At 51.3% G+C, this 54,671-nt stretch carries 24 protein-coding genes; 17 read left to right on the top strand and 7 right to left on the bottom strand.

Annotated elements, in window-relative coordinates:
- The coding region (locus KHS78_RS21120) for an Ig-like domain-containing protein (RefSeq protein WP_211830974.1) at positions 1-27,062 on the top strand (27,062 nt) is incomplete at its 5' end.
- A gap of 127 nt (positions 27,063-27,189) precedes the next feature.
- Positions 27,190-29,106 carry an ATP-binding cassette ATPase Uup gene (gene uup / locus KHS78_RS21115; RefSeq protein ID WP_211830973.1) on the top strand — a complete coding sequence of 639 codons (1,917 nt, stop codon included), beginning with the start codon at positions 27,190-27,192 and terminating at the stop codon, positions 29,104-29,106.
- A 140-nt stretch (positions 29,107-29,246) separates the two neighbouring features.
- Here uup and KHS78_RS21110 read toward each other — a convergent pair whose 3' ends face one another.
- Positions 29,247-31,469 carry a hypothetical protein gene (locus KHS78_RS21110; protein ID WP_211830971.1) on the bottom strand — a complete coding sequence of 741 codons (2,223 nt, stop codon included), beginning with the start codon at positions 31,467-31,469 and terminating at the stop codon, positions 29,247-29,249.
- Between the two features lie 281 nt (positions 31,470-31,750).
- On the opposite strand from KHS78_RS21110, the gene KHS78_RS21105 reads away from it, so the two are divergent.
- From KHS78_RS21105 to pstB, 4 genes are all read left to right on the top strand, one after another.
- Positions 31,751-32,596 carry a phosphate ABC transporter substrate-binding protein gene (locus KHS78_RS21105; RefSeq protein ID WP_211830969.1) on the top strand — a complete coding sequence of 282 codons (846 nt, stop codon included), beginning with the start codon at positions 31,751-31,753 and terminating at the stop codon, positions 32,594-32,596.
- Positions 32,597-32,684: 88 nt separating this feature from the next.
- Positions 32,685-33,554 carry a phosphate ABC transporter permease subunit PstC gene (gene pstC, locus KHS78_RS21100; RefSeq protein ID WP_211830968.1) on the top strand — a complete coding sequence of 290 codons (870 nt, stop codon included), beginning with the start codon at positions 32,685-32,687 and terminating at the stop codon, positions 33,552-33,554.
- Entirely contained in the window at positions 33,554-34,471 is a 918-nt protein-coding gene (pstA, locus tag KHS78_RS21095; RefSeq protein ID WP_211830966.1) for a phosphate ABC transporter permease PstA, read from the top strand. The genes pstC and pstA overlap by 1 nt, the downstream gene beginning before the upstream one ends.
- Positions 34,472-34,516: 45 nt before the next feature.
- A complete protein-coding gene (pstB, locus tag KHS78_RS21090; protein ID WP_211830965.1) occupies positions 34,517-35,317 on the top strand; it encodes a phosphate ABC transporter ATP-binding protein PstB in 801 nt (266 codons plus the stop codon).
- Positions 35,318-35,441: 124 nt separating this feature from the next.
- Here pstB and KHS78_RS21085 read toward each other — a convergent pair whose 3' ends face one another.
- Positions 35,442-36,101: a hypothetical protein gene (locus KHS78_RS21085; protein ID WP_211830964.1), complete on the bottom strand. Its 660-nt coding sequence runs from the start codon at positions 36,099-36,101 to the stop codon at positions 35,442-35,444.
- Positions 36,102-36,422: 321 nt separating this feature from the next.
- On the opposite strand from KHS78_RS21085, the gene KHS78_RS21080 reads away from it, so the two are divergent.
- Entirely contained in the window at positions 36,423-37,001 is a 579-nt protein-coding gene (locus KHS78_RS21080; RefSeq protein ID WP_211830963.1) for a PhnA domain-containing protein, read from the top strand.
- 46 nt (positions 37,002-37,047) lie between these two features.
- Here the strand turns inward: KHS78_RS21080 and KHS78_RS21075 are convergent, their stop codons facing one another.
- From KHS78_RS21075 to KHS78_RS21065, 3 genes are all read right to left on the bottom strand, one after another.
- On the bottom strand, positions 37,048-39,105 hold the full coding sequence (locus KHS78_RS21075; protein ID WP_211830962.1) for an ankyrin repeat domain-containing protein: 2,058 nt from the start codon (positions 39,103-39,105) through the stop codon (positions 37,048-37,050).
- 386 nt (positions 39,106-39,491) lie between these two features.
- Positions 39,492-39,743, bottom strand: a complete 252-nt coding sequence (locus tag KHS78_RS21070) for a TfoX/Sxy family protein (RefSeq protein ID WP_211830961.1) — start codon at positions 39,741-39,743, stop codon at positions 39,492-39,494.
- Between the two features lie 150 nt (positions 39,744-39,893).
- Complete coding sequence (locus tag KHS78_RS21065; RefSeq protein ID WP_211830960.1) at positions 39,894-40,241, bottom strand: hypothetical protein; 348 nt, start codon at positions 40,239-40,241, stop codon at positions 39,894-39,896.
- A 129-nt stretch (positions 40,242-40,370) separates the two neighbouring features.
- On the opposite strand from KHS78_RS21065, the gene mrcB reads away from it, so the two are divergent.
- Genes mrcB through KHS78_RS21050 form a run of 3 tightly spaced genes read left to right on the top strand, consistent with a single transcriptional unit; the run spans position 40,371 to position 43,524 of the window.
- Positions 40,371-42,716, top strand: a complete 2,346-nt coding sequence (gene mrcB / locus KHS78_RS21060; RefSeq protein WP_211830958.1) for a penicillin-binding protein 1B — start codon at positions 40,371-40,373, stop codon at positions 42,714-42,716.
- A gap of 48 nt (positions 42,717-42,764) precedes the next feature.
- Entirely contained in the window at positions 42,765-43,217 is a 453-nt protein-coding gene (locus KHS78_RS21055) for a tetratricopeptide repeat protein (RefSeq protein ID WP_211830957.1), read from the top strand.
- The gene (locus tag KHS78_RS21050) at positions 43,210-43,524 is read left to right on the top strand and encodes a YqcC family protein (RefSeq protein ID WP_211830955.1); all 315 of its coding nucleotides are present in this window, start codon (positions 43,210-43,212) and stop codon (positions 43,522-43,524) included. Before KHS78_RS21055 ends, KHS78_RS21050 begins: the two co-directional genes overlap by 8 nt.
- Before the next feature lie 71 nt (positions 43,525-43,595).
- On the opposite strand, the gene KHS78_RS21045 is transcribed toward KHS78_RS21050, so the two are convergent.
- Complete coding sequence (locus tag KHS78_RS21045; RefSeq protein ID WP_211830953.1) at positions 43,596-44,060, bottom strand: DUF4124 domain-containing protein; 465 nt, start codon at positions 44,058-44,060, stop codon at positions 43,596-43,598.
- Positions 44,061-44,641: 581 nt separating this feature from the next.
- Between KHS78_RS21045 and KHS78_RS21040 the strand changes: the two genes are divergently transcribed.
- The 4 genes from KHS78_RS21040 (at position 44,642) to KHS78_RS21025 (ending at position 49,627) form a co-directional block, all read left to right on the top strand.
- On the top strand, positions 44,642-46,372 hold the full coding sequence (locus tag KHS78_RS21040; protein WP_211830977.1) for an acetolactate synthase 3 large subunit: 1,731 nt from the start codon (positions 44,642-44,644) through the stop codon (positions 46,370-46,372).
- Complete coding sequence (ilvN, locus tag KHS78_RS21035) at positions 46,372-46,863, top strand: acetolactate synthase small subunit (RefSeq protein WP_211830951.1); 492 nt, start codon at positions 46,372-46,374, stop codon at positions 46,861-46,863. Before KHS78_RS21040 ends, ilvN begins: the two co-directional genes overlap by 1 nt.
- An 83-nt stretch (positions 46,864-46,946) precedes the next feature.
- Positions 46,947-47,963 carry a ketol-acid reductoisomerase gene (gene ilvC / locus KHS78_RS21030; RefSeq protein ID WP_211830949.1) on the top strand — a complete coding sequence of 339 codons (1,017 nt, stop codon included), beginning with the start codon at positions 46,947-46,949 and terminating at the stop codon, positions 47,961-47,963.
- Between the two features lie 125 nt (positions 47,964-48,088).
- Entirely contained in the window at positions 48,089-49,627 is a 1,539-nt protein-coding gene (locus KHS78_RS21025) for an aldehyde dehydrogenase family protein (RefSeq protein WP_211830947.1), read from the top strand.
- A 43-nt stretch (positions 49,628-49,670) separates the two neighbouring features.
- Here KHS78_RS21025 and KHS78_RS21020 read toward each other — a convergent pair whose 3' ends face one another.
- Positions 49,671-51,437 carry a trans-sulfuration enzyme family protein gene (locus KHS78_RS21020; RefSeq protein WP_211830946.1) on the bottom strand — a complete coding sequence of 589 codons (1,767 nt, stop codon included), beginning with the start codon at positions 51,435-51,437 and terminating at the stop codon, positions 49,671-49,673.
- 177 nt (positions 51,438-51,614) lie between these two features.
- Here KHS78_RS21020 and pssA point away from each other — a divergent pair, with 177 nt between their 5' ends.
- The 3 genes from pssA to KHS78_RS21005 all read left to right on the top strand — a co-directional run bounded on the left by pssA (position 51,615) and on the right by KHS78_RS21005 (position 54,222).
- On the top strand, positions 51,615-52,445 hold the full coding sequence (gene pssA / locus KHS78_RS21015; protein ID WP_211830945.1) for a CDP-diacylglycerol--serine O-phosphatidyltransferase: 831 nt from the start codon (positions 51,615-51,617) through the stop codon (positions 52,443-52,445).
- 89 nt (positions 52,446-52,534) lie between these two features.
- Positions 52,535-53,590: a protein-methionine-sulfoxide reductase catalytic subunit MsrP gene (gene msrP, locus KHS78_RS21010; protein ID WP_211830944.1), complete on the top strand. Its 1,056-nt coding sequence runs from the start codon at positions 52,535-52,537 to the stop codon at positions 53,588-53,590.
- On the top strand, positions 53,590-54,222 hold the full coding sequence (locus KHS78_RS21005) for a protein-methionine-sulfoxide reductase heme-binding subunit MsrQ (protein ID WP_211830943.1): 633 nt from the start codon (positions 53,590-53,592) through the stop codon (positions 54,220-54,222). Before msrP ends, KHS78_RS21005 begins: the two co-directional genes overlap by 1 nt.
- The last annotated feature ends 449 nt before the right edge of the window (positions 54,223-54,671 follow it).

Below are 54,671 nucleotides of genomic sequence, written 5' to 3'. Positions count from 1 at the left end.
CCCAGCCGGATGAAGGCTCAGTCACTAATAACGGTGATGGGACCTTCAGCTTTAACCCGAACAGTGACTTCCAGGATCTGGCTGCGGGTGAAACCCGTCAGGTTACGTTTACCTATGAAGCGGTGGACGATTCCGGTACGGCAAACGACACCAGTGAGCCGGCCACGGTCACAATTACGATCACAGGCACCAACGACAAACCGACAGCCGAAGTGGCGAGCGTCAGCGCCACGGAAGATGGCACAGCGGTAACGGGTAGCTTCAGTGCGACGGATGCCGATACGACCGACACCCATAGCTTCAATATTCTGACCCAGCCCGATGAAGGCTCAGTCACCAATAACGGTGACGGCACCTTCAGTTTTAACCCGAACAGTGACTTCCAGGATTTGGCGGCCGGAGAAACCCGTCAGGTCACGTTTACCTATGAAGCGGTAGATGATTCCGGTACAGCAAACGACACCAGCGAACCGGCTACCGTCACGATTACGATCACGGGCACCAACGACAAACCGACAGCGGAAGTGGCGAGCGTCAGCGCCACGGAAGATGGTGCAGCGGTCACGGGCAGCTTCAGTGCCACGGACGCCGATACCACGGATACCCATACCTTCAACATCCTGACCCAGCCTGATGAAGGCTCAGTCACGAATAACGGTGACGGCACCTTCAGCTTTAACCCGAACAGTGACTTCCAGGATCTGGCCGCGGGTGAAACCCGTCAGGTCACGTTTACCTATGAAGCGGTAGATGATTCCGGTACCGCAAATGACACCAGCGAACCGGCTACCGTCACGATTACGATCACGGGCACCAACGACAAGCCAACCGCCGAAGTCGCGAGCGTCAGCGCCACGGAAGATGGCACAGCGGTCACGGGCAGCTTCAGTGCCACGGATGCCGATACCACCGATACCCACACGTTTAATATTCTGACCCAACCCGATGAAGGCTCAGTCACTAATAACGATGATGGGACCTTCAGCTTTAACCCGAACAGTGACTTCCAGGATTTGGCTGCCGGAGAAACCCGTCAGGTCACGTTTACCTATGAGGCGGTGGATGATTCCGGTACCGCAAACGACACCAGCGAACCGGCTACCGTCACGATTACGATCACAGGTACCAACGATAAGCCAACCGCCGAAGTGGCGAGTGTCAGTGCCACCGAAGATGGTGCAGCGGTCACAGGCAATTTCAGTGCAACGGACGCCGATACGACCGACACCCATACCTTCAATATTCTGACCCAGCCCGATGAAGGCTCAGTCACTAATAACGGTGACGGCACCTTCAGCTTCAACCCGAACAGTGACTTCCAGGATCTGGCTGCGGGTGAAACCCGTCAGGTTACGTTTACCTATGAAGCGGTGGATGATTCGGGTACCGCAAACGACACCAGCGAACCGGCTACGGTCACGATTACGATTACGGGTACCAATGACAAACCAACCGCCGAAGTCGCGAGTGTCAGTGCGACCGAAGACGGTGCAGCAGTCACGGGCAGCTTCAGTGCAACGGACGCCGATACCACGGATACTCACACGTTTAATATTCTGACCCAACCCGATGAAGGCTCAGTCACCAATAACGGTGACGGCACCTTCAGTTTTAACCCGAACAGTGACTTCCAGGATCTGGCTGCGGGTGAAACCCGTCAGGTCACGTTTACCTATGAAGCGGTGGATGATTCCGGTACGGCAAACGACACCAGTGAACCGGCCACGGTCACGATTACGATCACGGGCACCAACGACAAACCAACCGCCGAAGTGGCGAGCGTCAGTGCGATCGAAGATGGTGCTGCGGTCACGGGCAGCTTCAGTGCCACGGACGCCGATACCACGGATACTCACACGTTTAATATCCTGACCCAACCCGATGAAGGCTCAGTCACTAATAACGGTGATGGCACCTTCAGCTTTAATCCGAACAGTGACTTCCAGGATCTGGCTGCGGGTGAAACCCGTCAGGTTACGTTTACCTATGAAGCGGTGGATGATTCCGGTACGGCAAACGACACCAGCGAGCCGGCCACCGTCACGATTACGATCACGGGCACCAACGACAAGCCAACCGCCGAAGTGGCAAGCGTCAGTGCCACCGAAGATGGTGCAGCGGTCACAGGCAATTTCAGTGCAACGGACGCCGATACGACCGACACCCATACCTTCAATATTCTGACCCAGCCCGATGAAGGCTCAGTCACTAATAACGGTGACGGCACCTTCAGCTTCAACCCGAACAGTGACTTCCAGGATCTGGCTGCGGGTGAAACCCGTCAGGTCACGTTCACCTATGAAGCGGTAGATGATTCCGGTACAGCAAACGACACCAGCGAACCGGCTACCGTCACGATTACGATCACGGGCACCAACGACAAGCCAACCGCCGAAGTTGCGAGTGTCAGTGCCACCGAAGATGGTGCAGCAGTCACGGGCAGCTTCAGTGCAACGGACGCCGATACCACGGATACTCACACGTTTAATATTCTGACCCAACCCGATGAAGGCTCAGTCACCAATAACGGTGACGGCACCTTCAGCTTCAACCCGAACAGTGACTTCCAGGATCTGGCTGCGGGTGAAACCCGTCAGGTCACGTTTACCTATGAAGCGGTGGATGATTCCGGTACGGCAAACGACACCAGTGAACCGGCCACGGTCACGATTACGATCACGGGCACCAACGACAAACCAACCGCCGAAGTGGCGAGCGTCAGTGCCACCGAAGACGGTGCAGCGGTCACGGGCAGCTTTAGTGCCACGGACGCGGATACGACCGACACCCACACCTACAATATTCTGACCCAGCCCGATGAAGGCTCAGTCACTAATAACGGTGACGGCACCTTCAGCTTTAACCCGAATAGTGACTTCCAGGATTTGGCCGCTGGTGAAACCCGTCAGGTTACATTTACCTATGAGGCAGTGGACAGCTCTGGCGAGGGTAATGCTGCCAGCGCGGCAGCCACGGTCACGGTAACGGTCACCGGTACGAATGATAAGCCGACTGCGGAGGTCGCCAGTGTTAGTACGACCGAAGATGGTGCAGCGGTCACGGGTAGCTTCAGTGCTACTGACGCTGATACCAGCGATACCCACACGTTTAATATTCTGACCCAGCCTGATGAAGGCTCCGTCACTAATAACGGTGATGGCACCTTCAGCTTTAACCCGAACAGTGACTTCCAGGATCTGGCTGCGGGTGAAACCCGTCAGGTCACGTTCACCTATGAAGCGGTGGATGATTCCGGTACGGTAAACGACACCAGCGAACCGGCCATCGTCACGATTACGATCACGGGTACCAACGACAAGCCAGCCGCCGAAGTCGCGAGCGTCAGTGCCACTGAAGACGGTACAGCGGTCACGGGCAGCTTCAGTGCCACGGACGCTGATACCACCGATACCCACACGTTTAATATTCTGACCCAACCCGATGAGGGCTCAGTCACTAATAACGGTGACGGCACCTTCAGCTTTAACCCGAACAGTGACTTCCAGGATCTGGCGGCCGGGGAAACCCGTCAGGTCACGTTTACCTATGAAGCGGTGGATGATTCTGGTACGGCAAACGACACCAGCGAACCGGCCACCGTCACGATTACGATCACGGGCACCAACGATAAGCCAACCGCCGAAGTGGCGAGCGTCAGTGCGATCGAAGATGGTGCCGCGGTCACGGGTAGCTTCAGTGCTACGGACGTTGATACCACCGACACCCACACCTACAATATTCTGACCCAGCCCGATGAAGGCTCAGTCACCAATAACGGTGATGGCACCTTCAGCTTCAACCCGAACAGTGACTTCCAGGATCTGGCCGCGGGAGAAACCCGTCAGGTCACGTTTACCTATGAAGCGGTGGATGATTCCGGTACAGCAAACGACACCAGCGAACCGGCCACCGTCACGATTACGATCACCGGCACCAACGACCAACCAACCGCCGAAGTCGCGAGTGTCAGTGCGACCGAAGACGGTGCAGCAGTCACGGGCAGCTTCAGAGCGACGGACGCTGATACCACCGACACCCACACCTACAATATTCTGACACAGCCCGATGAAGGCTCAGTCACTAATAACGGTGATGGCACCTTCAGCTTTAACCCGAACAGTGACTTTCAGGATCTGGCTGCGGGTGAAACCCGTCAGGTCACGTTTACCTATGAAGCGGTAGATGATTCCGGTACGGCAAACGACACCAGCGAACCGGCTATCGTCACGATTACCATTACAGGCACCAACGACAAGCCAACTGCCGAAGTGGCAAGCGTCAGTGCCACGGAAGATGGCACAGTGGTCACGGGCAGCTTCAGTGCCACGGACGCCGATACCACTGATACTCACACGTTTAATATCCTGACCCAACCCGATGAAGGCTCAGTCACTAATAACGGTGATGGCACCTTCAGCTTTAATCCGAACAGTGACTTCCAGGATTTGGCGGCCGGAGAAACCCGTCAGGTCACGTTTACCTATGAAGCGGTGGATGATTCCGGTACAGCAAACGACACCAGCGAACCGGCTACCGTCACGATTACCATTACAGGCACCAACGACAAGCCAACTGCCGAAGTGGCAAGCGTCAGTGCCACGGAAGATGGCACAGCGGTCACGGGCAGCTTCAGTGCCACGGACGCCGATACCACTGATACTCACACGTTTAATATCCTGACCCAACCTGATGAAGGCTCAGTCACCAATAACGGTGACGGCACCTTCAGCTTCAACCCGAACAGTGACTTCCAGGATCTGGCTGCGGGTGAAACCCGTCAGGTCACGTTTACCTATGAAGCGGTAGATGATTCCGGTACGGCAAACGACACCAGCGAACCGGCCACGGTCACCATCACAGTGACAGGCACCAATGATGCGCCTGTCGCTGTGGCTGATACGGGCAATGCTGCCACCGTTGGCACAACACGACTTGATGTACTGGGTAACGATACTGATGTCGACAGTGATGACGATGCCTCCAACTTCAGCCTGGATGGAGTGAGTATTACTGGCATTGCGGACAGTGATGGCAGTCGTACCACTAATGGCGGCTCTGTCAGTGTGGTGAATAATCAGCTGGAATTTGATCCAGCGGGGGATTTCGATTACCTGGCCATTGGCGAGAGTGCAACGGTCACTGTCAGTTACACCATGAGTGATGACTCAGGAGAGATATCAACAGCCACGGCCACGATCACAGTCAGTGGTACCAACAGTCAGCCGGTGGCCGAACTGGTCAGTGTTGATACGGCGGTGGAAGATGCGGGAGCCGTCTCTGGTAGCTTCAGTGCGACAGATGAAAACCTGAGCGACACTCATACGTTTAATATTCTGACCCAGCCTGATGAAGGCTCAGTCACTAATAACGGTGATGGCACCTTCAGCTTTAACCCGAACAGTGACTTCCAGGATTTGGCCGCCGGGGAAACCCGTCAGGTTACCTTTACCTATGAGGCAGTGGACAGCTCTGGCGAGGGTAATGCGACCAGTGCCGCGGCCACGGTCACGGTAACGGTCACCGGTACGAATGATAAGCCGACTGCGGAGGTCGCCAGTGTTAGTGCGACCGAAGATGGATCAGCGGTAACCGGCAACTTCGGTGCCACGGACGTCGATACTACTGATACTCACACCTTCAACATTTTGACCCAGCCGGATGAAGGCTCAGTCACTAATAACGGTGACGGCACCTTCAGCTTCAACCCGAACAGTGACTTCCAGAATCTAGCCTTGGGAGAAACCCGTCAGGTCACGTTTACCTATGAAGCGGTGGATGATTCGGGTACGGCAAACGACACCAGCGAACCGGCCACCGTCACAATTACGGTCACGGGTACGAATGATGGACCGGTGGCTGTTGCTGATAGCGATTCAACGTTGGCAACAAGTTCAGTCTCGGTTGATGTCATTGCAAACGATACGGATGTTGATAATGGTGATGTACTGTCCTTGAAAGCCGGCACCGCTTCGGTGGCCAGTGCGCTGGCGACTGGCAATATGGCGCTGACCTTGATTGATGCCCAGCTGACGCAGAGTGGTAACAGTATTGCGTTTGATCCGGGAACCGATTTCGATTTTCTTGATGCGGGTGAAACGGCAACGGTTTCCATCACCTATACCGTAGAAGATGCTCAGGGCGCTACGTCGCCTGGCACGCTGACGGTGACAGTAACGGGTACCAATGAAGGACCGCAAGCTGTAGCGGATATAGGTACAACGACTGAAAATGCGACACTGTCATTGAATGTCCTTTCAAATGATATGGATGTTGATCAGGGAGATTCCGCAGCAAACTTCTCACTGGATAATGTCCAACTTGTTGATGAACAGGGTGATCCGGTAACCGGGCAGGGCAGTGTCAGTATCGTCAACAACCGGTTGATTTTTAATCCGGGTAATGATTTTGATGCGCTGGCGACGGGTGAAACGGCGACGGTAAGAGTGCGCTACACCATGTCAGATAGCTCGGATGAGCAGTCATCATCAATAGCAACCATTACAGTCACAGGGACAAATGATGACCCTGTAGCCACTGCAGATATTGCATCGGGTCATGAGAATGAAGTGCTGATGATTAATGTCCTGGCAAATGACACAGATGTTGATCACGACGATGGTCCAGCGAATTTCTCACTGGATACTGTGCAGGTTATTGGGAGTGATGGGAATCCTATCGGTAATCAGGGGAGTGTGTCTGTCGTTAATAACGAGTTGCGATTTGACCCAGGGACAGACTTTGATTATCTGGCGACAGGGGAGTCCACAACCGTCACGTTACGTTATGTGATGTCTGACAATGAAGGTGCAACATCAACCGCAGATGTAGCGGTCACTATTACGGGGACTAATGATGCGCCGGTTGCCAAGGCAGACTTCCCCATCAGTGACTCCGGTTTCTTACCAGCCCTGGGTTCCGCCAATGACCAGGGCTATTCGGTGACCGCCAGCGGTCAGCTCAGTAATGCCTTTGCCGCCTATAAAGCGTTCGACAATGTGGATGCTTCAGCCACGAATAACTCTAATGCCTGGGCAACGTCAGGAAGCACGGGCTGGTTGCAGCTGGAGATGCCGGAATCCAAGAGCATTCTCCAGTATTCGATCAAGGCTATTGCACAATCACTTGGGCGTGAACCATCCGAGTGGGAATTCCTTGGAAGTAATGATGGCGTTAACTTTGTCGTTCTCGACAGTCAAACGGGAATCAATGACTGGTCTTCCAGGGAAACCAAGAAATTTACACTGGATGCACCCGCTGATTACCGTTTTTTCAAAATTAATATTACGGATAATAATGGCGAAATTTACACCGGTTTTGATGAACTCCAGCTTTATGAAGGTTCCTCGGCTAATGCGACGGGTGAAGAGAATGACACGCTGACGATTGATGTGCTGGCCAATGATATTGATGCGGATCATAACGACAGTGTCGCCAATTTTACCCTTCAGACGGTACAACTGGTTGATACTAATGGGGATTTGGTTACTGGTCAGGGATCGGTCAGTGTACTAAACAACCAGTTGCAATTCGTACCAGGTTCTAATTTTGATTATCTGTCTGCCGGTGAGTCGACGACAGTCACTGTCCGATATGCCATGTCAGATAATGAAGGGGAAACATCAGAATCGACAGTGACCTTGAGAATCATTGGCACCAATGATCAACCGGTTGTTGATCCCGTTTCTGTCGATGCCGGTGACAGCACATCCGTTAATGGTACGTTTACTGTCACAGATACTGATACTAACGATTCCCATACCTTTACAATTTTGACCCAGCCACCTGAAGGTACTGTCACTAACAACAACGACGGCACCTTCACCTTCAACCCGGGAGCGGATTTCCGAGACCTGGCTCAGGGTGAAACTCGTCAGGTAACGTTTACCTATAACGCAACGGACGCATCCGGTGCGGATAATGCCACCAGCACAGCACAAACGGTCACTATTACCGTTACGGGTACCAATGACGACCCCGTTGCTGTTCTCGATACGCGGTCCATTGATGAAAACGCTCAGGTTACCGTCGATGTGGTTGCCAATGATACCGATGTCGATAATGGCGATGTTCTGAGTCTGAAGTCGGGTTCTGTTTCTGTTTCCTCTGCTCTGTCTCAGGGGAATAACGCGATTACTTTGGCAGATGCTACGGTTTCCCAGAGCGGCAACAACGTGACATTTAATCCCGGAACCGATTTCGATTTTCTGGGGACCGGGGAAACGGCGACCGTCACTATTACGTATCAGGTTCAAGATCCGTCGGGTGCAACGGATGATGGTACGTTGACGGTGACAGTTACTGGCAGCAATGATGGGCCGGTAGCGGCAGTTGATGCTGGAAGCACGACAGAAAACGCTGAATTAATATTGAATGTACTCGCCAATGATACTGATGCTGATCACAACGATTCATCGACCAATTTTAGTCTTGATACTGTCGAGATTGTAAATGGTGATGGCGATCCGCTGACAGGAAAGGGCACAGTCAGCATTGTTAATAACCGACTCAATTATAACCCCGGCAGTGATTTTGAGAGTTTGGCAACAGGCGAAACAGAGACGATTACTGTTCGCTATGTCATGTCCGATGATGAAGGTGAGACATCTGAGTCGACAGCCACAATCACCGTGACAGGTACGAATGATGATCCCGTGGCAACAGAAGACACCGGCGAAGGTCATGAGAATCAGATTCTGACGCTTGATGTACTGAGTAATGATTCAGACATTGATCATAATGATAGTCCCGCCAACTTCTCGCTTGATACCGTACAGCTGGTTGATACCAATGGTGATCCTGTTAACGGACAGGGGAGTGTGAGCGTTGTTGGCAATCAGTTGCAGTTTGATCCGGGTACCGATTTTGATTATCTGGCAACTGGTGAAACAGCAACAGTTACTGTGCGCTATGGCATGTCTGACGATGAAGGTGCAGATGCCTCATCGACCGTTACTATCACGATAACCGGTACCAACGATACACCTGAGGCTCGAGCCGATTTCTCCGTCAGTGAAACGGGATTCATACCTGCATTAACCAGTAATAATGACCAGGGATTCCAGATAACCAGCAGTCATGAAGCCAGTTCGGCATTTGCGGCCTACAAGGTATTTGACAATGTTGCGGCTTCTGCAGCTGGCAATTCCAACTCCTGGGCGGCGCAGGGAAGTTCTGCCTGGTTACAGGTCGAAATGCCGGAAGCCAAAAGTATCCTGCAATATTCATTGACGGGTATACCCAACGCGGTTGGGCGTGAGCCGTCAGAATGGCAACTCCTTGGGAGCAATGATGGTGTAAATTTTGAGGTCATAGATACCCAGTCTTCTGTCACTGACTGGACATCTCGGGAAACCAAGACATATAGCCTGTCATCCGCGGCAGAATACCGTTTCTTCAAGCTGGATATCACGGACAATAATGGCGACACCTACACGGGGCTGGATGGATTCCAGCTCTTTGAAGGCACGACCCATTCGGTGGTCGGTGATGAAAATGAAGTCCTGACGGTCGATGTACTGGCCAATGACATTGATGCTGATCATAACGACTCGCCAGCGAACTTCACGTTGGATACCGTTCAGATCGTTGATGAGAATGATCAACCTGTTTCAGGGCTGGGAACGGTCACGGTGGAGGGTAATCAACTTCGCTTTGATCCAGGCAGTGATTTTGACAGCCTTGCTGCGGGGGAATCAACAAGTGTCACTGTGCGTTATACGATGTCTGATGATGAAGATGCCTCATCAACATCAACCGTAACACTGGTTATCAACGGTACCAATGACAAGCCAACGGCTGAAGTCGCAAGTATCAGTGCGACCGAAGATGGTGCAGCGGTAACGGGTAGCTTCAGTGCGACGGATGCCGATACGACCGACACCCATAGCTTCAATATTCTGACCCAGCCCGATGAAGGCTCAGTCACTAATAACGGTGACGGCACCTTCAGCTTTAACCCGAACAGTGACTTCCAGGATCTGGCGGCGGGTGAAACCCGTCAGGTCACGTTTACTTATGAAGCGGTGGATGATTCTGGTACAGCAAACGACACCAGCGAACCGGCCACGGTCACGATTACGATCACGGGCACCAACGACAAACCGACAGCCGAAGTGGCGAGCGCCAGTGCGATCGAAGATGGTGCAGCGGTCACGGGCAGCTTCAGTGCCACGGACGCTGATACCACCGATACCTACACGTTTAATATTCTGACCCAACCCGATGAAGGCTCAGTCACTAATAACGGTGATGGCACCTTCAGCTTCAATCCGAACAGTGACTTTCAGGATTTGGCTGCGGGTGAAACCCGTCAGGTTACATTTACCTATGAAGCGGTGGATGATTCCGGTACCGCAAATGACACCAGCGAACCGGCTACGGTCACGATTACGATCACGGGCACCAACGACAAACCGACAGCCGAAGTCGCGAGCGTCAGTGCCACCGAAGATGGTGCAGCGGTCACGGGCAACTTCGGTGCAACGGACGCCGATACGACCGATACCCATACCTTCAACATTCTGACCCAGCCCGATGAAGGCTCAGTCACTAATAACGGTGATGGCACCTTCAGCTTTAACCCGAGCAGTGACTTCCAGGATCTGGCGGCGGGTGAAACCCGTCAGGTCACGTTTACCTATGAAGCGGTGGATGATTCCGGTACCGCAAATGACACCAGCGAACCGGCTACGGTCACGATTACGATCACGGGCACCAACGACAAGCCAACCGCCGAAGTTGCGAGTGTCAGTGCAACCGAAGATGGCTCAGCGGTAACCGGCAGCTTTGGTGCCACAGACGTCGATACCACCGATACCCACACGTTTAATATTCTGACCCAGCCCGATGAAGGCTCAGTCACTAATAACGGTGACGGCACCTTCAGCTTTAACCCGAACAGTGACTTCCAGGATCTGGCGGCCGGAGAAACCCGTCAGGTTACGTTTACCTATGAAGCGGTGGATGATTCCGGTACGGCAAACGACACCAGTGAGCCGGCTACCGTCACGATTACGATAACCGGGACAAATGATGCTCCGGTCGCTGTTGTTGACAGTGATACCACATCAGTGGGATCAACACTGTTAATGGATGTTCTGGCCAATGATACGGATATCGATAGTGACGATAACGCGTCAAATTTCTCTCTCGACACCGTTAACATCACCGGTATCTCGGATGCTGATGGTTCCCGAACCATCAATGGCGGCACGGCCACAGTCGAAAATAACCAACTGAAGTTTGTGCCAGGGAGTGATTTCGATTATCTGGCTATTGGAGAAAGTGCGACGGTCACCGTCAGTTATACCATGAGTGATGACTCAGGAGAGACGTCAACGGCAACCGCTACGATCACCGTGAGTGGTACGAACAGCACGCCGGTGGCACAGGCTGTGAGTGTGGGCGCTACTGAAGATGGGGCAGCGGTCAGTGGTAATTTTGCCGTCACTGATGACAATACGACTGACACGCACACATTCACTATTCTGACCCAGCCGGATGAAGGCACGGTCACCAATAACGGTGACGGCACCTTCAGTTTTAACCCGAACAGTGACTTCCAGGATTTGGCTGCCGGAGAAACCCGTCAGGTCACGTTTACCTATGAAGCGGTAGATGATTCCGGTACAGCAAACGACACCAGCGAACCGGCCACGGTCACGATTACGATCACGGGCACCAACGACAAACCGACAGCGGAAGTGGCGAGCGTCAGCGCCACGGAGGATGGTGCAGCGGTCACGGGCAGCTTCAGTGCCACGGACGCCGATACCACTGATACCCATACCTTCAACATCCTGACCCAGCCTGATGAAGGCTCAGTCACTAATAACGGTGATGGCACCTTCAGCTTTAACCCGAACAGTGATTTTCAGGATCTGGCAGCCGGAGAAACCCGTCAGGTTACGTTTACCTATGAAGCGGTGGATGATTCCGGTACGGCAAACGACACCAGCGATCCGGCTACCGTCACGATTACGATCACGGGCACCAATGACAAACCGACAGCCGAAGTGGCAAGCGTCAGTGCTACGGAAGATGGTGCAGCGGTAACGGGTAGCTTCAGTGCCACGGATGCCGATACGACCGATACCCATAGCTTCAATATTCTGACCCAACCCGATGAAGGCTCAGTCACTAATAACGGTGATGGCACCTTCAGCTTTAACCCGAGCAGTGACTTCCAGGATCTGGCGGCGGGTGAAACTCGTCAGGTCACGTTTACCTATGAAGCGGTGGATGATTCCGGTACCGCAAATGACACCAGCGAACCGGCTACGGTCACGATTACGATCACGGGCACCAACGACAAGCCAACCGCCGAAGTTGCGAGTGTCAGTGCAACCGAAGATGGCTCAGCGGTAACCGGCAGCTTTGGTGCCACAGACGTCGATACCACCGATACCCACACGTTTAATATTCTGACCCAGCCCGATGAAGGCTCAGTCACTAATAACGGTGACGGCACCTTCAGCTTTAACCCGAACAGTGACTTTCAGGATCTGGCCGCGGGTGAAACCCGTCAGGTTACGTTTACCTATGAAGCGGTGGATGATTCCGGTACGGCAAACGACACCAGTGAGCCGGCTACCGTCACGATTACGATAACCGGGACAAATGATGCTCCGGTCGCTGTTGTTGACAGTGATACCACATCAGTGGGATCAACACTGTTAATGGATGTTCTGGCCAATGATACGGATATCGATAGTGACGATAACGCGTCAAATTTCTCTCTCGACACCGTTAACATCACCGGTATCTCGGATGCTGATGGTTCCCGAACCATCAATGGCGGCACGGCCACAGTCGAAAATAACCAACTGAAGTTTGTGCCAGGGAGTGATTTCGATTATCTGGCTATTGGAGAAAGTGCGACGGTCACCGTCAGTTACACCATGAGTGATGACTCAGGAGAGACATCAACGGCAACCGCTACGATCACGGTGAGTGGTACGAACAGCACGCCGGTGGCACAGGCTGTGAGTGTGGGCGCTACTGAAGATGGGGCAGCGGTCAGTGGTAATTTTGCCGTCACTGATGACAATACGACTGACACGCACACATTCACCATTCTGACCCAGCCGGATGAAGGGGCGGTTACCAACAATAATGATGGAAGCTTCAGCTTCAACCCGGGCAGTGACTTCCAGGATCTGGCCGCGGGAGAAACTCGACAGGTTACGTTTACCTATCAGGCGGTAGATGACTCCGGCGCTGCAAACGCAACCAGTGAGGCAGCAACTGTCACAATCACGATCACGGGCACTAATGACAAGCCGACAGCAGAGGTTGAGAGTGTCAGTGCCACGGAAGATGGCGCAGCAGTAACGGGCAACTTCGGTGCCACGGATGCGGATACCACTGACACCCACACCTTCAATATTCTGACTCAACCCAGTGAAGGGTCTGTCACGAATAACGATGACGGGACCTTCAGCTTCAATCCGGGCAGTGACTTCCAGAACCTCGCGGCCGGAGAAACCCGTCAGGTCACGTTTACCTATGAAGCGGTAGATGACTCCGGTGAAGGTAATGCGACCAGTGAGCCAGCAACCGTCACGATTACTGTTACAGGTACCAATGATGCACCGGTTGCGGTTGTTGATACCCAGAGCACTGCGGCCAATGCAACATTGACGGTTGATGTATTGGCTAATGACACGGATGTTGATAGTAGCGACAGTTCCACCAATTTCAGCCTGGACAATGTCAATATTACCGGTATTACCGACAGTGCCGGAACCCGTACAACGGCTGGTGGTACGGTCAGTATTGTAGGGAATCAGTTGCAGTTTAACCCAGGCTCTGATTTCACTTACCTGGCCGCCGGTGAAAGTGCCACCGTTACTGTCTCTTACACCATGAGTGATGATGAGGGGCTTGAGTCAACGACTACGGCAACAATCACGGTCAACGGTGTAAATGACGGGCCGACAGCATCAGATAATACGCTGACGATTGATGAAGACAACAGTCATACCTTCACGGCCGATGACTTTGGTTTCAGTGATGTTGACACCAGTGATAGCCTCCAGTCTGTCAAAATTACTCAACTGCCAGCTGCAGGCAGTCTGATGCTCAATGGTGTCACGGTGACCGCCAACCAGGTGATTGCGGCTGCCGACATTCCAAACCTGGTCTTCACACCGGCAGACAATGCCAATGGTACCGGGTATGCAGATTTCAAGTTTACGGTTAGCGACGATTCACTGGAAAGTGCCGAACAAACGCTAACGTTCAATGTCACGGCGGTCAATGATGCGCCGGACCTACAGGATGAGTCAGCAACGGCGAACCATCTGTCTACGGCGACCGGCAATGTACTTGCCAATGACAGCGATATTGAAAACGATACTCTGACAGTCACATCCATCAACGGACAAACCATCGCCGCTTCTGGCAGTACGGATATTACAGGCGAATTCGGTACCTTGAGCATTGCCGCAGACGGCACCTGGTCCTACACACTGGATTCGACCTATGCCTCTGCAGACCTGCACACTGGCCTTGTTGCAGAATGGAATTTTGATGAAAGCAGTGGTACGTCCGCTGAGGACTCGGCGCCAGATGATGCAGAAGCAACCAATGGCGTATTAACGGGGGATGCCGCTTTTGCCGGCGGGGGCGTGAAAGGTAATGCGGTCAGACTGGATGGCGATGGTGACATGGTAACGGTGGCAGATTCCACCGAGATTAACACTTACAGCGGCAGCATCGATGAACGTACCATCAGTTTTTCCTTCAAGGTTGATCCTGACAACGATTTAAGTGGTACCCAGATTCTCTATGAGGAAGGGGGAACGTCGAATGGTTTCTCGGTGTATATCCATGAAGGGCAACTGTATGTAGGCGCATGGAGCGAGAGCACCAGCTGGAGTGGTACATTCCTGAATACCTCGCTGGATGCCAGTGACAATGACTGGCATCACGTCTCCCTGGTGTTGGATGGCGATGCCGGATCGTTGAAAGGCTATCTGGATGGTACAGAGTTTGCCAGTGGCTCGGGAGAGGCGGTGGCTGCCCACGGTGATGATGCAGCGTTTGGTGGTATGAATGAAACGACCCAGATCCACACGGGGGACCTGACGACCGGAACGCACAATTTTCACGGGCAGATTGATGAAGCGCGGATCTACAACCGTGCGCTATCGGATACGGAAGTCAAGTTGCTGGGCGCAGACGCGTTCACGTATGAAGTATCCGATGGCACAGATACCAGTACCGCGACGTTGAATGTCAATATAGCCGCTAATACGGCACCGACGGCATCTGATAACACATTGACACTGGATGAGGACGATACCCATACCTTTACGGTCAGTGAGTTTGGTTTCACCGACAGTGATGCCGGCGATACGATGGCGTCCGTCAAAGTGACCCAGTTGCCCGGTGCAGGAAGTCTGACTCTGAACGGTACAACTGTCACGGCTAACCAGGTGATTGCGGCTGCGGATATCCCGAATCTTGTTTTCACACCGGCAGCCAATGCTAATGGTGCCGGTTATGCCAGCTTCCAGTTCTCGGTGATCGACAGTGGTGGTATGGAGAGTGCTGCCCAGACCATTACGTTAAATGTGGATGCCGTGAATGATGCCCCAGTGCTTGATACTGTTCTTGATCCCGCCGTGAATGGTGAAACCAGAGTCAATAGTACGGTTACGACAGGCGATCAGTATCAGGCACATTCTGACAGCACGTCAGATGGCTCTATCACCGTTTGGCATTCTGAGGAAGGTGGCAGTCATGTGATTCGTGCCAGATTGCCTGATGGCTCTGAAATTCAGGTCAACGAAACGGCACCTTCCGGTAGCCAGGATGTTCGTCTGCCGGAAGTAGCCGTTTTGGATAATGGTAATTTCGCGGTTACCTGGGAGTTATTTTCGCCAGGTGTGCAGGTCCAGTCTCGTATGCGGGTATTTGACGCTGATGGGACTGAAATCAAGAGCGAGTTCAACTTTGGTACTAACAATTACAATGAAAAGCTGGTCGCGCTGAGTAATAACCAGTTTGCTGTTGCTTCGTATGATACCGGCGATAATTTCAACGTACATGTCCGTTTATTTGATGCTAACGGCACTGAGACAAACGATATTGTTGTTGGCAGTGTCGGTGGTTGGGGCAATGGCAGTCAGGATATCGTTGCCCTCGATAATGGTGGGTTTGCGGTCACCTGGCGGGGGGATGGGACTGGCAGCGACACGGCTTCATTCAGAATCTATGACGCCAGTGGTAACAGCGTTGCAGGCCCTATCAGTTATGGAGATGCAGCTGCTACTAATGACAAAAATGTAGATATTGAAATTCTCGGTAGTGGTGAGCTGGTGACTGCCTACCAAAGCGGTGACGACCTGTACTTCCAGCGCTGGACCAGCACTGGCACCGCCAGTGGTAGCCCGATCAGGATCAATACAACCACTGGCGATACCCAGGCAGATGTCACCATAGAGTCACTGGCAGATGGTAGCTTCTTTGTGATCTGGCGATCTGGTGGTCAGGATGGCGACGGACAGGGAATTTATGGCCGCCACTTCGATGCAACAGGAAATGCCCTCACCGATGAAATCCTGATCAATACCACAACTACGGGCAATCAAACTGACCCAGAGGTCACTCAGCTGGCCAGTGGCGAACTGCTGATTACCTGGACATCGGATCATGGTACAGACAGCGATGTTTACAGCACCACGTTGGATCTCAGTGGTAACAGAGTCAGTGAAAGTGCGGCGAATGGAACGGTAGTCGGCAAAGCGGTCGCCACAGAAGTGGATACCAGTGACACCTTAACTTATTCACTGGTGAATGATGCTGGCGGCCGGTTTGCTATCGACAGCAATACCGGAACTATCACGGTGGCAAACAGTTCTCTGCTGGACTTTGAAACCGCAACGTCCCATACCGTGCGGGTACGTGTTGTGGATGCCGGCGGCTTGAGTTCAGAGCAGGATATTGCCATTACCGTGGCGAATGCCAATGAAGCGCCAACGGCATCCGATAATACGGTTTCACTGGATGAGGATGGCAGCCACACCTTTACGGCCAATGAATTCGGATTCAGTGATGTGGATGCCGGTGACAGCCTCTCCTCCATCAAGATTACCCAGTTACCGGGGGCCGGTAGCCTGACCTTGAGTGGCACAGCTGTTACGGCCAATCAGGTGATTGATGCAGCCGATATTCCCAATCTGATCTTCACGCCGGAAGCGAATGCCAATGGCAGTAATTATGCCGACTTCAAATTCACGGTCAGTGATGGCAGCGAGGAAAGTGGTGTACAGACGATCACACTGAACGTGGACTCGGTCAATGATGCACCGGAAACCCAATTGTCCGAAGAACACGCGTGGAATTTTAATGATAATTCAACCGATAACTTAACACTGGCAAATGGTGCAATAAGCAGTCAGGTTGCAGGTTCTGATGGAAACGTTCTGAGCTTCAACGGGGCAGGAACACGCTCAGTGACCATGGAGGTTATGGATACCAGTTCCGGTGGCTCCTTGTCGTTTGATCTCATATATGCAAGCAGTACGAATGGAGTAGGCGAAACACTGGATGCGGGTGATGAGGTTTCCCTGCAGTACACGACAGATGGTGGGGCAAACTGGTCGACGCATGCAACGTATGCTCTCAACCAGCATCAGAACTGGAATACCGTTAATGAATCACTGTCTGGCAATTTGCAGGCTTCAAGTATTCAGTTCCGAATCATCCAGTCAGTTCATGCTGGCAACAGCTATGACAACTGGGCGATTGACGATCTGTCGATCTCAATCGTGCCAGAGGATACATTCACCATCGTTGAAGATGGCAGCCATACCTTTAGTGAATCGGACTTTAGCTTTAGCGATACCGATGTTGGTGATAGCCTGCATTCGGTCAAAATTACCCAGTTACCTTCCGCAGGTACACTCACGTTGGATGGTGCTGCCGTCACTGCCAACCAGGTGATTGCCGCTGCCGATATCCCGAACCTGGTCTTTACACCAACGGCTGATGAAAATGGTACGGGTTACGCTACCCTGCAATATACGGTCAGTGATGGTGATGACGAGAGTGCACCGGGGACACTGACATTCAATGTCACCGCAGTCAATGATGCACCGACTTCATCTGACAATAGTGTGTCGATGGATGAGGATGACAGCCATACGTTCGCAGCCAGTGAATTTGGATTCACGGATATTGATGCCGGTGATGCGCTGGCTTCCATCAGGATCACACAGCTACCGGCGAACGGCACCCTGACGTTGAATGGCAGTGCGGTCACCGCCAATCAGGCGATCTCCGCCGCCAACATCTCAAACCTGGTCTTTACGCCTGCTGCTGATGCGAATGGTGATGACTACAGCAGCTTCCAGTTCTCTGTTATCGACAGTGGTGGGTTAGCCAGTGCGGCCCAGACCATGACGCTGGATGTCACGGCAGTGAATGATGCGCCGACCATTACGGCCGGTGCCTTGAATGCTTCCCAGGAAAAAGTACTGGATTTCAATGATTCCGGAAACACCGGCGTTTCAACCAGTAATCTCAGCTGGAGCTCTCGTGGCGGCGGTCATTATTACAACAATAACTTCAGTACTTACGGCTCCATGACATTCGATTCACCCACCCACCTGAAAGGGTTTGAATTGAATGGTGATCCCTGGTCTGACTACACGGGTTCCGGTGACCCATCCAGCGTGACTGTGCAGATCATGAGTGGCAGTACCGAAGTTTGGAGCAGTGTCATTGATCTGAGCAATTATGATGACTGGAATGAGTGGCTACATATCTCTGTCGAAGCGGATGATGTCACTGAGATACGGATCCAGAATCCGGATGCTGGTAGTGCTTACATGGTTCCCAGTATCGATAATGTGACGATTTATGAAGATGTTTTCGGTTTCACCATCAACGAGGATGGTAACCATACGTTCTCCGCATCAGATTTCGGATTCACGGATGTGGATGCCGGTGATGCCCTTGAATCGATAAAGATTACCCAGCTACCGGGTGATGGAAGTCTGACCCTGAACGGGACAGCGGTGACGGCGAATCAGGTGATTGATGTCGATGATATCCCCAACCTGATTTTCACTCCGGATACCGGTGAATTCGGGCGGGCCTACGCCAGCCTGCAATATACCGTCAGTGATGGTGAAGCGGAGAGTGCTCCGCAGTCCATCGCCTTTAATGTCACCCATGTGAATCATGCGCCGACAGCGTCGGATAACACGGTGTCGATGAATGAAGACAACAGTCACACCTTTGCTGCCAGTGAGTTTGGTTTCACGGATGTGGATGCCGGGGATACGCTGGCCTCAGTCAAGATTACCGAATTGCCAACGGCGGGCAGCCTGACCCTGAATGGCACGGCGGTGACTGCCGATCAGGTGATTGCCGCAGCGGATATTTCAAACCTGGTCTTCACACCGGTGGCCAATGCCAATGGCAGTGGTTATGCCAATCTGAAGTTCACCGTTACGGATGGTGACGGGCTGGAGAGTGCGGCACATTCCATTACTCTCAATGTTAATGCCGTGAATGACCGGCCAACGGCGGCAGATAACACCGTTTCACTGGATGAAGACGGCAGTCATACCTTTGCCGTCAGTGAATTCGGATTCAGTGATGTGGAAGCGGGGAATAATCCAGTCTCTGTGCGGATCACCCAGCTACCTTCAGCCGGTAGCTTGACTCTCAACGGCACTGACGTAACGGCCAATCAGGATATTACCGCGGCCGATATTCCAAACCTGGTGTTTACACCGGCGGCGGATGCGAATGGTGCCGGGTATGCAGACCTTCGCTTCACGGTCAGCGACGGATCCTTGAGCAGTGTGGAACACAGCATCACATTCAATGTCGATGCAGTGAATGATGCGCCGGAAACAGATCTTGTCGCCAAGACGACAAGCTGGGACTTCAATGACAGCAGTACGGCTAATTTGACCGTTGAGAACGGCAGCATCAGCACTAGCGGTAATTTCCCCGGGGCTGATGGTAACTTCCTGTTGTTCAGTAATCACAACACACGTGCGGTGACCACCGAGAGTTTCGATGCCAGCTTTGGGGGTACTCTGTCGTTTGATCTGATGTACCGGCAGTACTCGAACAGTGATGATGAGGCCCGATCCAACGAACAGGTTGAGCTTCAATATTCGACAGACAATGGCGCCACGTGGACAACACACACGAGCTATTCCATTAACCAGTTCCAGAGCTGGACGACGGTAACCCAGGAATTAACGGGTAATCTGCAGGCGCCGGATATCCAGTTCCGTATTGCCCAGCCCTACCATGCGGGCTGGGTGACGGATGACCAGTGGGCCCTTAACAATCTGACCGTTCAAACCACGCAGAAGGATATCTTCACGATCGATGAGGATGCCAGCCATACCTTCAGTGAAGCTGAGTTCGGATTCACTGATATTGATGGCGACTCCATGGCATCAATAAAAATCACCCAGCTGCCTGCTGCCGGAACGCTGTTGCTCAATGGCGTGGCCGTGGTGGCGGATCAGGTGATTGATACGGCGGATATTCCAAATCTGGTCTTCACGCCTGCTGCCGATGGACATGGTACCGGGTACGCCAATATTCAATACACCGTTAATGATGGCGAGTTGGATAGTGCTGTAGAGACGATTACCTTCAATGTCACAGCGGTTAACGATGCACCAACGGCTGCTGATAATACGGTTACGTTAAATGAAGATGGCAGCCATACCTTTGCTGCCAGTGAGTTCGGTTTCAGCGATGCGGAAGATAGCAGCCTGTCTTCTGTCAGGATCACTCAGTTGCCAGCCGCAGGGGAGCTGACATTGAATGGATCCGCAGTGACGGCGAATCAGGTTATTTCCGCAGCAGATATCTCCAACCTGGTATTTACACCGGAAGCGAATGCCAATGGCAGCAACTACGCTAGCCTGCAATTCAGGGTGACTGACAGCGGTGGGCTGCAAAGCGCGGTTCAGACCATGACGCTGGATGTGACGGCGGTGAATGATGCGCCAACGCTTTCAGGCATTACGGAATCCTTCGACAGCAGTGATGGCTGGGCAGTGGATGGCACCGCCTCAATTACGGGGGGACAGGCCGTACTGACTACCAATGCCATGAGCCAGGCGGGTGCAGTGCTCTGGGATACGTCCATTGCCAGTTCCGAAGGATTGCACACCACGTTTGACTTCAGGGTCAACGGTACTGCTGACGGGCTTGCGCTGGTGCTTGTGGACGGAGATCAGGTCGACAGCAGCAACTTTGAGGTTGGTGGTCATGGTGGAGGCCTTGGCGTCAACGGCATGGAGAATGAGTACCTGGCGATTGGTTTTGATGAGTACGGTGGTGATCAGGTTCACCTTATCAACAGTAGCAGTACGGAATTCCATAGTGTCAGCGTAGCGAGTCACGGTGGCATCAACGGGACAGCGTTCAGGAAGGTGGATGTTGAACTCACGTCTGATCAACATCTGACCGTTAAAATGAGCTGGGATAATGGTGCAACCTGGCAGACAGTCATTGATAACTATGACCTTGGTGCCCAAGGCTTTACTCTGCCAACCAACCTCAAGCTTGGCTTTACCGGCGCAACCGGTGGAGAGACTGCAGAACATGTCATCGACAATGTGCATATTGACCACCTGTTCACCCATGAGCTGACCAGTATTGCTGAAGACAGCACACCAGGTAATGGAAATACGGTTGCGGAGATCCTTCAGGATGCCAATCAACTGGAGGATATTGATGGTTCGGCGGCACAGGCGATGGCGATTACCAGTGTCGATAACAGCAATGGTACCTGGACGTATTCCGTTGATGGTGATACGACCTGGCAAAATATTGATGACGGTAGCTTGGGTGAAAACCATGCCCTATTGCTCGGAAGTACCAGCCAGATCCGGTTTGAGCCTGATGCTGATTACCATGGCAGTGGCACGTTCAGCTTCCGTGCCTGGGATCAAAGTGCTGGCAGTGTCGGTAGTTATGCGGATGCTTCTACGACGGGCGGCTCATCGGCATTCAGTTCGGAATCTGCCACAGCCTCCATCACCGTTACCAATGTCAATGACGCACCAACAATAGAAGGCGATATTTACGGTTCATCCTCTGATTCATCACCGGAAACAACATACACATTTGGCAGCTCAAACTACGGGCTTTCACAGGATAACTTTTATCACAACACAACCGGTGGTGGGCATATTTATGCGAACAACTTCGATAATGACAGCTCTCTGACATTCTCTACGCCGACCTACATACAAAGTTTCGAAATCAATCCATTGCCATGGCAAGGTTTTGTTTACGGAACCATGCCTTCTAACCAGTCCATCACGCTCAAGGCTTACGATGGTGACACAGAGGTTTGGAGTAATACGGTTGATTTAAGCAGCAATTTTGACTGGAGCAACTGGGCCACGGTTTCCGTGGGCGTAGGCAATATCACTGAATTGAAAGTTATTGCCAACACGGGAGGACCATCAAACCTGCGTCCCAGTATTGATAATCTCATCATCGGTGGAGAACCTCCGACTGGACTGACAATAGAGGAAGATAATAGTCACACCTTTACGGCGTCTGATTTTGGGTTTAATGATGCTGATGGTGATTCACTGGATTACGTCAAGATTACCCAGCTGCCGGCAGCAGGCAGTCTGACATTGAATGGTACAGCCGTCGTGGCTGATCAGGAGATTGCAGCAGCAGATATCCCGAACCTGGTCTTTACACCGGCGGCCAACGCCAATGGTGACGGCTATGCCAACATACAGTTCAAGGTCAGTGATGGTACGGCGGAGAGTGCGGCAGAAACCCTGAGCTTCAATGTGACATCGGTGGACGATGCGCCAACAACAGCGGCGGATACCGTGACACTGGATGAAAATGACAGCCATACCTTCAGCCTGAGTGACTTTACATTCTCAGACGGGGATGGTGACAGCCTTTCATCCATCAAGATTACCCAATTGCCAGCAGCTGGCAGTCTCACACTGAATGGTTCGGCGGTAACTGCCAATCAGGTAATCACAGCGGCTGAAATTCCAAACCTGGTCTTCACACCGGATGCCAACACCGATGGGGCGAATTACGCGAACTTTACCTTCACTGTCAGTGACGGCAGCCTGGAAAGTGCGTCGGCAACCATGACGTTCAATGTCAATAACGTTAACACGGCACCGACGGTTGAGGGAGATCTTTATTCTGCCTCAGCAGAAACCACGTACACCTTTGACACCAGCACCACTGCTGGACTGACACAGACAAATTTCTCTCATAACACAACAGGTGGAGGGCATCTTTATACGTACGCTTCGACTTACACCGATGATCGGTCGCTGACTTTTGACACTCCAACCTATGTGAAAAGTTTTGATATGAATGCACTGCCGTATGAAGGATTCTCCGCACCGGCAGATGCATCGGTTACGGTGAAAGCGTTTAACGGCACCACAGAACTCTGGAGTACGACGCTTGATTTAAGCAGTCATACGGACTGGAGTAACTGGCAAACCATCTCCCTCGATATTGGCAACGTCACAGAGTTGAGATTCAGTGACTTGAGTGGCAACTTTTATCCCAGTATTGACAACCTTGTTACCGGTGGAGAGCCCGCTGGTCTTACCATTGATGAAAACAGCAGCCACACGTTCTCGGTCTCAGATTTTGGTTTTACGGATGCGGATGGCGACTCTTTGTCTTCTGTCAAAATCACCCAATTGCCAGCAGCGGGAAGCCTGACACTGAGCGGGGTTGCTGTTTCCGCGAATCAGGCGATTACGGCTGCTGAGATTCCAAATCTGGTGTTTACACCAGACGCGAATACAGACGGTACCGATTACGCGAATATGACGTTTACCGTCAGTGATGGCAATCTTGAAAGTGCGCCAGCAACTTTGACATTCAATGTGAATAATACCAACAGTGCCCCGACCGCAGCAGACAGTTCGGTGACACTGGATGAAGATGGCAGTCATACGTTCGCTGCCAGCGAATTTGGTTTCACTGACAGTGATGGTGATTCACTACATTCCATCAAAGTCACCCAGCTGCCAGCGGCCGGAAGCCTGACGCTTAGCGGAACAGCTGTAACTGCCAACCAGGTGATAACCGCAGCCGAAATCCCTAACCTGGTCTTCACGCCTGCAGCGAATGCTAATGGCGCAGGTTACGCCAGTTTTGATTTCACCGTCAGTGATGGCACGGTGGAGAGTGCTGCAGAAACCATGACGCTTAATGTTGATGCTGTGAATGATGCGCCTACGGTAGAAGGGGACAGTTTTGGAGCCTATAGCGCCTCATCGTCATCGGAAACAACATATTCTTTTGATAGTTCCAATTACGGGTTGACACAGTCGAACTTCTATCACAACTCGACCGGTGGTGGGCACATTTATGCGAACAACTGGGATAATGACAGCTCTCTGACCTTCTCTACACCGACCTATATACAAAGTTTCGATGTCAACCCATTGCCGTGGCAAGGCTTTGTTTACGGAACAATGCCTTCGAACCAGTCCCTCACATTAAAGGCTTATAATGGCAGCACAGAGGTTTGGAGTAGTACGGTCGATTTAAGCAACAACTTTGACTGGAGCAATTGGGCCACCGTTTCCGTGGGCGTAGGCAATATTACCGAATTGAAAGTCATTGCCAACACCGGTGGGCCATCCAATCTGCGCCCCAGTATCGATAATCTCATCATAGGGGGAGAGCCGAATAATGAGGGCATCACCATTGATGAAGACAGCAGCCATACTTTTGCCGTCTCAGACTTTGGGTTTAATGATATTGATGGTGACTCTCTCACGTATGTCAAAATTACCCAGCTCCCGACAGCAGGCAGCCTGACACTCAATGGCACAGCCATTATCGCTGACCAGGAAGTTTCAGCGGCAGATATTCCGAATCTCGTGTTTACTCCTGCGGCAGATGCCAATGGTAGTGGTTATGCCAATATCCAGTTCAAGGTCAGTGACGGTACAGCGGAGAGTGCTGCTGAAACACTCAATTTCAATGTGACTGCGATTGATGATGCACCGACTGTAACGCCGGGCTCACAGATACCGGTGACTGAAGATACATTGACGTTTGATGGTTTGGTCGGAGACGGCGTATCAATCAGCAGCTTCAATTACGGCTTCAGCAGTCTTGCTTCAACGACATTGCATATGCAATCAAGCAGTGCAGATTCATCTCTTAATTTTGATACCCCAAGATATCTGAAAAGCTTTGATATCAATGGATTACCTTGGGAAACGTACAGTACTACAACCTTTGGTTCGATTACCTTGAAGGCCTTTAATGGCAGCACTGAGGTTTGGAGTCAGACGGTTGATTTGTCTAACCATACTACCTACAACGATTGGCTGACAGTCTCTGTCGATGCCAATGTGACAGAGCTTCGTCTGGAAGCCCCGGGTATATCCATGTGGCCCAGTATTGATAACGTTGTCACGTATACCGAGGGTTTTGGTTTCGCCATCGATGAGAGCAGCAGTCATACCTTCTCAGTTTCGGATTTCGGTTTTACCGATGCTGATGGTGACAGTCTGGCATCTGTGACCATCACTCAGATTCCTGCCGCGGGCAGCCTGACTCTCAATGGTACGGCCGTGGCAGCCAATCAGGTCATCAATGCGGCCGATATTCCGAACCTGGTCTTTACGCCGGTAGCCGGTGCGACCGGCGTCAACTATGCGAGTCTGTCGTATACCGTGAGTGACGGTACGCTCAGCAGCGCTGAAACGACCATGGCCTTTAACGTCAATGATGTGAATGCAGCGCCGACAGCAACCGATGTATCACTGGTTACAGCTGAATCAGAAACCTATGCGTTTACTGCGGATGATTTTGGCTTCAGTGATGCTGATGGGGATAGCCTGCACTCAGTGACCATTAAGTCCTTGCCGGCAAGTGGTTCCCTTACCTATGACGGTACAGCCGTTTTTGTGAATCAGACAATTGCTGTCGCTGATTTGTCCAAGCTGCAATATACCGGACCATCTGTAACTGCAAATACCAGTACCAGCTTTGGCTTTACGGTCAGTGATGGTACAACCTCAAGTACCCAGCAAACCTTCGATGTAACCGTACAGGATGCCGTTTCGCAGTCTGGTAACCTGGTGACCAATGCTGGCGCAACGGATAGTACCAATGGTTGGACGGTAATATCGGGTGCCGGGAAAGACTGGGGTGTGTCAAATACAGAGAGTCATGATGGGGATGGTAGTTCCTGGACTACATCTCACGCAATGTCGGTTAAACATCAGACTATTGACTTGCTGTCGAACGGGTTTACTGCTGATTACCTCGATACAGCGCCAGACATTGATGTTAGTGATTGGTACAAGATGGTACTCGATTACGGCAATGATGATACCTATTACCTGAAGGTTGAATTAAGAGCTGCGGATGGCAGTGTGATCGACTCCTTTGACTCAGGTGTGCTAACGGCAACCACAGACTGGCTGGAGGCCGGGGCAACCTTCAGTGATTATGGCAGCGGTGTGAGGTCGATCTATATTGAGCATGGCGGTGATGATGGCGAAAGCTGGGCTGGGCAGTATGGTACCTATATAGATGATACATCTGTCCGTATTGGAGACCAGCGCGTTGCGGTTTATGGTTCCAGTGATGGAGAGATTCTCAACGGCTCCGCCCAGGCTGACCATCTCAGTGGTATGGGGGGTAATGATGTCCTGATCGGTGGCGATGGCGACGATCTGCTGACCGGTGGTGCAGGCGCTGATGTTTTCCGTTTCAACAGTGGTGACGAAGGTGTTGTTGGCACGCCAGCCTTCGATGTTATTAAAGACTTCAATACCGCAGAAGGTGACGTACTGGATCTGAGCGATATGCTGGTGGGCGAATCGGCTGCAACGATTGATGCCTTCCTGGATTTGGATACTGTCGTGGACAATGGTGTGACCAGTACGCAGATTCTGGTCAAAGACAGCGCCAATGGGCAGACCGTACAGGCGATCAAGCTGGACGGGGTTGATCTATCCTCACTGGGCTCTGAAGCCGATATCCTCAATAACCTGTTGAACAACGGTAACCTGGATATTGACCAGTAGCGATTCCCGGATAAGGGCAGGGCAACGGCCATCGCCGTCCCTGCCTGGTGATGACGCATGGCGTTGACCGCTGCAAATCGTTATCCTTCCCGCATTTTCAGACGCTTGCCAGGATGTGCGCAGTCCCATGACCCTTATACGTTTTGACGATGTTTCCATCGCCTATGGCGATCACCCCCTGCTGGACAAAGCCTGCCTGCAACTGGAACCCGGTGAACGGGTCTGTCTGATCGGCCGTAACGGCGCCGGTAAGTCCACGCTGCTCAAGGCGGCATCCGAAACCATCCAACCGGATGACGGCCATATCTGGCGCAAACCCGGCCTGAAGGTCGGCATGTTGAATCAGGATCTGCCGGTGGCCGACAGCAAGCGAGTTTACGATGTGGTGGCATCCGGTCTGGAAACAGTCGGGCAACTGCTGGCTGACTGGCATGAACTGTCCATGAACATCCAGACTGATGCGGACATGAAGAAGCTTGAGCGGGTACAGAGCCAACTGGAAGCCCGGGATGGCTGGGCGCTGCAGCAGCGTATTGAACAGACCATCCAGAAACTGCAGTTGCCAGCGGACAAAACCATGGGCGAACTTTCCGGCGGCTGGCGTCGCCGGGTGGAGCTGGCCCGGGCGCTGGTCAGCGATCCGGATTTGCTGTTACTGGACGAACCGACCAACCATCTGGATATCATCACCATCGCCTGGCTGGAACAGCAGCTGAAAGATTTCCGGGGTGCGTTACTGTTTATCACCCACGACCGTTCATTCCTCAAGGCGCTGGCAACACGGATCCTGGAGCTGGATCGTGGCCAGCTGACCAGCTGGGACTGCAATTACGAAACCTACCTCGAACGTAAGGCGCACCAGCTGGAAGTGGAAGCTGAACAGAATGCCCTGTTTGATAAAAAGCTGGCTCAGGAAGAGGTCTGGATTCGTCAGGGTATCAAGGCGCGTCGCACGCGTAATGAAGGTCGTGTGAGGGCACTGAAAGCGTTGCGGGAAGAGCGGCTGGAGCGTCGGAACGTACAGGGCAAAGCGACCTTTTCACTGGATGCGGCAGAGCGCTCCGGCAAACTGGTGGTGGAAGCACAGAATATCTCCAAGGGATTTGAAGGCAAGCCCCTGGTGCATGATTTCAGCTTTACCCTGATGCGGGGTGACAAGGTCGGTCTGATCGGCGCGAATGGTGTGGGTAAGACGACACTGTTGAAAATGCTCCTGGGTGACCTTGAGCCTGGCGCGGGTACGATCCGTCACGGCACCAAGATGGAAGTCGCCTACTTTGACCAGATGCGTCAGCAGCTGGATCTGGAAAAGAGCGTAATCGACAACGTGGCGGAAGGCCGGGAGCGGATTACCATCAATGGGGAAAGCCGCCATATTATCAGTTACCTGGAAAGCTTCCTGTTCTCGCCGCAGCGGGCACGAACGCCGGTAAAGGCGCTGTCCGGTGGCGAACGCAACCGTCTGCTGTTGGCTCGATTATTCAGTAAGCCCGCCAACGTACTGGTACTGGACGAACCGACCAATGACCTGGATGTGGAAACCCTGGAACTGCTGGAAAGCATTCTGGTTGATTTCCCCGGTACCGTTCTTCTGGTCAGCCACGACCGGGCGTTCCTGGATAACGTGGTGTCCAGCTCCCTGGTGTTTGAAGGCAATGGCGTGGTGCGCGAGTATGTCGGGGGCTTTGAGGACTGGTTGCGCCAGGGCGGCTCCATGCAGCGACTGGTGGAATCCGGTGAGAAAGTCCTGAAACCAACAGAAACGCAGACTGCCAAAGAGACTGTAGCATCTGCCCAACCGAAATCTGCGTCAGGAAAAAAACTCAGCTATAAGCTGCAGCGTGAGCTGGATGGCCTGCCGGCTGAGATTGAACAGTTGGAAGAAGAGCAGCAGACGCTGGAGAACCTGACGGCAGAAGCCGGCTTCTACCAGAAAGATCAGGATGAAGTATCCCAGGTGCTGCAGCGCCTGACTGACCTGGCCGGCCTGATCGAAGAAAAAATGGACCGCTGGGCGGAGCTGGAAGAGCTGAAAAACGGCTGATATAGACCGATAATCAGAAGGTAAACGCACCGTCTCTTTTGACCTAGTGCGTTTACCTGATGATAAGGCTGCACCTTGACTCAGTACTTTGGACGTTTCATTTCCTGTGAGCGGATATCCGTTTTTGCCAGTAGGGAAACTTAGTGTTGAACAACTGTGCTTGATGATATTTTTATGCGTTTTCTTGGGCGCTCGGTATGTTTTAATGTTTTTCTTTCATTGATGTAAAGTTGCCACTCTTGATCACTAATATCGAAGCAGTGATTAATGATTTTTTCTGCAGAGTTTAGTAGTGTATTAACATCTTCTTCCTTGATTCCCATTTCTTTGCTCTCTTTTATAAGTTGCTCTTTTTCTTTTTCATTATCTGTTTCAGGTAAAGTAATCTGTTTTGCTATCAGGGTTAATATCTTTGTATGACATTCTTTCTTTGTAATGTTACCTTCTTTTTCTATTTCTTTTATTATGTCACATAAATGACCATACTCTTGATTTTGAAACTGATTCCTCAGCGGTTTCAGGATGTCAGTGTCAAAATCTCCGTACGCTTGAGCCGTGTCGGCAACATTTATTGGTTGAGGTGGTTTTCTTTTAGAACGTTTTTTGGGTGCGTGTTTTTTCTGGGGGAAAAACTTTTCACGGGGTACAGCTCCGTCATTTTCTGAAGATGAATCATCAGACTCTGAGCTAGGATTAGGTTCAGAGTCTGACTTAGGTGCATCTTTTGCACTAGCTTCTAGTGCGTGGGTAAATTCTTCTTTATCTTTTTCGGTTGGCAGGACAATATAGTTTTTGAAATCCACTTCTTTTTGTTTAGTTTTATAATTACAAAGTATTTCTTGTTTATCGTTTATTTTTTTAGTCGCTATAACTTGTACGAGTAGGCTATCTAAAAACTGTCCTAAGTCTTTACGTGATACACATAATAAGGAGTCGTTTCCGATTCTTCTTTTATATGTGATCGTATCGTCGAAGTTAGTTATTAGCTCAGCATTGGCGTTTTCTTCGTCATGATTGATGAATGCTATTTCTTTTCTTCCAATAATACCTATCTCTAGGAAATTGTTTCCAGTCGCAAAATAAACTTCACTCCATGACACATATCGCTCATCATGAAGGAATTCATTTTCCTTTTTCAAGCTTACACTTGTACTCATGAGATAATGGCCAGATCTGCTTCGTAGCTGGTATCTATAAACAAACGTTCCCTCGTAATCCGCTATGAGCTCACGTGGGTCGCAGGTTCTTTTATAGAGAAAAACGCCCTTAGCATCAGCGTGTACTGGGCTAGATCTTACTTCTAATCCGCGCTTTTTACTGATCAATGGGCGTTCTATACCATCACTACACCTTTGCTTTGGATTAGATTTACTGGATGACGTAGATGTAGACTGAACAGATCGGGGACGTTCGATGGGAGTACTTGTATAGGCTGATGATGGTCCGGGTTGATTTGCTAATTGAGGAAGTTCGGGAATGGCAGTGTGCTGTTGCGGCGTAGGTAAATACTGTGTAGTGGGCGGTATCACCAATGCAGTAGATAAATGCTCTCTAGCAGGTCCGGGAGGTAACAAGATTAAGTCTTGTGTAGTTGCTGTTGATAGCTTGCTACTTGCTTGTGTTGCACTTGTTTGGTTGGCTTCAGTAGTGACTGATATGTGGGAAGATGTATCCGCAGGCGAACTCGCAGGCGGAAGTGTTTCAGGCCGAACAAGAAATACGGTTCTTGCTTGGATGTCTTTATTGGGGAACCAGCAGCGTGGACCTTCTAGCCGGGCTATCGCTTGTAGGGCGTCTTGGTACAGTGTTCTTGTGTATCTACGAAGAGAGACCACTAATTTAGATTGGTCTTCTGATTGGAAAAATGGAAAAAAATCTCTGATGACTTTTGTAGCAGCATTAGTGCCGGAGCTGTTAGTTGATGAGTAATTAACAATGGAATGCATCAACTGTGTATTTGTGTCATGAGTTAGTGGAATCGTTGGCACAGTGATTGTTTGTGTATGAGGGATTGTTGGTAAAGTCGTTGCGCCAGGTTCAGTCTGTATTGGCTGAGGGGCTTCTTGCTGAGGTGGTGCTTCTGTATGCACTGGCTGGATATCTTCTTGCTGAGGTGGTGCTTCATCCAGTATTGGAAGCAGCTTTTCTGTCAGTATTTTGATGGAAATCGCGTATTCGTATAGAGCTTGACGAAGAAAAAAACAGTCTTGATGTGTAAGAAAAGGCATTTGTTGCTGGAAATAAGACGTACTATCCCGCTTATCCGTATGGCTTATTCCCCTCATGAGATGGAGAGCAGCCCCTTGAGGTAATTGGATAGTAGGGATGGTGCTGGGTGTCCCGGTGCTGGAGACTGCTTGCATATATTACCTCATAAACACTGCATTGATTCTCCCTTTGGCAATTTATCGGGTAGAAAGTTAGCTTTAAGCTCTTGGCAAAAAGGTTTTATTTGCTGACAAAGTCATTCGTGCTTTCCTTGCTCCTGCATGATTGATGTGTTTTTGGCTGCTGGGTTTTGTAAAGAAACTATAAAGTGAGAGATGTTGTAACAAAACTGTCATCTAACCGACATATAACGGTCTCACCTGCTGGCTCAGGCCAGTTACTTTCTAGATAAGCTGATCCCCAAGAGGTCGAAGCAGTGAAGAAGACCGTACTGTCAATCGTAAGCGCAATCGGGTTGTCCGCCGTGCTGGTGGGTTGTGGCGGTAATGACTCCTCCACCGATACACGGGCTGTAAGTGTTTCTGGTTCTACCTCCGTGACGGAAGTGATGGAAGTGCTCGGCGAAACCTGGCAACAGGAACATACTGGCGCGGTGGTCGAAGTGCAGGGTACCGGTTCCTCCTCTGGTATCAAGGCCGCCAATGACGGTACTAGCGAGATCGGTATGACGTCTCGCAAGCTCAAGCCGGAAGAAGAAAAAGTCGGTATTACTCAGGCGGTGCTGGCGCATGATGGTATTGCTGTCGTCGTTAACAGCAAGAATCCGGTTACAGGTCTGACCACCGAGCAGATCGCAGACATCTTCAAGGGTGAAATCACCAATTGGAAAGCATTGGGTGGCAATGACCAGCCCATCGTTGTTGTGACCCGTGATCCGGCTTCCGGTACACGTGGTGCTTTTGAAGACATCATGAACCTGAAGTTCAAGGATGCGAACGGCAACGTGATCTCTGCCGTTTCCAACCGCGCCCAGGTGGCCAGCGGTAACGGTGTGGTCAAGACCACTGTGGCCCAGAATTCGTCTGCGATCGGTTACATCTCCCTGGGCACTGTCGATGGCAGCCTGAAGGCACTGGAAGTGAACGGTGTTGAAGCATCCAACGATACCATCGCCACGGGTGAATACACCGTAGCCCGTCCGTTTGTACTGCTCTACAACGAGCAGACCCTGACTGAAAATGGCAAGGCATTCTTGGACTGGGCACTGTCCGGCGAAGGTCAGGCGATTGTCGCGCAGCAGGGTTATATCCCGGTTATCTGATGTTCCTTACGTCATGCCGGTGCGGGGTAATCGCACCGGCATTGTCCTTTTTCCCAATGATGGACGTTGAGTCCTGTCGGTAATGTATATGACGGCAAACAGTCGACAGGCGCGAATGGATAAGGCCTTTCACAGCCTGTTTTTCCTCTGCGCCATAGTCAGTACGGTTTCCATTGGCGCCATTGGCGCATTCATTGTGGTTGAGGGGTTGCCCGCGCTGCATGAGACCGGTGTACTGAGTTTTGTCACTGGCACCCAGTGGAGTCCTCCGGTCTATTTCGGCATTTTGCCGATGATCAGCGGTTCCGTGGTGTCCACGCTGGGCGCGTTGGTGATTGGTGTCCCCATGGGGGTTCTGACAGCCATCTTTCTGTCAGAAGTCGCCCCGGAGAAGTACGCCACTATACTGCGTACCGCCATTGAATTGCTGGCTGGCATTCCGTCCGTCATTTACGGTTTCTTTGGCCTGGTCGTGATTGTGCCGTTGATCGAGCAGGTCTTTTCAGTGCCTGCCGGTAACACCGTGCTGGCCGGTATCGTGGTACTGACCATGATGATTCTGCCGACGGTGATCACACTGTCTGAAACTGCGATTCGTGCTGTGCCACAGACGTACCGTGAAGGTTCCCTGGCGCTGGGCGCTTCGAAGATGTTCACCATCTTCAATGTGGTGCTGCCAGCCGCGCGCTCCGGCATCATGACGGCCAGCATCCTGGGTATTGCACGAGCCATCGGTGAAACCATGGCCATTATTATGGTAATGGGTAACGCACCGATTATTGCCTCCAGCCTGCTGGAACCGGCCCGGACCCTGACCGCCAATATCGCCCTGGAAATGGCTTACGCCAGCGGCCTGCACAGCAGCGCGTTGTACGCCACCGGTATTGTGCTGTTTATCTTCATCATGCTGCTTAACGCCACCATGCTTTACCTGAACAGACAGAAGGCAGGTCGATAATGAATTCCAGTAGTCTTGCCCAGGCGGTTACCGAAGGGATTACGGAATCCACCGGTCGTGAACGTCCCATGCCGAATCCTTCCCTGCGTCGCTGGAAGGACCGGATGTTGATGGGCCTCATTATTCTGGCCACTGCCGCTACCACCGGTACCCTGTTGTGGATTCTCTGGCATATCGTCAGTAACGGTATTGGTCATGTGAACTGGTCGTTCCTGACGTCTAATTACACCCGTACCGGTGATACGTCCGGTATCTGGCCGATGATTGTCAGCACCGTTTACATGGTGGTGTTGTCACTGGGTATTGCGGCGCCTGTGGGCATCATGGGTGCGATTTACCTGACGGAATATGCACAGCCCGGCAGCCGGGTCGTGAAGGTCATCCGCTTTGCTACGGAAAGTCTGGCCGGTATTCCTTCCATTATTTACGGTCTGTTTGGTCTGACGCTGTTTGTGTCGACGTTCAAACTGGGCTTTTCCATTCTGGCCGGTGCGCTGACGCTGAGTATCGTGATCCTGCCCGTAATTATCCGTACAACGGAAGAAGCCCTGATGAGTGTGCCGACAGCCTACCGTGAAGGCTCCTATGGTCTGGGCGCATCCCGCCTGTACACCATCTGGCGACTGATTCTGCCCGGTGCGATGCCCGGTATCATCAGCTCACTGATTCTCTGTATTGGCCGGATCATTGGTGAATCCGCCCCGGTCTTCCTGACCGCCGGCATGGTGGCCCGGATTCCCGATTCCGTATTTGATTCCGGACGAACCCTGACGGTCCATCTCTACAAGCTGACCCAGGAACTGTTCTCCGTGCACGAGTGGAACCAGGCTTACGCCACCGCCACTGTGTTGGTGTTGATCGTACTGACGCTCAACATTATGACCCGATTACTGGCCCGCCGGTTCAACAAGGGCTGAGCTGTGGCCTGCCTATTGGGCAGGCCGACAGATTTTACCGAATTGATGATTGAGACTGAGAACATGGCGAACCCCGCTATCAACATCGAAGTACCTCACAGCAAGTTCAACGTAGATGACCTGAACCTCTATTACGGAGATAAACAGGCGCTGCACAATATTTCCATGGCGATTCCTGAAAAGCAGGTGACTGCGCTGATCGGTCCGTCCGGCTGTGGTAAGTCAACCCTGCTGCGTACCCTGAACCGGATGAATGACCTGATCCCCGGTGTTCGCGTGGAAGGCCGGGTGGCGCTGGATGGCCAGGATATCTATCACGATACGGATGTTCAGCAGCTGCGGATGAAGGTGGGGATGGTGTTTCAGAAGCCGAACCCCTTCCCCATGAGCATTTATGAAAACATCACCTACGGTCTGCGGGCCCAGGGGATCAAGGATCGCCGCTATCTGGATGAGATGGTAGAAAAGGCGCTGGAAGGCGCGGCCCTGTGGAATGAAGTGAAGGATCGTTTGCACGATTCCGCCATGGGACTCTCCGGTGGTCAGCAGCAGCGACTGTGTATAGCCCGGACTATCGCTATGGAACCGGATGTCATCCTGATGGACGAACCGACCAGTGCACTCGATCCTATCGCAACGGCCCGGGTAGAAGACTTGATGGACCGTCTGAGTCACGATTTCACTATCGTGATTGTGACGCACTCAATGAACCAGGCGCGTCGGATTTCCAGAAATACGGCATTCTTCCTGATGGGGGAACTGATTGAGTTTGATGATACTGATCGGTTGTTCATGACGCCCAGTGACAAGCGGACGCATGATTATATTACTGGTCGGTTTGGTTGATCTTATTTCATTCAGCCTTGATGAAATCACTGTGATTTTTCAATTATGACGCTCTGTTACTACCGTGATGCTTTATCACTATCACGGTAGTACCCAGCTGATGTTTTGTAGCGTAGCCTTAAATCTAATACGTTGTGCTTGTGCAACCATCCCATAAGTTATCAATGAATTCATGGGACCAGACCAGTACTCCAGGGGCATTGAATTCATCACCATAAAGCGATCGGCCTGCTCGATAGGCGAAGTCCATTGCAAAAATGGGTGAGCAGACGATGACAGGAAGTGAGGCAATGGCAACGGCGGCTAATAATATTATACCAACGACTTTAGCGCCATCGTCATCGAGAATGCATATAAAACAGCCCCCGGAGCTCATAGCTTTTCCTACGATATACATACCAAAGAAGGGCGATAATGCGATCGTCAATACAAAACCACCGATGCCGGCAAGGGTGATCAATGCGACACCACCGGCTTTTTTAATACAGCGCAGGAAGATGGAGCAACCTGTTTCTGGTGCCGTTTTTTCCTGTTTAATTTCGGTGAAATCATAGGGGGGAGGATCCTCCGGATAAATTGGATGCCCTTGATTCACAACTGGGAAAGAAGGATACCCCTGACCCTGATAAGCTCCATCTCCTGAATAGGGGGGAGGGGTCACACCATAGCCAAATGCGGTGGGAGGATTATAATCATCATCACGCATGATGGGGGCAGTAGCCGCTGTATTACCACCAGGGGGCGGTGGAGCCATGGATTGTTGTTTATCTATTGCTGAAGCCATAAAATAGAGGCCACTCCCTTAATTTTGTCTAGCAGCGCTTAGAGCTGTTCTACGTGTTAGATCAATTTTGAAAAAAATATTGATAAAAAATTTTGCTTCAATGGATATGACTCATTTTTTTCTTAGTAGTTCATTTGAAGGTGAAGATTTAAAGGGGTGAATGGTTCGCGCTTATCGAGCTATGAGGAATGTTATGGTATCTATTACTCTTTGTTGCTTTTAACCCTGTAATGATTCCATTTCTTTATATGCGTATTTGACGCAGAAAAGTGTTACCTGCTTTTTTGTATACTACGAGCTTATTTGATTAAGCAGTAAGTCATGACTATCGAACAAGATCTATATAGCCGCAGCGAAGGCTGCTGTGAGCTTTGTGGTGTTTCAGAAAATATTCATGTTTTGGAAGTGCCTCCGCGTACAGGCGGTAAGGTGGACGATTGTGTCTTGATTTGCCAGACATGTAGTGAACAGATTGAGTATCCTGACCGTGTGGATGTCCATCATTGGCGCTGCCTGAATGAAAGCATGTGGAGTCAGGTGCCAGCAGTACAGGTGCTTGCCTGGCGTATGCTCAAGCGGCTGAGTGGTGAATCCTGGGCGCTGGATTTGCTGGATATGCTGTATCTGGATGAAGAAACCCTGGAGTGGGCGGAAGCAACGGGCGAAAGCGATACCGACGAAGAAACGGTCAAACACGTCGATTGTAATGGGGTGGTTCTTGAAGCGGGCGATACTGTGATGCTAACCAAAGATCTTACTGTTAAAGGCGCAGGTTTTACTGCCAAGCGGGGTACGGCTGTGCGCGGTATCTCCCTGGTGCCTGATAACCCCGAGCATATTGAAGGGCGCGTTAATGGTCAGCAAATTGTTATTTTAACGAAGTTTGTCAAAAAAACATGACCACAGACAGGGTATGAATATTGTTTATTTATACCCTGTCTATTGTTTAACTGGATTCGCCAAGGCTGAAGAATAGATCGGGCTGTAACTCCAGTAAACTAGCAATTGTTTGTTGAGGTGTGCCTTCTATAATTTCCTTTCTAACCATTTTCCAAAAGGCATCACGTGCAAATGTTTTAAGACGGGTTGTCACGTTGGGCGCTAAAACTCTTTCTCCTTCTCTGTTAACGCGATAGCGAGCTTCCTGGTATGAATAGTATACAAATAAATTTTTTACTAAAGGGTCACTTGCTAGTATTAAGGCGGTTTTATTATCGGCATTAACAATTGAGAGGTCGGCGTTATTCTCAAGTAATAAACATACGCATCCATGAAATCCATTTAATGATGCAAGATGAAGTGCTGTGCAACCATCGTACCGTTGTATATTAATCAGTTCTCTTCCCAGGCCTGTATTAAGGTATTGAGTAAGCTGCGTGCAATTGTTACTCATAACCGCACTATGGAGTTTTGTATGGCCAAACTTATCTCGGTCAAAGTGGGTTCCTGTTTGTGTCGTATGATTTGTTGTTAGGATGCTTTCTGGGTTCTTGTGGCGTAACTGCCTGTTAGAACCCGAACATTCACTTCTTAAGTCAACTGGCAAATGTTCTGATAGCGAAGGAGCCAAGAGGCATGCCCATGGTTCGATATTTTGAACTCGTGCATAGACAAGTTGATACATGATCAGATACCGGTGTTCTGTATCGGAATTATTATTCCATGGTAAGTCTGAAGGGGCTGTGCGGAATCCAGTGATTCCGCTGTAGTGGAGTAAAAACTGTATTAATCTGGGGTCGCCAGATTTTATCGATTTTGGTAATAGATCGTCGATTGTTATGTCATCCAGCAGAATTATAGTGTTGGTATTAAAAAAACCAATAAACTCTCGTATGGTATCGCAATCTTCATTAAAAATGCAGGTTTGGAAAGCCTTGACTATCTGTTTATTCCATCGAATTCTGCTGTCTGTATCTCTTTGGTAGTCATTGAATTTAAGAAGTTGGCTTACAGATTTCTGCTGTCTGGCTGAAGCAGCAGCTAACAATGGTATTTGATTTTCAAAAAAAACGAGGCTGTTTGGGTTGGCTCCTTTTTGTATTAATGCTCTGATAAGTTTGTGCATGCCATTTTTTGTCGCTAATGAAAGGGTTTCAGTAAAAGAGATTTCTAATGATTCTTTTTTACAGTGCTCTATTATGAGCAATGCAAGATTATTCATGAGTAATGCAAGATTTTTTTCTCTAGATTTAAGATGCTTTTCTGCTGTGCGAACAGCTTCAAGTAGTAATCTATCCGGTCTTGATGAGGGTTTTTGAAAGGGGTAGTGCCATGTCTTACCCTCATATTTTATTATGGGGAGATGCTTTTTTCCGAATCTTATTAATATGATGCTACTGGTTGCGTTTTCTATGACGGAGATGTCGTTTAGGTCATCTGTTGTTATCTTTGTATGCAGTTCTAATTCTTTTATTTGTCCGTTGGATGCTGAAACAAAGACGAAATTTGTTTTGTCCTGATTAATGTAGATAAACTGCTTATGGTCATTTGTGTAGGCTATAAATGTTCCATTGTGAAAAGGTAATTGCCATGCCTCATCCTGTTTTATTACCGGAAAACGCTTTTTTCCGCATCTTATTAATAGGCTGTTGCTGGTTTTATGTATGACTGTTACGTCACTTGCCTCATCTGTTGTGAGTACTGTAGGTAGTGCTAATTCTTGTGCTTGTCCGTTGGAATCGGAAACAAAGGCGATTATTGCTTTTTCTTGATTAATGTATATAAGATGTTTTCGGTCACTTGTATAGTCTATGAATTTTCCCTTTGTATGATAAGGGTTTAAAAAGAAAGTACGTCTGACCACTAACTGCCTAGTCATGCGTTGAGTCAACCTTTTCGTTCTGGTACTGCTATCACTATCTGTATTTTGAGTGACCCATTCACGATTGACTGGTAAAGCATGTGATGCTGCCTGCTGCTCTTGTCGATGGAGGGTAGGAGGGCTGCTGATATCAAGCCTTGGTGAACCGAACATGGTTGCTTTCTCTTCGGAAAATAAAAACATGAAACTTAAGATCACTAAAACATGATGTCACTGACAGAGGGGCTTATCGTGTCTAACCAAAAGCGTATAGCGCTTTCATCATCCAGAGGATCAGTTGGTGAGGTTAAGCAATGGCCAAAAAAAGCCCGCTGTGTGGGCAGCGGGCAATATTACCGTGATTAGCCTGATGAGGAGATAACCTGCAGGGTTGTTTGACTGCATGCAAACAGAGGTGCAGGCCGTAAGATCATCACACCTTACGTGCAGATAATGATAATCGTTATCATTTAAATGGTCAAATAATAATCTTTTGGGATTTGTAATTATGTGTAACGGTTGGAGACGAGGCGGAGCAGGCGTGAGCGCTTTGCAGAGAATCGCTGCTGCATCTGAAAGCGCCGTGGCTGTTAGTCTCTTTCTCCTGCATCCTGCAGGAGCTGTTTTTTCAGGTCGGGTGAGAGGTCATTCCAGTGCGAATCCACCAAGGCACCCTCCAGCGCATACAGCAGCACCTTTGATACCTTGAATCCTCGTTCCCTGACTTTGACATAGGCGCCGACGGCACCATAGGACTGCAACTGGTCCCGATTGCGTATGCCTACCGCGTTGAGCCATTGCACAGAGGTCTTGCCCAGGTTCTTCAGCTCGATCAAATCCATTGATCTACTTCCTTTCCCTTGGTCGCCAGCCTGGCGCACAGTTATTCGCTGACAGAATACATGCCGTCTTGTTTGTAATGATAGCTAATTTTAATGGGGCAAAAACCCGGATGTGATTCTCAGACGGTGGAATTAATAAAGAAGCACGGATCAGATGTCTCGTTGATCATTTTTACGGTTAAGAATCACGATACTAAAGCCGGATTCTGTTTCTTTGACGGGCTCGGTATAGTAAACAACGGCACTTTCTACGGAATTCTGACGGTCATCCCGACTTAATACGCTCGCCCTGCAGATGTGCAGAACCTTTCCCCCACGTTGGACGCTGCGAATAAACTCGACTTTGCCCGGTGGCAGGGTGAGATCAATGCCCGGTTGGCGGGACTTTTCAATCGCAATCAATTGATTGCGTGCTTCTGCTGTGTCGCAGAGGGGGGTGCCCGTTGCCAGCAGGTGACTGGAGAACAGACAGCTCATCAGTAAAACCACGTTTTTCATAATAACATTCCTTTGAACAGGCGCCTGAGTCAGTATAGGTAAGGATTGGAGTACGCTGAGCGGTGAGAGTTCCCTCAAAACCGGCGTTTGCGTATTAGCCTGAACGGGGGTTTTCCATATAATCCGACCATGGCTGGAACGAAACGAAAAAGCAGCCGGCAACCCGCAAAACGTGCAGGGAAGTCAGGTAAGCGAAAAAATGAACCCAGGGGGCGCAGGCGCTGGCTGTCGCTGGTGTTGAAGTTTGGTATCGCCGGTCTGGCGGTGCTGATGGCTTTGATGGTCTATCTGGATGCGGTGGTCACCCGGAAATTCGAGGGGCGCAAGTGGGCGATCCCGGCGAAGGTCTATGCCCAGCCGCTGGAGCTCTATGCCGGGCTGCGACTGGATCCTGATCTCTTTCAGTTGCAGTTGCGCCGACAGGGGTACCAGCCGGTGAAACAGGTAGGCCGACCGGGGACGTTTTCCCGAGAGAATAACCGCTTTCATATCTATATCCGTGGCTTCCGTTTCCCTGATGGGCGGGAATCCTCGCGGCAGGTGATTGCTATCTTCCGGAATGGCACGCTGGCGGCGTTGGGGGATACGGCGGGCCGTGATGTGCCGGTGACCCGATTGGACCCTCAGTTGATGGGCAGCATCTCCCCGGCTACCCATGAGGACCGGATTCTTGTTCGGCTGGACCAGACGCCGAAGTACCTGGTGCAGACGTTGGTCACGGTCGAGGATCGTGATTTCTATGATCATTGGGGCCTGTCGTTCAAGGGGATTGCCCGGGCGATGTTTGCCAACGTCAAGGCGGGTGGGATTGTCCAGGGCGGCAGTACGCTGACCCAGCAGCTGGTCAAGAATTTCTTTCTCAGTAACGAGAGAACGCTGGTGCGCAAGGCCGAAGAAGCCTTGATGTCCTTGCTGCTGGAAATGCACTACAGCAAGGACGAGATCCTGGAAACCTACCTGAATGAGGTTTACCTGGGCCAGCAGGGGCAACGGGCTATCCATGGGTTTGCCCTGGCGAGCCAGTTCTATTTTGCCCGTCCGCTGCAGGAGTTGGATCTATCCCGGGTTGCATTGCTTGTGGCAATCGTTAAAGGCCCCTCCTGGTACAATCCTCGCCGGTATCCGGAGCGGGCGCTGGAACGCCGTAATCTGGTGCTCGACATGTTGGTTGAACATGGCGTTGTGACTGCCTCGGAAGCCAATCGAGCCAAGGGGCGACCGCTGGGCGTGGTACCGGTGGAGCGGCTTCAGGCCAATGCTTTCCCTGCTTATATTGACCTGGTGAAGCGTCAACTGAGAACGGACTATCAGGATAAAGACCTCGCCAGTGAAGGCTTGCGCATATTCACCAATATGAACCCAGTGGTGCAGCATCAGGCTCAGGAGAGCCTGACCCGTAAACTGAAACAGCTGGATCGGAAGGGCAAGCCGCCGCTGGAAGGCGCGATTGTCGTCACCGATGCCCGCACTGGGGATGTTCAGGCGGTTGTCGGGGGGCGCGATCCTGGTTTCGCCGGGTTTAACCGGGCCCTGGATGCTCGACGCCCCATTGGCTCATTGATTAAGCCGGCCGTATACCTCACCGCGCTCATGCGGCCGGAGCAGTACACCCTGGCAACCCTGATCAATGATGCGCCGGTTAGCGTAAAGCTGGCGAATGGTCAGCTCTGGGAGCCGGGTAACTTTGATCGCAAGACCCACGGTCAGGTGCCGTTATATCAGGCGCTGGCGAAGTCTTATAACCTGGCGACTGCACAACTGGGTATGGACCTTGGCGTTGAGCAGGTCGTTAAAACGCTCCGGAGCATGGGGTTGAGTGGGCAAGTCAACGCCTATCCATCGCTGCTGTTAGGTTCACTGGACTTGAGCCCCCTGGAAATCGCTGCCATGTATCAGACGCTGGCATCGGGCGGTTACCGGGTACCACTGCGAGCGATCAATGCGGTGCTGGATTCGCAGGGTAATCCCCTGAGGCACTATTCTCTGGCGGTGGAGCAGGTGTTTCCGGCATCGTCCATGGCGTTGATCCGTTATGCCATGCAGGAAACGATGCGAACGGGAACCGGCAAAAGCGCTTACCGGGCGATCCCGGATTCGATCTCTCTTGCCGGAAAAACCGGTACCTCGGATGAACAGAGGGATAGTTGGTTTGCCGGCTTTTCCCGGGATACGCTGGCGGTTGCCTGGTTAGGCTATGACGATAATGCGCCCACGCATCTGACAGGCGGTACCGGTGCCTTGAGGGTATGGTCGGATCTGATGCGTCAGCGCCCACTGAAGTCACTGCCAAAAGCGTCAGGCGATAGCATTCAGTGGGTGACCGTGGATGAAAAAACCGGATTGCTGGGGAGTCAATCCTGCAGCCAAAGTCGTGTGCTGCCCTTTATCGAAGGTTCAGCGCCTAAAGGCAGGGCGCCATGTGCCGGGGAAGAAAAGGACTCTGTGGTAGACTGGTTTCGTGCACTGTTTGAGTAGTGAGCTTTTATGGTTGGGGTGAGTGCTGTTTCTCATCGGCAGGATGTTTTGACGCTGCATTGGCTGCGTCCGCTGCTGGTTCTGTTTTTGTTGTTGTCAGGCGGTTGTAGCCTGCAGCCTTCTTTAATCCCATTGCAGGCTATCTGGTCTGCTAATCCCTCCATGCTCATCCGGCTTGAGCAGGAAACCGCCGTCGGTCGCCCGGCGGCGGTCAGCAGCCTGCTGGAGAGCAGCCGTCAGCAATGGCTCGGTGGTAATCCTGATAATGGTCTGGTGATTTTGCATCGGGCACTGCGCATCAGTCCCGATGATCCACTGGTGTATTACTATATGGCGATGATGCAATCGGCATTGGGTGAGTTTCATGAGGCCTCACAGTTGGCCCGGCGCAGTCTCACCCTGACGGATGCCCCGTTGATGCGTGAGCAGGTTCGTCTTTTTCTGGATCAATTGAACCGGTCGACAGGACCGGATATACAAGGTAAGCAAACGCGTGTCTGAAGCTGTACGGATTTTATTGGCAGAGCTGGAAGCAGAGTTAAAAGGTCAGGCGCTGTGGGAGGCAATGCCGCCTTCACCGGAAGCATTGGCAAGCACCAATCCTTTTTGTGTGGACACCTTGGCATTCACCCAATGGCTGCAGTGGATTTATATCCCCCGTCTGCGAGCCATTATGGACCATGGTGCCGCGTTACCGACAGGCAGTGATATCAAACCGTACGCGGAAGAAGCTATCAAGCCTCAGCAGATTGAACACCGTCAGAGCCTGCTGGAATTGATTGGGCAGCTAGATTGGCAGATGCGCTGATTAAAACAAGAAGTAATGATCGTTTTTACGAGTAGCTAACCAGAATGCTGCTACCCGCAAAACCGGTGGAGTTACTCTTCTCTTCCTTCGCAATAGGCGGTAATCGCCTCATCGGCATCCCTGAGTTGTTCCAGCTTTTCTTCATGGCTGAGCATACGGTACGTGCCGTCTGCCTGTTTGATCTGGATACGGTGGCTGTTGAGCAGACTTTTCCGGTTAGCTAATGCCCGGTCGCAGGCTTCCCGTTTCTCTTTATCCAGTTGCCTGAGTTGTTCTTCATACTCTGCCGTGTTCTGGCTTGCAGCCGGTGGAGAGTTGAGCTCGTTGTTCGCAGGGGTTGACGACTTCTCAGTGCCAGTGGCATTGGGCTTTTCCATCCCTTCGACGCTGCCTTTAAACGTCTCCGGTGGTTTCGTGCCAAAGTGAACGGTGCCGTTGGCATCTTTCCAGCGGTATATCTGCTCGCTCATGGCGGGAGAAGAGACGAGCATCAAAATAAGGCCGATCAGGGTAAACGCTTTCATATTGGTGATCATTTGTTGTTATTGCTTCTTTAACTTTAGCGTGATCTTACCGCAAAAAGCATTCCCTGTTATGTGCGGCAATACGCAGGCCTCGTTGTGGAATAGGCGAACGCGGAATCTTGGACGAATCCCTATTGACAATCGGGGTGAGTGAGCGCAGGCGTGCTATTGACACTTCACGGTGAAAATTCAACAATGGCCCCACCTGGCGCGCCGGTAGACACAATCTGCCGGTAAGGCAATTCAAGTGACAATAACAATACAGCACCGGGGTCAGGTTCTGCGACCATTCAGAATCTGGATGTTACCCGGTCTGCATTCCGCAAGCGTTACCCGCACAGGAATGTAATGGTCTTATACGACAAGGCCCTTTTAAGTCTGATTTACGAGCGCTGGCCACTGGCATGCCAACGTTGTGCAGGGAAACACCACCGACGTAACCGGATTACGCGACGCGCTGCCACTGGCTGACAATAACAACATAGAATCCGGCTCGGCTTTGGCAGGTCTACCGATGCGGTAAGGCCATGCAACACAGCCAAGGCGTCCCGGAAAAGACAATGATCGGTGAACTCGTGACTGAGGGTAAGCAAGTGGAATTACTATCCGGTGCGGACATGGTGGTTCGCGCCCTCGCCGATGAGGGGGTCGAGTATATCTACGGCTACCCGGGCGGCGCCCTTCTCCATGTCTATGATGCGATTTTCCGTCAGGACAAAATTACACATATTCTTGTGCGCCATGAACAGGCGGCCACTCATATGGCGGATGGCTATGCCCGTGCCAGTGGAAAGGCTGGTGTGGCGCTGGTGACATCTGGGCCCGGAGCCACCAATACCGTTACCGGTATTGCCACCGCCTATATGGACTCCATTCCCATGGTCGTGCTTTCCGGTCAGGTGCCGTCTGAGTTTATTGGCACAGATATGTTCCAGGAAACGGACATGGTGGGCATTTCCCGGCCAATCGTAAAACATAGTTTCCTGGTCAAGCGTGCTGAGGATATTCCGGAAACCATCAAGAAAGCGTTTTATATCGCCCAAAGTGGTCGTCCCGGGCCGGTTGTAGTTGACCTGCCAAAGGACATTACGGATATCAGCAAGAAGTACGAATACAGTTATCCGAGCAAGGTCAAGATTCGCTCTTATGCGCCGCCGGTCAAAGGACATAGCGGTCAGATTCGTAAAGCGACTGAACTGTTGATGCAAGCCCGGCGTCCTGTGTTGTACGCCGGTGGTGGTGTTGTGCTCGGCAAGGCGTCGGAACAACTCACACATCTGGCTAAGAAGTTCAATTTGCCCGTGACCAATACCCTGATGGGCCTGGGTTCATTCCCGGGTAGCGATGAACAGTTCATTGGCATGCTGGGTATGCACGGTAGCTACTGTGCCAATCTTGCCATGCATCACAGTGACCTGGTGATCGCTGTCGGTGTTCGCTTTGATGATCGGGTCACCAACAGTACCGCCAAGTTCTGCCCTACAGCCAAAGTCGTTCATATCGACATTGATCCGGCCAGTATCTCCAAGAATGTTCCAGCGGATGTACCCATTGTGGGACCGGTTGATACGGTACTGAATGACATGCTGGAACTGGTAGAAAAAGAGTATGAGCTAGACAGCAATGCGTTGAAAAACTGGTGGAAGCAGATTGATGAGTGGCGCAGTAGCCGCGGTGGTGGTCTCTTCAGTTATGACCGGGGTGATGAATCCATCATCAAGCCGCAGCAGGTGATTGAAACCCTGTATGAAGCCACCAAAGACCGGGATACTTTCGTTACCTCGGATGTTGGCCAGCATCAGATGTACGCTTCCCAGTATTACCGGTTTGACAAGCCTAACCGTTGGATCAACTCCGGCGGCCTCGGCACCATGGGCTTTGGTTTGCCGGCTGCCATGGGGGTGAAACTGCATTATCCCGATGCTGAAGTCGCCTGCGTGACCGGTGAAGGCAGTATCCAGATGAATATTCAGGAACTGTCCACCTGTCGTCAGTACGACCTGAATGTGAAGATCATCAACCTGAACAACCAGGCATTGGGCATGGTACGACAGTGGCAGGATATGCAGTACAACAGCCGCTACGCCCATTCCTATATGGAATCCCTGCCGGACTTCGTCAAGCTGGCGGAAGCCTATGGCCATGTGGGCATCAAGGTCACCAGTCCGTCTGACCTGGAACCGGCGATGCATGAAGCGTTCAGCCTCAACAACCGTCTCGTCTTCCTGGATGTGGATGTCGATCCTAACGAACATGTGTACCCAATGCAGATCCGTGAAGGTTCCATGCGGGATATGTGGTTAAGCAAGACGGAGCGGACCTGATGCGGCGTATTATTTCAGTACTGGTAGAAAACGAACCCGGCGCTCTGTCACGTATCGTCGGTCTCTTTTCCCAGCGAAACTACAACATTGAAACACTGACCGTGGCGCCGACCGAAGACCCGACCATGTCGCGTCTGACAGTGACCACCATCGGTAAGCCCGAAACCATTGAGCAGATTACCAAACAGCTCAATAAGCTGATTGATGTCGTCAAGCTGGTGGACCTGACCGAAGGGGCACACATTGAGCGGGAGCTGATGCTGGTGAAGCTCAAGGCGTCCGGCCCGCTGCGGGCAGAAGTGAAACGTTGCGCCGATATCTTCCGGGGGCAGATTGTGGATGTGACGCCATCGGTCTATACCATCCAGCTCGCCGGTACCGGAGAGAAGCTGGATGCTTTCCTGGAAGCGGTCGGTGAAAGCACGATCCTGGAAGTGGTGCGCAGCGGCGTGACCGGTATCGCGCGGGGTGAGAAGGTCCTGAGTCTCTAGGGCTGTGAAATGAACTGTTCGTCATTCGAGCAGTCTGAATAATGAATGATAAGTGTGGGTTGGAAACGAGGAGTCCGGGATAAATGAAAGTATATTACGACAGAGACTGTGATCTCTCCATCATCCAGAACAAGCGCGTGACCATTGTCGGCTACGGTTCCCAGGGGCACGCCCATGCCAACAACCTGAAGGATTCCGGCGTTGAGGTGACAGTTGCTCTGCGTAAGGGATCAGCATCCTGGAGCAAGGCAGAAAGTGCTGGCCTGGCGGTAAAAGAAGTGGCGGAAGCGGTCAGTCAGGCGGATGTGGTCATGATTCTGACCCCTGATGAGTTCCAGGCGCAGCTGTATCGCAATGAGGTCGAACCCAACCTGAAAGAAGGTGCAACCCTGGCGTTTGCCCACGGTTTCTCTATCCACTACAACCAGGTTGTCCCACGTGCCGATCTCGACGTCATCATGATCGCGCCCAAGGCGCCGGGTCATACTGTACGTTCCGAGTTTGTGAAAGGTGGTGGTATTCCTGATCTGGTAGCGATTTACCAGGATGCTTCTGGCAACGCAAAGCAGTTAGCACTTTCTTATGCTGCCGGCGTGGGCGGTGGTCGTACCGGTATCATCGAAACCACGTTCAAAGATGAAACTGAAACCGATCTGTTCGGTGAGCAGGCAGTGCTGTGTGGTGGTGCGGTTGAACTGGTCAAGGCTGGTTTTGAAACGCTGACCGAAGCCGGTTATGCGCCGGAAATGGCTTATTTCGAGTGTCTGCATGAGCTGAAGCTGATTGTCGACCTGATGTACGAAGGCGGCATTGCGAATATGAACTACTCCATCTCCAACAACGCGGAGTATGGAGAGTATGTGACAGGTCCTGAAGTCATCAACGAAGAGTCCCGTCAGGCGATGCGCAATGCGCTCAAGCGTATCCAGAACGGTGAATATGCCAAGATGTTCATCTCGGAAGGCGCGACGAACTATCCGTCCATGACTGCGTATCGTCGCAACAATGCTGCACACCCTATTGAGCAGGTGGGTACCAAGCTGCGTGAGATGATGCCATGGATTGCAGCGAACAAGCTGGTGGATAAAGACAAGAACTGATTGTTTTTTCGTATTAAAAAGGCAGGGATTATCCCTGCCTTTTTTGTATCAGTAGCTCAGTAGGGGGGGTACGATAGTTTTGATTACTGGTAATAATCACAATAAAAATGAATCCGGAACCAGCCATGAACGACATTCCTGTTAATAATCCCGTTACGGGTGCCTCCCTCTATACGATTGAAGATCCGTCAGAGTTTGACATCAGGGCTGCCTTTGCCAAGGCGAGGGAAGGATCAGCGAAACTTCGGCAAACATCCGTTAAAGAGCGTCAGGCAGAAATTCGTCGCCTGATCGATTACTTGATGGCGAACAGGGAGCGTCTGCTGGATCGTATTGTTGAGGAAACGGGACGTTGCCGAACCGATGCGATGATTTCCGATTTGTTTCAGCTAGTGGAAGATTGCCAGTGGCTGGTGGATAACGCCCATAAGGTACTGCGTGATCAGAAAGTCCCAACGCCCATCACCTTGCTGGGAAAAAAATCCCGTATTTATCATGAAGCCCGGGGCGTGGTACTGGTGATATCCCCCTGGAATCTGCCGTTGGCTATTGCCGTGACGGCAGCCATGTTTGCGTTTGCGGCAGGCAATGCCGTGATCATTAAACCCTCCGAGCAAACGCCGATGGCTGATGTTTTTAAAGAGATAGTCAGTCTGTCGCCGTTATTGTCAGAAGCGCTGACAGTTGTGCAAGGCGGTGGCGAAACCGCACAACAACTGATTGCCATGCGTCCTGACATGATTGCCTTCACTGGCAGTGGGCGTACCGGTAAAAAAATTCTGGCGCAGGCGGCACCGATGGTGGTTCCTGTGGTGATGGAGCTGGGCGCCAAGGATGCGATGATTGTCTTTGATGATGCGGATATGGATCGAGCCGTCGCCGCAGCCACCTGGGGAAATATGCACAACAGTGGTCAGAGTTGTACGGCGACGGAGCGACTGTTTGTGCATGAGGCCATATACGACACATTCGTTGAACGCCTAAAAAAAGAACTCGAAGCCAGCACGTTAGGGTTGGATGGTAATGCGGATGTTGGTGCGATCACCACTGACTTCCAGGCCGAGATCATTGACAGACAACTGGCAGATGCCAGGGAAAAGGGCGCCCGTATTCTTTGTGGTGGCCAGCGTCTGGAAGCCGGCAGTCGTTTTTTTCAGCCGACACTCGTTGCTGATGTCACTGAAGATATGTCGATTGCTAAGGAAGAAACGTTTGGCCCGGTAGTATCTATCTATCGTTTTACCTCTGAAGAAGAAGTCATTGCCCGACATAATGCCTGTGATTTCGGTTTGAGCACCAGTTTGTGGACACAAGATACGACGCGGGCCGATCGGGTTACCCGGGCATTGGAAACCGGTTGTGTCAACATTAACAATGTCATGCTCACGGAAGGGAATGTGCACCTGCCGTTCGGCGGTGTGAAGTATTCCGGTTATGGCCGTATGAAAGGTGCTGAAGGGTTGCTGGGAATGACACGCTCCAAAGCTGTCTTGATTGATTCGACCCGAGGAAAGCGTGAGCCTAACTGGTATCCCTATTCCAGCGACAAGCTGGCGCTGATGGATCGTCTGTTGGCAACCGTAGTACGTCCAGCCGGATTACGAAAACTGATCTCTCTTGCAGGGGTTGGTTTGGCGATAGAGAAACTGGTACGGCGAAAATAAAATGAGAGTTAAGGTGAGGCGCTACAATAGCGCCTCACTTCGTTTACAGACAACTTTCTATATGCGCAGTATGTGTTTCAAGGTAAATACTTTTCAGCAACAGGTTAACAGCATCCTGCCCAATAAATTGTGAAGAGAAACCGGGGAGCACAGGATCAATATGGCATTCTGCCGCTGCGCGGAAATGGGTAATCAGATCCAACGGGTTCTCATTGCCCATGGCAATTCGAATAGTGGTTGGGGTAATACCGGCATCTTCGAGTGCCTGTTCGCTGAGTTCTGAATGTGACGTCAGCGCTGGACAGAGTAGTAAGGTGTTGCTCTGACCCAGGCTGACCATATGGCTGAAAGCCGGTTCCAGTGCATCAAAGAATCGGGTGAACGCTTCTTTTGGGATACCGGCCTGCTCAAAATCAATACTGAACAATGGGCTGGGTAATCCCAGGTATTGCTGCTGTTGGCAAAGCGCACGATTCGGATTGCTGGCAATGGCGTTACTGTTCACCTGTATCGCTGGGTGAGATTCAAGGAATGCTGCGAATACCCGGGTATTGATGCATTTACCGAGCATCCGTGATTCCAGGGTTTTCATGCCGTTGTACACATCCAGCGCCTTATCGGCATCCAGAAAGCTGCCTTTTATATAGTACACATCCCAGAACAGGCTTTTTTCCCAGCTGAGCCCATTCGCCGTATCGCCTTTCGGAATGAACATCTGGTGATTTTTACCAATCACAACACCGGCGGTTGTACTACCGCTGCCGGAGATGTCCTTGGTGTAGCTGTGGATCAGGAAATCCGGCCGTTTTGCTTCGTCAGTATGTTGCAGCGGTTTTTGCAGGAAAGGGGTCGCGAGTGTGGCGTCCAGCATCACGGTATGGTTGTGCTGGTGGGCAAGCTGGCAGATGGCGGGAACATCCAGGACATAGCCGTGGGGGTTACAGGGAGACTCTATATAAATGCTGAGTTTTTTGCCGTTGTTCAATGCATCAGCAAATTGTGCTCGGGTGTCGTTAAGTAGCTGCTCGAAATCCTCACGGGTATAGCCATCAAACCAGATCAGCTCAACGGCTAGCCGATCCTTTTGCGCAAAATAATCATGCAGCAGCTGGTGGGTGCCACCGTAGACATTGCGTGAAACGATCAGGATATCGCCCTGATGCAGCTGGTTACTCAGCAGGGCATCAATAGCCGCCATGCCACTGTTGAAATTCCAGGCTAGATATTCATCGGCCAGTGGGCCAGCCTCAAGATCGACGATGCTGTTGGCAAGCGCCATGGCCGTCGGGTTCAACAACCGGGTGTAGATTGGATGTGTGCTTTCCCGACCGTGGAATGCATCGTCAACCCATTCTGTGCAGGCATAAAGATAAGTCGCTGTTCTTACCACAGCGGGTGTGGCTGAAAATAAGGCACTGACATTGCAGAACAGGGGATGTTCACCTTTCACAGCACGGCTTTTGTCAGAGAAGGAGAGCGCTCGATAGTCTCCCTTCATTGATGGTTGCAAGGTATCAATCAGCTTGGCCAGCTGGAAACAGAGGAATTTCTTGGCATTGAAGTAACTGATTCGGTCAGTGTGGGACAGGGTATCCAGTGCGCTGAGTGTTGTACTTACCAGTTCGTCAATGCTCTGGCCGGATTGATACAGGTGGCTGGTGACATGGTTGAGCTTTTCGCCAATGGCAGAGTGGGGATCAATACCAAAATGCTGCAATTGCTCAATCGATAGTTCATCAATCGAACGGGCCGATGAGGTGTTTCTCCGGGGGGAAAGGCGGCGGGCGGGTGCTAACGTGTCCATGCTCATGGTGTTATTCCTTTTTTATCCCTTGAGAGCTACTTTATCCCTGCCGTTTGCGTTCAGGCAAACCTGTCTGCATTACGATGGTACCAAGTTAGCCCTTTATTGATCTGTATACACAAAGCAAAAACATTTCGTGATAAAGTGAGTGCCTCTTTTTTCTCAGTATCCGGAAACGCGTAAATGGTTGACCAACCGGAAAAGAAAGACGACTCAGTCGTTGATGCCATGCTGCCAGTAGACGAGCATGTCGAAGAAGTGGCGGAAGACGGGCAACAGGTCCGCCGCAAAGGGATTTATCTACTGCCCAACCTGTTCACAACAGGTGCGTTGTTCTGTGGTTTTTATGCGGTTGTCAGTGCGATGTCCGGTGCGTTCAGCGCGGCGTCCATTGCGATTTTTGTTGCCATGATTCTGGACGGATTGGATGGTCGTGTTGCCCGCCTGATCAATGCCCAGAGCAAGTTTGGCGCAGAGTATGACAGCCTGTCTGATATGGTCTCTTTTGGTGTGGCACCAGCGCTGGTGGCCTTCAGCTGGGCACTCCACGATCTGGGCAAGTTTGGCTGGATGGTTGCTTTCATCTATGCCGCCTGTGCTGCCCTCCGACTGGCGCGCTTCAATACGCAGGTTGAAACCGCCGACAAGCGATTCTTTACCGGACTGCCAAGCCCGTCAGCCGCCGCCGTTGTTGCGGGTATGGTCTGGGCGTTCAGTGACTATGGGGTTGATGGCTCCAATATCGCGATTGCCATTCTGGCTGCTCTGATCACTGGCCTGTCCGGCATCATGATGATGAGCAACTTCCGTTATAACAGCTTCAAGCAGCTGGACTTCAAAGGGCGTGTGCCGTTCTTCTTTATTCTGGTTGTGGTGCTGTGCTTCGCGGTGATCTTTACGGATCCGCCCCGTGTGCTGTTATTGATCTTCCTGGCTTATGCCTGCTCAGGTCCGATCATGTCCATCATGAATCTTGGTGGGGTAGGGACTAAGAAGGCTGAGTCCGGCCACTAACGAAAGTCTGGATCCTTTGAATCCAAAAGACACCAAAAAGCGTTATTGTTTAAAGCAATAACGCTTTTTTTCGTTAGGGGGCAAGAATAATGCTGATAAAGAAGCCTGAGCCCATTGCCAGCAGCGAGATTACATCGGAGACGATCTACGCTGATCGGCGGTCTTTTATCAGGAAAGCAGGGCAGCTCGCCTTGTTAACCATGGGGGGAGGGTTTCTGGCGGGCTGTGATGCGTCAGAGTCTTTAGCCGAAAAAACGTCACAACCGCCATCGTCTTCTGACCCTTCAAACTATCAGGGTATTCGTGACTATCCCGCGCCAGACTGGTTACGGGAAAAAGTAACAGGTTACCAGTCTTCTGATTTTGTGACGGACGAAGCACTGACGCCGTATACCGATGTTGCTCGTTATAACAACTTTTATGAATTCGGAACCGGCAAGGAAGATCCTGCCAAATACGCCGGTGAGTTTAAAACCGATCCCTGGTCTGTCGTCATAGAAGGCGAGGTTGAAAAGCCCGACCGTTACACTCTGGAAGATATTCTCAAACCCCTGACGATGGAAGAGCGAATTTACCGGCTTCGTTGTGTCGAAGCCTGGTCCATGGTGATTCCCTGGGTTGGGTTTCCACTAGGGAAGCTGCTGCAGCGATTCAATCCAACCTCCCGGGCCAAGTTTGTCGAATTTACGACACTGCATGATCCGGAGCAGATGCCCGGTCAAAAATCCGCATTCAGTTATATCCAGTGGCCTTATGTGGAAGGGCTTCGTATGGATGAAGCCATGCATCCGCTGACATTGCTGGCCGTTGGTTTGTACGGAAAAACACTTCCCCCACAGAATGGTGCACCATTGCGGCTGGTGGTTCCCTGGAAGTATGGCTTTAAAAGTATCAAATCGATTGTGAAGATACGGTTGCTGGAGACCCAGCCGAAAACCTCCTGGCAGTCTATTGCGTCAAGTGAATATGGGTTCTACGCCAATGTGAATCCTGCCGTGGATCATCCTCGCTGGAGTCAGGCCCATGAACGACGTTTGCCAACATCACTGTTTAACCCAAACCGCATCGAAACCCAGCTGTTCAATGGTTATGCCGAAGACGTGGCACACCTCTATCAGGGCATGGATTTGAAAAGGAGCTTCTGATGACAGTAAAAAGGTGGGTAACTGTCAGCAAGATTCCAGTGTTCCTTTTATGCTTATGGCCATTAGGGTGGGTGGTAACTGCTGCCTATCAAAATACGCTTGGCCCTGATCCCGCCAAAGCCATTGTGCTTTTTATGGGTATTTGGGCATTACGCTTTTTGTGTATTACGTTGGCGGTCACACCTCTAAAGCGTATCTTGAAGTTTTCACAGTTACTGCGCTTTCGGCGAATGCTGGGTTTGTATGCGCTGTTTTATGCCGTATTGCACGTTGCCGCGTATTTCTTCTTCCTGCTGAATCTTGATGTGGCTGAGCTTTATCAGGATTTGTTCAAACGACCTTATATTCTGGTTGGTGCAATGGCGCTGATTTTGTTGATTGCGCTGGGGGTGACCTCCCCTCGCGCGGTTATGAAACGTATGGGTAAAAACTGGCAAAAGCTTCACAGGATGATTTACGTTTCAGTGCTGTTGGTCCTGTTGCACTATTTATGGTTATCCAAAAGTGGATACGGCGAGCCATTGCTCTATGTACTCATTGTCGTGGCGTTACTTGGCTACCGCCTTATTCCTCATATAAACCCCCTAGTTAGAGCCTTCGTTTCTGGTCGGGCTGTGGATAAAGACGGTTGACACTGCAAGTTTGATCCCTATAATTCGCCTCCTGTTGCGGTCAGCTTCTTAGCGACCCGGTCGTCAAACGCAGGATTGTCCACAGGATGAAACGAGCGATTGACACAAGGCCGAAACGCTGTAGAATGCGCCGCCTGTCAACGAGCTTCGCTCTCCGGTTCACCGGACGAAACAAGCGCTTGACACTGAAGTCCGCCACTGTAGAATGGCGGCCTCGCTGAAGCGGGCAAGGTTCTTCGGAACGCAGCCTGGACATCTTCAAAGAGCTGTTCTTTAACAAATTATCAAGCAATTCGTGTGGGCGCTTGCTCGGATGAGAAACGTTATTTCTTCGGAAATAACCAAAGATTTTCATCATGAGTAAGCACCACTTGTTAATTCATTACGAATGATAGGTAGTTCTTGCGAACTGATGAGCCAGATTTGATGCCTTAAGCATCAGTTAGATT

It is taken from the genome of Kistimonas asteriae, assembly GCF_018263925.1.
Lineage (GTDB): Bacteria > Pseudomonadota > Gammaproteobacteria > Pseudomonadales > Endozoicomonadaceae > Kistimonas > Kistimonas asteriae.
The sequence above is the reverse complement of the archived record's forward strand: the minus strand, read 5'-3'. Positions and strand labels throughout refer to the sequence as shown.

Coding starts and splice junctions, on each gene's coding strand:
- KHS78_RS21110 (WP_211830971.1), bottom strand. CDS start 31,469: ATGCAAGCAGTCTCCAGCACCGGGACACCCAGCACCATCCCTACTATC.
- KHS78_RS21075 (WP_211830962.1), bottom strand. CDS start 39,105: ATGTTTTTATTTTCCGAAGAGAAAGCAACCATGTTCGGTTCACCAAGG.
- ilvC (WP_211830949.1), top strand. CDS start 46,947: ATGAAAGTATATTACGACAGAGACTGTGATCTCTCCATCATCCAGAAC.
- KHS78_RS21070 (WP_211830961.1), bottom strand. CDS start 39,743: ATGGATTTGATCGAGCTGAAGAACCTGGGCAAGACCTCTGTGCAATGG.
- pstB (WP_211830965.1), top strand. CDS start 34,517: ATGATTGAGACTGAGAACATGGCGAACCCCGCTATCAACATCGAAGTA.
- pstC (WP_211830968.1), top strand. CDS start 32,685: ATGACGGCAAACAGTCGACAGGCGCGAATGGATAAGGCCTTTCACAGC.
- KHS78_RS21025 (WP_211830947.1), top strand. CDS start 48,089: ATGAACGACATTCCTGTTAATAATCCCGTTACGGGTGCCTCCCTCTAT.
- ilvN (WP_211830951.1), top strand. CDS start 46,372: ATGCGGCGTATTATTTCAGTACTGGTAGAAAACGAACCCGGCGCTCTG.
- KHS78_RS21080 (WP_211830963.1), top strand. CDS start 36,423: ATGACTATCGAACAAGATCTATATAGCCGCAGCGAAGGCTGCTGTGAG.
- KHS78_RS21045 (WP_211830953.1), bottom strand. CDS start 44,060: ATGATCACCAATATGAAAGCGTTTACCCTGATCGGCCTTATTTTGATG.
- pstA (WP_211830966.1), top strand. CDS start 33,554: ATGAATTCCAGTAGTCTTGCCCAGGCGGTTACCGAAGGGATTACGGAA.
- mrcB (WP_211830958.1), top strand. CDS start 40,371: ATGGCTGGAACGAAACGAAAAAGCAGCCGGCAACCCGCAAAACGTGCA.
- KHS78_RS21085 (WP_211830964.1), bottom strand. CDS start 36,101: ATGGCTTCAGCAATAGATAAACAACAATCCATGGCTCCACCGCCCCCT.
- uup (WP_211830973.1), top strand. CDS start 27,190: ATGACCCTTATACGTTTTGACGATGTTTCCATCGCCTATGGCGATCAC.
- pssA (WP_211830945.1), top strand. CDS start 51,615: ATGGTTGACCAACCGGAAAAGAAAGACGACTCAGTCGTTGATGCCATG.
- KHS78_RS21020 (WP_211830946.1), bottom strand. CDS start 51,437: ATGAGCATGGACACGTTAGCACCCGCCCGCCGCCTTTCCCCCCGGAGA.
- KHS78_RS21065 (WP_211830960.1), bottom strand. CDS start 40,241: ATGAAAAACGTGGTTTTACTGATGAGCTGTCTGTTCTCCAGTCACCTG.
- KHS78_RS21005 (WP_211830943.1), top strand. CDS start 53,590: ATGACAGTAAAAAGGTGGGTAACTGTCAGCAAGATTCCAGTGTTCCTT.
- msrP (WP_211830944.1), top strand. CDS start 52,535: ATGCTGATAAAGAAGCCTGAGCCCATTGCCAGCAGCGAGATTACATCG.